General features: G+C 66.2%; 56 protein-coding genes and 1 riboswitch (2 of these 57 cut by a window edge). Of the genes, 23 read left to right on the forward strand and 33 right to left on the reverse strand.

Annotation, left to right across the window (positions count from 1 at the left end; translation table 11 throughout):
- The 3 genes in view from ABGN05_RS27855 to ABGN05_RS27865 are tightly spaced (at most 24 nt apart) and all read left to right on the forward strand, a layout consistent with a single transcriptional unit that may run on beyond the window.
- Positions 1–285, forward strand: the 3' end of a protein-coding gene (locus ABGN05_RS27855; protein WP_367957296.1) for a LysR family transcriptional regulator. Its footprint begins 630 nt before the window's first position; only the last 285 of its 915 coding nucleotides appear in the window; its start codon lies off the left edge, out of view; it ends in the stop codon at positions 283–285.
- A 1-nt stretch (position 286) separates the two neighbouring features.
- Positions 287–637 (forward strand): hypothetical protein, encoded by a 351-nt coding sequence (locus ABGN05_RS27860; RefSeq protein WP_367957297.1) that lies wholly within the window; start codon positions 287–289, stop codon positions 635–637.
- A gap of 24 nt (positions 638–661) precedes the next feature.
- Positions 662–1,744, forward strand: coding sequence for an Acg family FMN-binding oxidoreductase (locus ABGN05_RS27865; protein ID WP_367957298.1), 1,083 nt, complete (start codon positions 662–664; stop codon positions 1,742–1,744).
- Between the two features lie 35 nt (positions 1,745–1,779).
- Here ABGN05_RS27865 and ABGN05_RS27870 read toward each other — a convergent pair whose 3' ends face one another.
- The 8 genes from ABGN05_RS27870 to uraH all read right to left on the reverse strand — a co-directional run bounded on the left by ABGN05_RS27870 (position 1,780) and on the right by uraH (position 8,384).
- Positions 1,780–2,160: a helix-turn-helix domain-containing protein gene (locus ABGN05_RS27870; RefSeq protein WP_367957299.1), complete on the reverse strand. Its 381-nt coding sequence runs from the start codon at positions 2,158–2,160 to the stop codon at positions 1,780–1,782.
- Complete coding sequence (locus ABGN05_RS27875) at positions 2,150–2,473, reverse strand: type II toxin-antitoxin system HigB family toxin (RefSeq protein ID WP_367957300.1); 324 nt, start codon at positions 2,471–2,473, stop codon at positions 2,150–2,152. The genes ABGN05_RS27870 and ABGN05_RS27875 overlap by 11 nt, the downstream gene beginning before the upstream one ends.
- Positions 2,474–2,519: 46 nt before the next feature.
- Positions 2,520–3,455 (reverse strand): xanthine dehydrogenase accessory protein XdhC, encoded by a 936-nt coding sequence (gene xdhC / locus ABGN05_RS27880; RefSeq protein WP_367957302.1) that lies wholly within the window; start codon positions 3,453–3,455, stop codon positions 2,520–2,522.
- Positions 3,456–3,473: 18 nt separating this feature from the next.
- Positions 3,474–3,707: a type II toxin-antitoxin system RelE/ParE family toxin gene (locus tag ABGN05_RS27885; RefSeq protein WP_367957303.1), complete on the reverse strand. Its 234-nt coding sequence runs from the start codon at positions 3,705–3,707 to the stop codon at positions 3,474–3,476.
- 3 nt (positions 3,708–3,710) lie between these two features.
- Entirely contained in the window at positions 3,711–3,968 is a 258-nt protein-coding gene (locus ABGN05_RS27890; protein ID WP_367957304.1) for a type II toxin-antitoxin system RelB/DinJ family antitoxin, read from the reverse strand.
- A 53-nt stretch (positions 3,969–4,021) separates the two neighbouring features.
- Complete coding sequence (gene xdhB, locus ABGN05_RS27895; RefSeq protein WP_367957305.1) at positions 4,022–6,373, reverse strand: xanthine dehydrogenase molybdopterin binding subunit; 2,352 nt, start codon at positions 6,371–6,373, stop codon at positions 4,022–4,024.
- A gap of 175 nt (positions 6,374–6,548) precedes the next feature.
- Positions 6,549–8,024, reverse strand: a complete 1,476-nt coding sequence (gene xdhA / locus ABGN05_RS27900; protein ID WP_367957306.1) for a xanthine dehydrogenase small subunit — start codon at positions 8,022–8,024, stop codon at positions 6,549–6,551.
- 3 nt (positions 8,025–8,027) lie between these two features.
- Complete coding sequence (uraH, locus tag ABGN05_RS27905; RefSeq protein WP_367957307.1) at positions 8,028–8,384, reverse strand: hydroxyisourate hydrolase; 357 nt, start codon at positions 8,382–8,384, stop codon at positions 8,028–8,030.
- A gap of 172 nt (positions 8,385–8,556) precedes the next feature.
- On the opposite strand from uraH, the gene puuE reads away from it, so the two are divergent.
- From puuE to ABGN05_RS27925, 4 genes are read left to right on the forward strand one after another with little or no spacing between them, the layout of a single operon-like run.
- Complete coding sequence (puuE, locus tag ABGN05_RS27910) at positions 8,557–9,999, forward strand: allantoinase PuuE (protein ID WP_367957308.1); 1,443 nt, start codon at positions 8,557–8,559, stop codon at positions 9,997–9,999.
- Positions 10,000–10,011: 12 nt separating this feature from the next.
- Positions 10,012–10,845, forward strand: coding sequence for a bifunctional allantoicase/(S)-ureidoglycine aminohydrolase (locus ABGN05_RS27915; protein ID WP_367957309.1), 834 nt, complete (start codon positions 10,012–10,014; stop codon positions 10,843–10,845).
- The gene (locus ABGN05_RS27920; protein ID WP_367957310.1) at positions 10,842–11,351 is read left to right on the forward strand and encodes an ureidoglycolate lyase; all 510 of its coding nucleotides are present in this window, start codon (positions 10,842–10,844) and stop codon (positions 11,349–11,351) included. The genes ABGN05_RS27915 and ABGN05_RS27920 overlap by 4 nt, the downstream gene beginning before the upstream one ends.
- Positions 11,348–11,941 carry a nucleoside deaminase gene (locus ABGN05_RS27925; protein WP_367957311.1) on the forward strand — a complete coding sequence of 198 codons (594 nt, stop codon included), beginning with the start codon at positions 11,348–11,350 and terminating at the stop codon, positions 11,939–11,941. Before ABGN05_RS27920 ends, ABGN05_RS27925 begins: the two co-directional genes overlap by 4 nt.
- 10 nt (positions 11,942–11,951) lie before the next feature.
- Here the strand turns inward: ABGN05_RS27925 and ABGN05_RS27930 are convergent, their stop codons facing one another.
- Entirely contained in the window at positions 11,952–12,233 is a 282-nt protein-coding gene (locus tag ABGN05_RS27930; protein ID WP_367957312.1) for a type II toxin-antitoxin system RelE family toxin, read from the reverse strand.
- Positions 12,223–12,471 (reverse strand): type II toxin-antitoxin system Phd/YefM family antitoxin, encoded by a 249-nt coding sequence (locus tag ABGN05_RS27935; protein ID WP_367957313.1) that lies wholly within the window; start codon positions 12,469–12,471, stop codon positions 12,223–12,225. The genes ABGN05_RS27930 and ABGN05_RS27935 overlap by 11 nt, the downstream gene beginning before the upstream one ends.
- A gap of 175 nt (positions 12,472–12,646) precedes the next feature.
- Between ABGN05_RS27935 and ABGN05_RS27940 the strand changes: the two genes are divergently transcribed.
- The 7 genes from ABGN05_RS27940 to ABGN05_RS27970 all read left to right on the forward strand — a co-directional run bounded on the left by ABGN05_RS27940 (position 12,647) and on the right by ABGN05_RS27970 (position 21,378).
- Positions 12,647–14,659 carry a CocE/NonD family hydrolase gene (locus tag ABGN05_RS27940; protein ID WP_367957314.1) on the forward strand — a complete coding sequence of 671 codons (2,013 nt, stop codon included), beginning with the start codon at positions 12,647–12,649 and terminating at the stop codon, positions 14,657–14,659.
- Positions 14,660–14,812: 153 nt separating this feature from the next.
- Complete coding sequence (locus ABGN05_RS27945) at positions 14,813–16,399, forward strand: ABC transporter substrate-binding protein (RefSeq protein ID WP_367957315.1); 1,587 nt, start codon at positions 14,813–14,815, stop codon at positions 16,397–16,399.
- Positions 16,400–16,436: 37 nt separating this feature from the next.
- A complete protein-coding gene (locus tag ABGN05_RS27950; RefSeq protein WP_373695991.1) occupies positions 16,437–17,375 on the forward strand; it encodes an ABC transporter permease in 939 nt (312 codons plus the stop codon).
- Between the two features lie 10 nt (positions 17,376–17,385).
- The gene (locus tag ABGN05_RS27955; protein ID WP_367957318.1) at positions 17,386–18,210 is read left to right on the forward strand and encodes an ABC transporter permease; all 825 of its coding nucleotides are present in this window, start codon (positions 17,386–17,388) and stop codon (positions 18,208–18,210) included.
- Positions 18,210–19,874 carry an ABC transporter ATP-binding protein gene (locus ABGN05_RS27960; protein WP_367957319.1) on the forward strand — a complete coding sequence of 555 codons (1,665 nt, stop codon included), beginning with the start codon at positions 18,210–18,212 and terminating at the stop codon, positions 19,872–19,874. The genes ABGN05_RS27955 and ABGN05_RS27960 overlap by 1 nt, the downstream gene beginning before the upstream one ends.
- Before the next feature lie 200 nt (positions 19,875–20,074).
- A complete protein-coding gene (locus tag ABGN05_RS27965; protein ID WP_367957320.1) occupies positions 20,075–20,542 on the forward strand; it encodes a hypothetical protein in 468 nt (155 codons plus the stop codon).
- Complete coding sequence (locus ABGN05_RS27970; RefSeq protein WP_367957321.1) at positions 20,539–21,378, forward strand: alkaline phosphatase family protein; 840 nt, start codon at positions 20,539–20,541, stop codon at positions 21,376–21,378. The genes ABGN05_RS27965 and ABGN05_RS27970 overlap by 4 nt, the downstream gene beginning before the upstream one ends.
- A 7-nt stretch (positions 21,379–21,385) precedes the next feature.
- On the opposite strand, the gene ABGN05_RS27975 is transcribed toward ABGN05_RS27970, so the two are convergent.
- The 10 genes from ABGN05_RS27975 to bcoG form a co-directional block, all read right to left on the reverse strand.
- Entirely contained in the window at positions 21,386–21,853 is a 468-nt protein-coding gene (locus tag ABGN05_RS27975) for a CAP domain-containing protein (protein ID WP_367957322.1), read from the reverse strand.
- A gap of 129 nt (positions 21,854–21,982) precedes the next feature.
- A complete protein-coding gene (locus ABGN05_RS27980) occupies positions 21,983–22,924 on the reverse strand; it encodes an alpha/beta hydrolase (RefSeq protein ID WP_367957323.1) in 942 nt (313 codons plus the stop codon).
- Positions 22,925–23,006: 82 nt separating this feature from the next.
- A complete protein-coding gene (locus ABGN05_RS27985) occupies positions 23,007–23,789 on the reverse strand; it encodes a carnitinyl-CoA dehydratase (protein ID WP_367957324.1) in 783 nt (260 codons plus the stop codon).
- Positions 23,786–26,023, reverse strand: a complete 2,238-nt coding sequence (locus ABGN05_RS27990; protein ID WP_367957325.1) for an acetate--CoA ligase family protein — start codon at positions 26,021–26,023, stop codon at positions 23,786–23,788. Before ABGN05_RS27990 ends, ABGN05_RS27985 begins: the two co-directional genes overlap by 4 nt.
- The gene (locus ABGN05_RS27995; protein ID WP_367957326.1) at positions 26,020–26,754 is read right to left on the reverse strand and encodes a DUF2161 domain-containing phosphodiesterase; all 735 of its coding nucleotides are present in this window, start codon (positions 26,752–26,754) and stop codon (positions 26,020–26,022) included. Before ABGN05_RS27995 ends, ABGN05_RS27990 begins: the two co-directional genes overlap by 4 nt.
- 8 nt (positions 26,755–26,762) lie before the next feature.
- Entirely contained in the window at positions 26,763–27,926 is a 1,164-nt protein-coding gene (locus ABGN05_RS28000; protein WP_367957327.1) for an acyl-CoA dehydrogenase family protein, read from the reverse strand.
- A 19-nt stretch (positions 27,927–27,945) separates the two neighbouring features.
- Complete coding sequence (locus ABGN05_RS28005) at positions 27,946–29,580, reverse strand: arylsulfatase (protein ID WP_367957328.1); 1,635 nt, start codon at positions 29,578–29,580, stop codon at positions 27,946–27,948.
- Between the two features lie 65 nt (positions 29,581–29,645).
- On the reverse strand, positions 29,646–30,722 hold the full coding sequence (locus tag ABGN05_RS28010) for a 3-hydroxyacyl-CoA dehydrogenase NAD-binding domain-containing protein (protein WP_367957329.1): 1,077 nt from the start codon (positions 30,720–30,722) through the stop codon (positions 29,646–29,648).
- On the reverse strand, positions 30,719–31,348 hold the full coding sequence (locus ABGN05_RS28015; protein ID WP_367957330.1) for an HD domain-containing protein: 630 nt from the start codon (positions 31,346–31,348) through the stop codon (positions 30,719–30,721). Before ABGN05_RS28015 ends, ABGN05_RS28010 begins: the two co-directional genes overlap by 4 nt.
- A gap of 46 nt (positions 31,349–31,394) precedes the next feature.
- Complete coding sequence (gene bcoG, locus ABGN05_RS28020; RefSeq protein WP_367957331.1) at positions 31,395–32,312, reverse strand: 3-dehydrocarnitine:acetyl-CoA trimethylamine transferase BcoG; 918 nt, start codon at positions 32,310–32,312, stop codon at positions 31,395–31,397.
- A gap of 237 nt (positions 32,313–32,549) precedes the next feature.
- Between bcoG and ABGN05_RS28025 the strand changes: the two genes are divergently transcribed.
- The 4 genes from ABGN05_RS28025 (at position 32,550) to ABGN05_RS28040 (ending at position 35,081) form a co-directional block, all read left to right on the forward strand.
- On the forward strand, positions 32,550–33,530 hold the full coding sequence (locus tag ABGN05_RS28025; RefSeq protein WP_367957332.1) for a GlxA family transcriptional regulator: 981 nt from the start codon (positions 32,550–32,552) through the stop codon (positions 33,528–33,530).
- A gap of 62 nt (positions 33,531–33,592) precedes the next feature.
- Complete coding sequence (locus ABGN05_RS28030) at positions 33,593–33,868, forward strand: antitoxin (RefSeq protein ID WP_367957333.1); 276 nt, start codon at positions 33,593–33,595, stop codon at positions 33,866–33,868.
- Positions 33,865–34,275, forward strand: a complete 411-nt coding sequence (locus ABGN05_RS28035) for a type II toxin-antitoxin system VapC family toxin (protein ID WP_367957334.1) — start codon at positions 33,865–33,867, stop codon at positions 34,273–34,275. Before ABGN05_RS28030 ends, ABGN05_RS28035 begins: the two co-directional genes overlap by 4 nt.
- A gap of 125 nt (positions 34,276–34,400) precedes the next feature.
- Entirely contained in the window at positions 34,401–35,081 is a 681-nt protein-coding gene (locus ABGN05_RS28040; protein WP_367957373.1) for a GNAT family N-acetyltransferase, read from the forward strand.
- A gap of 34 nt (positions 35,082–35,115) precedes the next feature.
- Here the strand turns inward: ABGN05_RS28040 and ABGN05_RS28045 are convergent, their stop codons facing one another.
- From ABGN05_RS28045 to ABGN05_RS28065, 5 genes are all read right to left on the reverse strand, one after another.
- Positions 35,116–36,243, reverse strand: a complete 1,128-nt coding sequence (locus ABGN05_RS28045; protein ID WP_367957335.1) for an alkene reductase — start codon at positions 36,241–36,243, stop codon at positions 35,116–35,118.
- A gap of 39 nt (positions 36,244–36,282) precedes the next feature.
- A complete protein-coding gene (locus ABGN05_RS28050) occupies positions 36,283–36,573 on the reverse strand; it encodes an ArsR/SmtB family transcription factor (RefSeq protein WP_367957374.1) in 291 nt (96 codons plus the stop codon).
- A 188-nt stretch (positions 36,574–36,761) separates the two neighbouring features.
- Positions 36,762–37,970: a 3-oxoadipyl-CoA thiolase gene (gene pcaF, locus ABGN05_RS28055; RefSeq protein ID WP_367957336.1), complete on the reverse strand. Its 1,209-nt coding sequence runs from the start codon at positions 37,968–37,970 to the stop codon at positions 36,762–36,764.
- Between the two features lies 1 nt (position 37,971).
- Positions 37,972–38,643 (reverse strand): 3-oxoacid CoA-transferase subunit B, encoded by a 672-nt coding sequence (locus ABGN05_RS28060; protein WP_367957337.1) that lies wholly within the window; start codon positions 38,641–38,643, stop codon positions 37,972–37,974.
- Complete coding sequence (locus ABGN05_RS28065) at positions 38,643–39,359, reverse strand: 3-oxoacid CoA-transferase subunit A (RefSeq protein ID WP_367957338.1); 717 nt, start codon at positions 39,357–39,359, stop codon at positions 38,643–38,645. Before ABGN05_RS28065 ends, ABGN05_RS28060 begins: the two co-directional genes overlap by 1 nt.
- A 91-nt stretch (positions 39,360–39,450) precedes the next feature.
- Between ABGN05_RS28065 and ABGN05_RS28070 the strand changes: the two genes are divergently transcribed.
- Positions 39,451–40,266, forward strand: a complete 816-nt coding sequence (locus ABGN05_RS28070) for an IclR family transcriptional regulator domain-containing protein (RefSeq protein WP_367957339.1) — start codon at positions 39,451–39,453, stop codon at positions 40,264–40,266.
- A gap of 623 nt (positions 40,267–40,889) precedes the next feature.
- Here the strand turns inward: ABGN05_RS28070 and ABGN05_RS28075 are convergent.
- The 8 genes from ABGN05_RS28075 to uxuA form a co-directional block, all read right to left on the reverse strand.
- Positions 40,890–43,244: a glycoside hydrolase family 31 protein gene (locus ABGN05_RS28075; RefSeq protein ID WP_367957340.1), complete on the reverse strand. Its 2,355-nt coding sequence runs from the start codon at positions 43,242–43,244 to the stop codon at positions 40,890–40,892.
- A gap of 23 nt (positions 43,245–43,267) precedes the next feature.
- Positions 43,268–43,633, reverse strand: coding sequence for a hypothetical protein (locus tag ABGN05_RS28080; RefSeq protein WP_367957341.1), 366 nt, complete (start codon positions 43,631–43,633; stop codon positions 43,268–43,270).
- 13 nt (positions 43,634–43,646) lie between these two features.
- Entirely contained in the window at positions 43,647–44,750 is a 1,104-nt protein-coding gene (locus ABGN05_RS28085) for an ABC transporter ATP-binding protein (RefSeq protein ID WP_367957342.1), read from the reverse strand.
- Positions 44,750–45,802: a carbohydrate ABC transporter permease gene (locus ABGN05_RS28090; RefSeq protein ID WP_367957343.1), complete on the reverse strand. Its 1,053-nt coding sequence runs from the start codon at positions 45,800–45,802 to the stop codon at positions 44,750–44,752. Before ABGN05_RS28090 ends, ABGN05_RS28085 begins: the two co-directional genes overlap by 1 nt.
- A 1-nt stretch (position 45,803) precedes the next feature.
- Entirely contained in the window at positions 45,804–46,727 is a 924-nt protein-coding gene (locus ABGN05_RS28095) for a carbohydrate ABC transporter permease (RefSeq protein WP_367957375.1), read from the reverse strand.
- A gap of 232 nt (positions 46,728–46,959) precedes the next feature.
- The gene (locus ABGN05_RS28100) at positions 46,960–48,231 is read right to left on the reverse strand and encodes an ABC transporter substrate-binding protein (RefSeq protein ID WP_367957345.1); all 1,272 of its coding nucleotides are present in this window, start codon (positions 48,229–48,231) and stop codon (positions 46,960–46,962) included.
- A gap of 220 nt (positions 48,232–48,451) precedes the next feature.
- Entirely contained in the window at positions 48,452–49,930 is a 1,479-nt protein-coding gene (locus ABGN05_RS28105) for a mannitol dehydrogenase family protein (protein ID WP_367957346.1), read from the reverse strand.
- Positions 49,931–50,251: 321 nt separating this feature from the next.
- Positions 50,252–51,454 (reverse strand): mannonate dehydratase, encoded by a 1,203-nt coding sequence (gene uxuA, locus ABGN05_RS28110; protein ID WP_367957347.1) that lies wholly within the window; start codon positions 51,452–51,454, stop codon positions 50,252–50,254.
- A gap of 143 nt (positions 51,455–51,597) precedes the next feature.
- A riboswitch (TPP riboswitch) is annotated at positions 51,598–51,709 on the forward strand.
- Here uxuA and ABGN05_RS28115 point away from each other — a divergent pair.
- From ABGN05_RS28115 to ABGN05_RS28130, 4 genes are all read left to right on the forward strand, one after another.
- Positions 51,700–52,308, forward strand: coding sequence for a YkoF family thiamine/hydroxymethylpyrimidine-binding protein (locus ABGN05_RS28115; RefSeq protein WP_367957348.1), 609 nt, complete (start codon positions 51,700–51,702; stop codon positions 52,306–52,308). It overlaps the preceding riboswitch by 10 nt.
- A gap of 63 nt (positions 52,309–52,371) precedes the next feature.
- A complete protein-coding gene (locus ABGN05_RS28120) occupies positions 52,372–52,953 on the forward strand; it encodes an ECF transporter S component (protein WP_367957349.1) in 582 nt (193 codons plus the stop codon).
- Positions 52,946–54,604, forward strand: a complete 1,659-nt coding sequence (locus ABGN05_RS28125) for an ABC transporter ATP-binding protein (protein WP_367957350.1) — start codon at positions 52,946–52,948, stop codon at positions 54,602–54,604. The genes ABGN05_RS28120 and ABGN05_RS28125 overlap by 8 nt, the downstream gene beginning before the upstream one ends.
- A protein-coding gene (locus ABGN05_RS28130; protein WP_367957352.1) for an energy-coupling factor transporter transmembrane component T family protein crosses the window boundary here: on the forward strand, positions 54,598–54,860 show its 5' portion. Its footprint extends 466 nt past the window's final position; 263 of the gene's 729 nt are visible here — the first part of the coding sequence; it begins with the start codon at positions 54,598–54,600; its stop codon lies off the right edge, out of view. Before ABGN05_RS28125 ends, ABGN05_RS28130 begins: the two co-directional genes overlap by 7 nt.

Here is a 54,860-nt window from a genome sequence, read left to right on the forward strand (position 1 = left end):
CGCAAGCTCGACGTCCGCGGCCCCTATGATTCCGACGACGGCGATGTGTTGACCGGCTGGGCGATCGCCGGCCACGGCATCATCCTGAAACCGCGCTTCGAGGTCGAGCCCTTCATCCGCGACCTCCGGCTGAAGGTGATCCTGCAGGATACGCCGCCGCAGCCGGTGCAGCTTGCCGCCGTCTACCCGCACCGGCAGTACCAGGACACCAAGGTGCGGCTGCTCCTGGATTTCATGGCTGACCGCTGCCAGCGCATGATCCGCGACATCCTGGCGGGCCGCTGACATGGCGAAGCGGACCGGCGTCGCCTGGCTCCTCCTGAGGTCGGCGCTCTACGGCCTCGCCGGTTTCGTCCTCGTTCCCGTCGTGCTGTTCATCTTCGTGCTCGGCCTCGGCCACGCCTTCGATCCGCGTTGCGGGGCGCCGGGCGCTTCCGGCTGCGGGGCGGGTGCTGGCGCGATCGCGCTTGCTTCCGCCGTGCCTGCATTCGCCCTGTTTTTCCTTGTCTCCGTCGCAGTGGTGTTCGCCAGGCACAGGCGCGGCCAGCCAGACTTCGCGGCGGTCCTCGACCGAACCCCGTCGGCGGAGACGTCCGGATTGACCCAGCGCAACGACCGGGCGGCCCCACCCGCATAGTCCTTCGGCGATGGGAGTGACCCGATGCCGACAAGACGCTCAGTGCTGAAGGGTGCCGCCGCGACTGCTGCCTTGCCCCTCGCCGGATGCGGAGAGGGCTCTACCGTGGCCAGCTATGCCGCCGTCGCGGAGGAAATCCGGCGGCCGCTCGCCGCCAATGCGGATCTGATGGAATGCGTGCGCTATGCGACGCTCGCAGCCAACAGCCACAACACGCAACCCTGGCAGTTCGAGCTCTCGTCGAACAAGGTCGCGATCCTGCCCGACCTGTCCCGCCGCACGCCGGCGGTCGATCCCGACGACCACCACCTCTATGCGAGCCTCGGTTGCGCAGCCGAGAATTTTCTCCTCGCAGCCAGGGCGCGCGGGTTGTACGGCGCCCTGGAAGCCGGGGCGGACGGTCCGATCGCGATAGCCGTCGACGCCGGCCGGCCCGAGGAGACGGATCTCTTCGCCGCCATCCCGAAGCGCCAGTGCACCCGGTCGGTCTATGACGGCCGGACGGTCCCGGCATCCGAACTCGCCCTGCTCGAGCATGCCGCCGCGGGAGAGGGAATCCGCCTCGTCTTCCTGATGGAGAAACCGCGGATCGAAAACGTCCTGGAATACGTCCTTTCCGCGAATGCCGCGCAGATGGGCGACGAGGCTTTCGTGCGCGAACTGAAGCACTGGCTGCGCTTCAACGAGGCTCAGGCGCTCGCCACCCGTGACGGCCTCTTCTCCGCCTGCTCGGGCAACCCGACGCTGCCCGGCTGGCTCGTCCCGCTGGTCTTTCCCTTCGCCTTCACGACGAGTGGCGAGAACGACCGCTATGCGGAGCAGATCCGCTCGTCCTCCGGCATCGCCGTCTTTGTCTCCGCGAGGGACGACCGCGCCCACTGGATCGAGGCGGGCCGGAGCTTCCAGCGCTTTGCCCTGAAAGCCACCGCTCTCGGCATCGCCCACGCCTTCGTCAACCAGCCCGTGGAGGTCCCAGCGAGCCGCTCCGAGTTCGCAGGATGGCTTGGTCTGGGCGCCGAGGAGCGGCCGGACTTCATCATCAGGTTCGGCTACGCCCCGCCATTGCCGATGTCCCTGCGCCGCGACGTGAGGGACGTCATGGTCTGACTATCCAGAGCGTTCGGCCGCTTGCCTCCCGGTTCCTATGCGGCTTCGGGGCGGCGCGTCGGACGGATGAGGATGTCCGCGGAGATGCCGAGTTCGTCGTGCAGTCGCCGGATCATGTCGATGGAGAGCGCGCGCCTGCGGCCGAGCACTTCTGCCACGCGCCCACGCGGACCGATGATCGGCTCGAGGTCCTTTCGGGTGAGGCCCTGCTGCTCCATGCGAAACCGGATCGCGTCGATCGGATCGGGCGGATCGATCGGAAAGGTCCGCGCCTCGTAGGCGTCGATCAGCGTGGCCAGGATGTCGAGCCTGTCGCCCTCCGGCGTGCCGCCGGCCGCGCCCCACAGGCGCTCGACCTCCGCGAGCGCGTCCTCGTAATTCTCTTCCGAGCGAATGGGCCTCAGCTCAGCCGTCATATCGAACCTCCGCGACGTCGATCCGGTCGTAGTCCTTGTGGGTGCCGATCCATTTGATCCAGACGATGCCTTTTTCGAAATCGACGGCAACCACCATGCGATGATCATTGCCTTTGACGTTGAAGACGATGCGCTCTGCCGAAATGATGCTGGCGGTTGCGTATTGCTTCATTACGTCGGCCGCGTTCGCCCAGTCGGCTACGCTTGCTTCCGCGAACCATGCATCGAGCGCGGCTTTCACTGCCCGCTGATCCTTGTGTCCGGCGAGACGGTCAACGTACCGGCGCAGCGTACGACGGGCGATGATCCTCATCGGACGTTCGATATCATGATCCCATTTCGGGATCAATCATCGGCAACTACGAGTTCCAAACTTCGGCCGCTGCCAGCGCCGCCAGGATCTCCGCCGCCGCAAGTGCTGCGATCACCGCCGGCCGCTTATCGCGGACGGCGTCGCCCCCGATCGGGCAGACCAGCCGCGAAAAGTCCTCCTCGCCGCCGCCGGCGGTCTTCAGGTACCAGCTTCGGAACGTTGCCTTCTTGGTCGCCGAGCCGATCATCCCGACATAGGCGGCATCGGTTCGCCGCAGCGCCTCGGCGACGATGAGGAAATCCAGCGAATGGTCGTGCGTGAGCACGATGAAGGCCGAGCCGCCGGGGGCTTCGCGGACGAGTTCCTCGGGCACCGCCGTCAACCGCGTCGCGACGTCGCTCGGAAAATCTTCGATGGCCTCCGCCCGGGTTTCCACGACGGTGGCGCGCACCGGCAGCAGCGCCAGCGCCTGCGCGAGTGCATGCCCGACATGGCCGCCGCCGAAGACGTAGACCGCGGGGAGCCGTGTATCCGCGGCCTCCGTCTCCGTTATCAGGGCCGAGCGAACCTGGTCGTCCACGACCGAGATCGTTAGTCCCACGCGCCCACCGCAGCACTGGCCGATTTCCGGGCCGAGCGGAATGTCGAGCAGGGCGCCACCCCCCCCTTCTCCCCGTTCACGGGAAGAAGGCGCCCCGAAGGAGCGGATGAGGGGCCCCGCCTCCTCCCGCCGCCCTTCACCCTCTCCCGGTGGCCGGGGAGGCGATGGCGGCGATTCCAGCGCCAGCACCTCCCGCGCCTTGTCGATCGCCATGAACTCCAGCTGTCCGCCGCCGATCGTTCCGAAGATCGCGCTGGAAGCCACCAACATCCATGTGCCGGCCTCGCGCGGCGTCGATCCCTTCGCCTCCGTCACCTCCACTCTGGCGACGAGCGGGTTCGCGTCGAGGAATATCTTGAGCGAGCGGGTACGGGAGGTCATTCGCGCAAACCGAGATTATCATTCTCTGAAGAGATCGGCATGGCTGCCCGTGCGCGCTAGCTGCAATTCCCCGTGCAGGTCGCGAAAACCCTCCCAGTCGCCACGTTGGGAATGGTCACGATACTGTGGCGGCAACGGTTTCTCCTCCAGCAGCAGCATCAGGATGGACCTCAGCTTCGTCATATCCTTGCCACGCTTTTGCGGCCGCTTGACGTCCCGCTTGAACCGCCCGGAGCGAACCGCGACCAGCATACGCTAGACGCCCAAATCCTTGAAAAGCGCCTCGGGCGTTTCGAAACGTTCGCCCTTGCCGTCATCCAGCTCCTTCATGGCCTTCAAGGTGGCCGATTTCGGCACCCGTACTTCGAAAGGCAGACGCTGGTCCTCTGCGATTCGCATCATCAGAAGCCGAATGGCATCAGAGAGAGAAAGCCCCATAGCCTCCAAGGCTGCGGAGGCTTCTTCCTTCGTACGTGAATCGATGCGCGCCCGCACCACGCTGTCTGTTGCCACCGCTCAATCCTCTCGGTTTCCCGACCAATGATGTAGCCACAACGTGGCTACAGTCAAGAAGATTGGCTCGCCTCCTTCCGCAACCGCTCCACCGCCATCAGCACCCGCTCGGGCGTGGCCGGCGCGTCGAGGCGCGGGCAGATGCGATGGTCCGCCACGCTCGCCACCGCGTCCGACAGCGCGTGCAGCACCGATATGGCCAGCATGAAGGGCGGCTCCCCCACGGCCTTGGAGCGGTGGATCGTCGGTTCCGTGTTCTCCGGCCAGTCGGCCAGCGTCACGTTGAAGATCTTCGGCCGGTCCGAAGCGAGCGGGATCTTGTAGGTCGAGGGTGCGTGGGTCCTCAGCCGACCCTTGTCGTCCCAGACCAGCTCCTCCGTGGTCAGCCAGCCCATGCCCTGGATGAAGCCGCCCTCGATCTGGCCGAGGTCGATCGCCCGGTTCAGCGAGCGGCCCGTCTCGTGCAGAATGTCGACGCGCTCGACCATATATTCGCCGGTCAGCGTGTCGATCGACACCTCCGCGCAGGCCGCGCCATAGGCGAAATAGTAGAATGGGTGGCCCTGTCCCTTGTCGCGGTCCCAGCGGACCTTCGGCGTCTTGTAGAAGCCGGTGGCCGACAGCTGCACGCGCGCCATGTAGGCCTGCTGCGTCAGGTCGCCGAAGGCGATCTCCTGGTTTCCGACCCGCACCCGGTTCGGCAGGAATTCGATCTGCTCGGTCGGCACCTGGTAGCGCTCGGCGGCAAAGTCGATCAGCCGCTGCTTGATGGTGCGCGCGGCCGCCTGCGCGGCCATGCCGTTCAAGTCCGTGCCGGATGACGCCGCCGTGGCCGACGTGTTCGGCACCTTTCCGGTCGTGGTCGCCGTGATCTTCACCTGGCCGATGTCGATCTGGAACTCTTCCGCGACCACCTGTGCGATCTTGACGTAGAGCCCCTGCCCCATCTCGGTGCCGCCATGGTTCAGGTGGACGGACCCGTCGGCATAGACGTGCACCAGCGCCCCGGCCTGGTTGAAGTGGGTCGCCGTAAACGAGATGCCGAATTTCACCGGCGTCAGCGCGATGCCACGCTTCACGTACTCCGATCGCGCATTGAAATGTCTGATCTCGTCCCGTCGAGGCGCGTAGTCGGCGCTGAGTTCCAGCTCCGAGACGATCTCGCGCACGATGTTGTCCTCCACCGTCTGGTGGTAGGGCGTCACGTTGCGGTCATCGGTCCCGTAGAAGTTCCGTTTGCGAATCTCGAGCGGGTCCATGCCGAGCGCGAAGGCGATCTCCTCGATCACCCGCTCGCCGCCGACCATGCCCTGGGGCCCGCCGAAGCCGCGGAAGGCCGTGTTCGACACCGTGTTGGTGTAGAGCGGAGCCGACTGCGCATGCACGGCCGGATAGAAATAGGCGTTGTCGCAGTGGAACAGCGCCCGGTCCGTCACCGGCCCCGAGAGGTCGGAGGAATAGCCGCAGCGCGCCGCGTAGAGATAGTCGACGCCCAGGATGTTGCCGTCGTCGTCGAACCCGACCTCGTAGTCGACCACGAAGTCGTGCCGCTTGCCGGTCGAAGTCATGTCGTCGTCGCGGTCGGGGCGGATCTTCACCGCGCGTCCGAGGCGCTTGGCCGCCACCGCCGCGATCGCGGCGAACTGGTTGCCCTGCGTTTCCTTGCCGCCGAAGCCGCCGCCCATGCGCCGCACCTCGACGGTCACGGCATGGCTCGGCACGCCGAGCACGTGACTGACCATGTGCTGGATCTCGCTCGGATGCTGGGTCGAGGAATAGACCGTCACGTCCATGTCCTCGCCCGGCACGGCCATGGCGATATGGCCTTCCAGGTAGAAATGGTCCTGCCCGCCAATGCGCATCGTTCCCTTGAGACGCCGTGGAGCCGCCTCGATCGCGGCCGCCGCGTCGCCGCGCTTCAAGGTCAGCGGCGGCGTCACCAGCTTGCCGTTCCTGCGGTCGATGTCCCACACGTCGGTGACGAAGGCTTCCTCGTCATACTCGATCTTCGCCAGCCGGCACGCCCGGCGCGCCTGCTCGCGCGTCTCGGCGATCACCGCGAAGATGGCCTGGCCGTAGAACTCGACCTTGTCTTCGGCCAGCACCGGTTCGTCGTGGCGATGCGTCGGCGAGATGTCGTTGGAGGCCGGCATGTCGGATGCCGTCAGCACCTCCACGACGCCCGGCGCGGCACGGACCGCCGAAAGGTCAACCGAGCGGATGGTGCCGTGTGCGCAGGTCGAAAGGCCGAGGCAGCCATGCAGCAGCCCCGCGGGCTCTGGCATGTCGTCGATGTAGACCGCCTGCCCCGTGACGTGCTTGTGCGCGGAATCGTGCCGCTGGTCGGTGGCGACGCCGCCCAGGATCTTCTTCGCCTTGGGGGATGGCGGGGAATGTGTGTTCATACGCATCTTCCTTCCCCTTCTCCCCGTTCACGGGGAGAAGGTGGCCCGAAGGGTCGGACGAGGGGCGGCGCGGGCCGAGGCGACGATCGCGTACCTTCGCGACGCCACCGCAGCCCCTCATCTGCCTCTCGGCATCTTCTCCCCGTGAACGGGGAGAAGGCTGCCGCTACCGCCATCATGCAGCCCTCTCCCGACTGACTGTGACATGCGCCGCGCCGGTCGTTTCGAGGAAGAACCGCTTGAGCAGGTTCCTCGCCGCCAGCATCCGGTACTCGGCCGAAGCACGCATGTCCGAAATGGGTGCAAAGTCGGTCGAATACGCCTCCATCGCGGCCTCTATGGTCTCCAGCGTCCAGGCCTTGCCGACCAGCGCGGCCTCGACCGCCTTTGCACGCTTCGGCGTAGCCGCCATGCCGCCATAGGCGATGCGGGCTGACCGCACTGTGCCGTCTTCGACCAAGAGATGGAACGCGCCGAGGGCGGCGGTAATGTCCTCGTCGCGCCGCTTCGTCACCTTGTGGGCCGCGAAGAAGGTGTTTTCGGCCGGCAGCGGCACGTGCACCGCCTCGACGAACTCGCCCGGCTGCCGGTCCTGCTTGCCGTAGGCGATGAAGAAATCTTCCAGTGGAATCGTGCGCCGAGCCGACCCCTTGCGCAGCGTCAGGCTCGCGCCCAGGGCAATCAGCGGCGGCGGCATGTCGCCGATCGGCGAGCCGTTGGCGACGTTGCCTCCGATCGTGCCCATGTTGCGCACCTGGTCGCCGCCGATCCGGTCGATCAGTCTTCCGAGCGCCGGGATATGCGAGGAGAGCGCGGCGAAAGCGTCCGTGTAGCTGACGCAGGCGCCGATCGTGATCGTGCCGTCCCTTTCGGTCACGGTCCTGAGTTCGTCCAGATGCGCGATGAAGACCACCGGCGCGATGTCGCGCATGAACTTCGTCACCCACAGCCCGACATCGGTCGAGCCCGCGACGATCGTCGCCTCCGGCTCGGCTTCCAGCACCGCCGCGAGATCGTCGACGTTTGCGGGAATGACGAACCGTTCCTTACCGGTGCCGATCTCGACGCGACCGCCTTGTCGGATCTCGGCAAGCTTCGCCGAAACTGCCTCGCGCTCGCTCGCCAGTGGATCGTTTTCCGCCGTGCCATAGTTAGAGACGGCCAGCGCCGCCTTCACGATCGCCTCGTAGCCAGTGCAGCGGCACAGATTGCCCTGCAGCGCCTTCTCGATCGCGCCGACCGAGGGCTCCGGCGTGCGCATCCACAGCGCATAGAGCGACATGACGAAGCCCGGCGTGCAGAAGCCGCATTGCGAGCCGTGGAAATCCACCATCGCCTGCTGCACCGGGTGCAGCGCGCCGTCCGTCCCCTTCAGGTGCTCGACGGTCACGACGTGGCAGCCATGCACCGAGGCCAGGAACCGGATGCAGGCGTTCACGCCCTCATAGACCAGCCCCTCGGGCGTCGGCCGCCCCACGAGCACCGTACAGGCACCGCAATCGCCTTCCGCGCAGCCTTCCTTCGTGCCCTTCAGCGAACGTCGCAGCCTCAGGAAATCGAGCAACGTCTCGTCGGGTCGTACGTCGGACAGCGCGATTTCTGTGCCGTTGAGGAGGAAGCGGATCCGGGTGCTATCCTTTTGTGCCTGCACCGCTCAGCTCCCCCTGTAGGTCGAATAGCCATACGGCGATAAGAGCAGCGGCACGTGATAATGCGTCTCTTCCGACATGCCGAAGCGGATCGGAATCTCGTCGAGGAAAGCTGGTTCGGGGACCGCGACCCCGCTGCGCCGCAGATATTCGCCAGCGAAGAAGACGAGTTCGTAGGTCCCGGTCCGAAATTCCTCGCCCGCCAACAGCGGCGCGTCGCAGCGCCCGTCGGCATTGGTCTCGACCGTCTTCAGCTTGCGATGCGAATTCCCGCTGACGCTATAGAGCGAAATGGAAAGCCCCGCCGCCGGCTTGCCGCTGGCCGTGTCGAGAACGTGCGTAGTCAGTCTTCCGCCCGTCATGGCTGGCTGTCTCTCCGCTTGCCCGGTCGATAGTGCATGAAATGTTCCGATCGTATAAGCATAAGCGGGACGGTGCACTGCGAAAAGACTTTCAAATTTTTCTGCGGGAAAATCGCGGATCGCCTTTGCTAGTGTTGAAAACACGCCGGTGCGGCGCCGGCGGGAGTGATGCATGAACCCACCTCGTTATCCCCGCGACATGCGCGGCTACGGCGCCAACCCGCCCGATCCGAAATGGCCGGGCGGCGCGCATGTCTGCATCCAGTTCGTGGTCAACTACGAGGAAGGCGGCGAGAACAACGTCCTCCACGGCGACGCGGCCTCCGAGGCCTTCCTGTCGGAGATCACCGGTGCGCAGCCATGGCCGGGCAAGCGCCACTGGAACATGGAGTCCATCTACGAATACGGCGCCCGCGCCGGCTTCTGGCGGCTGCACCGCATGTTCACCCAAGCCGGCGTGCCGGTCACCGTCTACGGCGTCGCCTCCGCGCTCGCCCGCTCGCCCGACCATGTGGCGGCCATGGCCGAGGCCGGCTGGGAGATCGCCACCCACGGCCTACGCTGGATCGACTATCGCGACCACGACTCCGAAACCGAGCGCGCCGACCTCCTGGAAGCTATCCGGCTCCATGCCGAGGTCGTGGGCGAGCGTCCGACCGGGCTCTATCTCGGCCGGACCTCGGTCAACTCCGTCCGCCTCGCCTGCGAGGAGGGCGGCTTCGCCTACATCTCCGACACCTATGACGACGACCTGCCCTACTGGCTCGACCATGACGGCCACGGCAACGCGATCGCGCCGCAACTCGTCATCCCCTACACGCTAGACGCCAACGACATGCGCTTCGCCATTCAGGCCGGCTTTTCCGAGGGCGACCAGTTCTTCACCTATCTGAGGGATGCCTTCGACACGCTCTATGCCGAAGGCGAGAGCGGACGCGCCGGTATGATGAATATCGGCCTGCACTGCAGGCTCGTCGGCCGCCCCGGCCGCGCCGCGGCGCTCAAGCGCTTCATCGACTACGTCCATGGCCACGAGAAGGTCTGGATCGCTCGCCGCATCGACATCGCCGACCACTGGATCGAGCATCATCCCTACGCGCCGCCGGCCCTTCGCCCCTCGCGCATAGACCGGACGGCCTTCGTGGAGAGGTTCGGCTCCATATTCGAGCATTCGCCCTGGATCGCCGAGCGCGCCTTCGAGCTGGAACTCGGGCCCGCGCATGATTCCGCAGGCGGGTTGCACAATGCGCTGGCCCGCGTCTTCCGCTCCGCCGGCGAGAACGAGCGGCTCGGCGTGCTGAAGGCGCATCCTGACCTCGCCGGCAAGCTTGCGGCGGCAAAGCGCCTGACGGCCGAATCCACCGCCGAACAGGCCTCCGCCGGGCTCGACGCGCTGACCGATGCCGAGCGGACCCGCTTCAGCGAACTCAACGACGCCTACACGGAAAAATTCGGTTTCCCCTTCATCATCGCCGTGAAGGGCCTGACCAAGGGCGACATCCTCGCCGCCTTCGAGAGCCGCATCGACAACGATCGCGCCGAGGAGTTCGCCACCGCCTGCCGGCAGGTCGAACGCATCGCGCTGCTGCGGCTGCGCGACATCCTGCCGGCCTGAGGATTTAGAATCATGGCCGGGCCGCAATATGTCGTCACCCATGGCGGTCACCCCGCGCAGAGCGAACTGCACACGGGCCGCGCCATCTTCACCGAGGCTTATGCCGTCATCCCGAAGGGGGTGATGCGCGACATCGTCACCAGCGCGCTGCCCTTCTGGAGCGGAACCCGCGTTTGGATCATCGCGCGGCCCCTGTCGGGCTTCTCCGAGACCTTCTCGCAATACGTCATGGAAGTCGCACCGGGCGGCGGCAGCGTGAGGCCGGAGCCGGATGCGGCCGCGCAGGGCGCGCTATTCGTCATGGAAGGCGAGATCGTCGTGACGCTCGGCGGCGAGCGCCACAGGCTCCAGCCCGGCGGCTTCGCCTGGCTGCCACCGGGAAGCGGATGGACGCTCGCGAACGAAGGCAGCCGCCACGCCGCATTCCATTGGATCAGAAAACTCTACGAGCGCGTCGAGGGCATCGACGTGCCGGAACCCGTGTTCGGCAACGAGCAGGACATCGTGCCGCTCTCCATGCCAGGCACCGCGGGCCGCTGGGCGACGACGCGCTTCCTCGACCCCGACGACATCCGCTACGACATGCACCTTAACATCGTCACCCTCGAGCCGGGCGGCTTGATTCCCTTCGAGGAGACGCACGTGATGGAGCACGGGCTCTACGTGCTCGAAGGCAAGGCCGTCTACAAGCTGAACCGCGACTGGGTCGAGGTCGAGGCCGGCGACTTCATGTGGCTGCGCGCCTTCTGCCCGCAGGCCTGCTATGCCGGCGGCCCCGGAAAGTTCCGCTACCTGCTCTACAAGGACGTCAACCGCCATACGAAACTCGGCGGGTTCGGACGGTGACCCGCACCATCCTCGCAGCCCCTCTCACCCGCGAGGGCTTCGCTCCCTTCGGTGACGTCATCGACACCGACGGCGCCGAGCATTTCCCCATCAACGGCGGCATGTGCGAGCGCTTCCACGACCTGGCGAAGGTCGAGACCGCCGGCCCCGGCGCCCGCGTGCTGGTCTCGATCTTCAAGGGCAAGCCCTACGCCTTCCCGCTCGAACTCACCCTCGTCGAGCGTCACCCTCTCGGCAGCCAGGCCTTCATGCCGCTGTCCCCCGCCCCATTCCTCGTCGTTGTCTGCCCCGACGGGCCGGACGGACCGGAAACGCCACGCGCCTTCGTGACCCGCGCCGGCCAGGGTGTGAACTACCGGCGCAACACCTGGCACGCGGTGCTCACCCCCATCGGCGCTCCACAGGATTTCCTCGTCGTCGACCGCGGCGGGGACGGCAACAATCTCGAAGAACATCGTTTTGCCGAGCCCTGGACGATACGGCTCCCTGAAGGGATTTCCGCATGACCGATGCCGCGATGACCGACCGTCTGCTCGACGTCATCGAGCGCGACATCCTGCCGAAGACCGCGGCCGGCGTTCAAAAGGGCAACAAACTCTTCGGCGCGGCGATCCTGAAGAAGTCCGACCTGTCGCTGGTGCTCGCCGAAACCAACAACGAGATGGAAAACCCGCTCTGGCACGGCGAGGTGCATGCGCTGAAGCGATTCTATGAAATGCCGAAGGAGACCCGTCCCGACACGAAGGAGTGCATCTTCATCGCCACGCACGAGCCCTGCTCGCTCTGCCTCTCGGCCATCACCTGGGCCGGATTCGACAATTTCTACTATCTTCTCAGCCACGAGGATTCGCGCGACTCGTTCGCCATCCCGCACGACCTGAGAATCCTGAAGGAGGTCTTCACCCTCGATCCCGGCGGCTACAACGCCGAGAACGCCTACTGGAAGAGCCACTCCATCCGCCGAGAGGTCGACGCCCTCGCCGAACCGGAGCGCGCTCGCCTTCAGGCTCGCATCGCGGCGGTCTCGAAGAGCTACGACGGCCTCTCCGCCATCTACCAGGAGAGCAAGGCGGATAACGACATCCCGCTGAATTGATCCGCCGGCCTCAGCGCCGCCTGGCCGCCTCGTAGACCTGCATGCGATCGCGGCGGCCAACCGCGATCACCACCACGACGATGCGGCCGTCATCGACCTCGTAGACGAGCCGGTAACCGGCGCTGCGCAGCTTGATCTTGTAGCGGTTCGCGGAACCATGCAGCCGCGCCGCCGGAACGTGGGGATGATCGCACCGCTCCCTCAGCTTCTTGCGGAACTGCTCGCGAATGTTCGGCGAAAGCGCCTTCCATTCCTTGAGCGCGGTTTCGAGGAATTCGACCTCATACCTCATCGAGATCGACCGGGATCCGCTTCTCCTCCCGGCGCGCATCGGCGATGGCATTGAGTTCGATGTCTTCGAGGCGCTCCATCATCGATTCGAACGCCTTTGCGGGCACGCAGTAGAAGGCGGTCTGGTTGTGATTAAGGATTGCCACTGGAGCGCCTTCGCCTGCGGCGACCGTGCCCATCGGATTCCGCTTCAGTTCGGATACGCTGGCCGTGACTTCGGCAAGCAGGATCTGGGGCATCGGTTTGTCTCCACCTTTTTAAGCCCGGTATTTAGCATTATTTTCGATACCGGAAAAGAGGCTCCGCCGTGCGAGTGCTGCGTCCCTCGGCGCAATCAGCATCGTTCCGGTCGCTGCAGCGGCTTGAAGCCATGGCCGCCCTCGTGGCTGACTGTCTCCCAACGAGAGGGCCACCATGAAAACCGTCACCGAGTTTCCCCGCAAAGTCGTCGAGCATCCCGATCTCGGCATCGTCATGCCGGACGGCTGCCGGCTCTCGGTGCGCGCCTGGATACCGCAGGACGCCGGGGGAAACCCGGTGCCCGCGATCGTGGAGCACCTGCCCTATCGCAAGCGCGACGGCACCATCGGCCGGGACAATCTCACCCATCCGTACTTCGCCGGCCACGGCTACGCCTGCCTGCGCGTCGATATGCGCGGCAACGGCGATTCCGAAGGGCTCATGGAGGACGAATACTCCGAGCAGGAGTTGCAGGACGCCTGCGACGTCATCGCCTGGTCCGCGTGCCAGCCCTGGTGCAACGGCAATGTCGGCATGATGGGCATCTCGTGGGGCGGCTTCAACGCGCTACAGGTCGCCGCGAAGGAACCGCCGGCGCTCAAGGCCATCATCACGCTCTGCTCGACCGACGACCGCTATGCCGACGACATCCACTACAAGGGCGGGCTCCTGCTCAACGAAAACCAGGGTTGGGGCGCCACCATGCTTTCCTATTCCTCCCGCCCGCCTGATCCCGCGCTGGTCGGCGAGCGCTGGCGAGAGATGTGGCTCGATCGGCTGGAGAACGAGCCCTTCCTTCCGGCGGTCTGGCTGTCGCACCAGACCCGCGACGCCTACTGGAAGCGCGGCTCGGTCTGCGAAGATTTTTCGCGGATCAAGGCAGCGACGCTCGCCGTCGGCGGCTGGGGCGACGCCTACAAGAACGCCGTCTCGCGTCTCGTCACCGGCATCACGAAAGCCCCGGCCAAGGGCATCGTTGGCCCGTGGATCCACAAGTATCCCCATTTCGCCGTGCCGAAACCCGCCATCGGCTTCCTCCAGGAAGCCCTGCGCTGGTGGGACCGCTGGCTGAAGGACATCGACACCGGCGTCGAGAACGATCCGGCGATGCGGCTCTATCTGATGGATTCGGTCCCCCCGCGTGACTGGTACGAGGAACGGCCCGGGCGCTGGATCGCTGAGCAGGCGTGGCCTTCCGGTCGGATCGAGAGCCGAGAGTTCGGCCTCGGCTCCAATTCAATGCTGTCGGCCGGCGCGCAGGGTCCGATCGAATATGCGATCCGCTCGCCGCAGGATTGCGGCATGGCGGGCGGCGAGTACTGCGCCATCTGGCTCGGTCCCGAACTACCGGGAGACCAGCGCATGGACGACGAAAAATCCTGCTGCTTCGACGGCGCGCCCTTGGATGAAACGCTCGACATCGTCGGCGGGCCCGTCGTGCGGCTGACGCTCTCGGCGGACCGGCCGGTCGCCATGGTTGCCGTGCGGCTCTGCGACGTCCAGCCCGACGGCGCATCGACCCGCATCACCTACGGCGTGTTCAATCTCTGTCACCGCAACTCGCACGAGTTTCCCGAAGCCGTGGTACCCGACGAGGCGATGGAAGTCTCCTTCCGCCTCGACGATGTCGCCTACTCCATCAAGCCCGGCCACCGTCTTCGCGTCGCAGTCTCGTCGACCTACTGGCCGATGGTCTGGCCGTCGCCGGAAGAGGTGACGCTAACGCTCCGCAAGGGCTCGCTGGACCTGACGGTGAGAACCTCGCGAGGCGAGGGAGACGAATGGACATTCGCGGAACCGGAAGGCGCGAAGCCCTGGCAGACCGAGACGATCCGCCCGGCTTCCAACCGCCGCGAGACCGCGCGCGATCCGGCAACCGGCCTGGTGACGCTGGCGATCGAGGACGATTTCGGCGAGGTTCGCGACCTCGACCATGGCCTCGCCAGCGGCGGGATCGCCCGGGAAAGATGGTCGATCGACCCGGCCGATCCCTTGAGCGCCCGGGGAGAGACGCACTGGACCGAAACCCTTTCGCGCGACCAATGGCAGGTGCGAACCGAGACCATCACCAGCATGCGCAGCGATGCCACGACGTTTTTCCTGGAGGGACGAATCGACGCTTTCGAGGGGGAGAAGCTTGTGTTCACACGAAAATTCGTTAATGAAATCAGCCGTGATCATATCTGATCGCGCCACCCTTGGTCCAATTGCGCCATACGATTTACGCCAGGGAATGTCGCTTTCGGTCTTGTAGACCGGCCATCCTTGGCGCCAATATTCCTGACACGAAGAGGCCTTCTTATGGCCCAGGGGCAACACAATCACAGTGAGGAGCATTCCATGTCGAAAGAACTCGAATTCCTGAGCCGTCACGTCGCGCTCGGCAAACTGAGCCGGCGCGATTTTCTCGGCCGTGCCGCCGCGTTGGGCGTGGCCGCTCCCTTCGCGAATTCCCTTCTGAGCAGCGTTGCGTTCGGCCAGGAGCCGGTCAAGGGCGGCACGCTCAAGGCTGGGTTGCAGGGCGGCGAGGCGACGAACAGCCTCGATCCGGCGTCCTTCCTGAGCCAGGTTCCGTTCTCCTTCGGCAAGTGCTGGGGCGACTATCTGGTTCGCCTCAACCGCGACGGCTCTCTCCAGAACAGGCTGGCCGAGGAAATCGGCGCGTCCGACGACGCCATGACCTGGACCATGAAGATCAAGCAGGGCGTCGAGTTCCACAACGGCAAGACGGTTACCGCCGAGGACGTCGCAGCGACGATCGAGCGTCACGCCGACGAAAACTCCAAGTCGGGCGCACTTGGAATCCTGAAGAACATCACCGGCGTCAAGGCAAGCGGCAACGAGGTTATCGTCACGCTCGCCAGCGCCGACGCCGACTTCCCCTACCTGATGGCGGATTATCACCTGATCATCCAGCCGAATGGCGGCAAGGACAATCCGACGGAGGGCATTTCTGCCGGGCCTTACAAGGTCACGATCAACGAACCGGGCGTTCGCCAGGGCGGCGAGAAGTTCGCCAACTACTGGGGTGGCGACGATATGGGCCATGCCGACCAGATCGAAATCATCGTCATCAACGACGCGACCGCGCGCACGTCGGCTCTGCAGGGCGGTCAGGTGCAGATGATCAACCGGGTGGAGCCGAAGATCGTCGAACTGATCAAGCGCGTCCCCGGCGTCACGATCCAGAACGTGTCCGGCCGCGGCCACTACGTCTTCATCATGCACTGCAACACGGCGCCCTTCGATAACAACGACCTGCGTCTGGCGCTGAAATACGCCATGAACCGCGAGGAGATGCTGGACAAGATCCTGTTCGGCTATGGGTCGGTCGGCAACGACTTCCCCATCAACGCGGCCTATCCGCTGTTCACGGAACTCGAGCAGCGCACCTATGACCCGGACAAGGCGAAGTTCCACTTCAAGAAGTCCGGCCATGACGGCCCGGTACTGCTGCGCACGTCCGATGTTGCCTTCACCGGCGCCGTCGACGCAGCCCAGCTCTACCAGCAGTCCTGCGCGGCCGCCGGCATCACCATCGAGGTCAAGCGCGAGCCGGGCGACGGCTACTGGTCGGAAGTCTGGAACAAGCAGCCCTTCTCGACCTCCTACTGGGGCGGGCGGTCGACGCAGGACCAGATGTACACGACCGCCTACTACTCCAAGGCCGACTGGAACGACACGCGCTTCTTCAACGAGAAGTTCGACCAGATGCTGCTCGCCGCGCGCAGCGAACTCGACGAGGCCAAGCGCAAGCAGATGTACGCCGACATGGGCATGCTCGTCCGCGACGAAGGCGGACTGATCCTGCCGATGTTCAACGACTTCATCGATGCTTCCGGCGCCAAGGCGGGCGGGTTCAACCCGCACCCCGCTGGCGAGATGATGGACGGCTATGCGCTGGCCGAATGCTGGCTTTCGGCATAGGCGGGTCGGGAGCGTGGGGGGCTCTCCGATCCTGAGGATGATCTCCCAGCGCATCGCGCTGGGAGTCGTCCTCCTACTCGCCGTGTCGGCGCTGATCTTCGCCGGCACCCAGATCCTTCCGGGCGACGTCGCCCAGTCGATTCTCGGCCAGTCGGCGACGCCGCAGTCCCTCGCGAACCTTCGCGAGGAACTGGGCCTGAACCAGCCCGCCATCGTGCGCTATTTCGTCTGGCTGGGCGGCGTGATGACCGGTGACCTGGGAACTGCCCTGACGACGCGCCAGGACATCGCGACCACGCTGTTGCCGCGGCTGTGGAACACGCTGTTCCTCGCTTTCTGGGCCGCCATCGTCTCCGTGCCGCTGGCGATCTTGCTCGGACTGCTTGCCGTGCGCTACCGCAACGGTCCGATCGACAAGGCGATCTCCGGCTTCGCACTCGCATCAACCTCGCTGCCGGAATTCTTCATCGGCTACCTGCTGATCTTCTTCTTCGCCGTGAAGATGCAATGGTTTCCATCGATATCGACCGTCTACGACGGCATGCCCTTCCTTGAAAAGTTGCGGGCGATCGTGCTGCCCGCGACCGTGCTCGTGCTGGTAGTTCTCGCGCACATGATGCGCATGACGCGTGCCGCGATCCTGAACGTCATGCAGTCCGCCTACATAGAGACGGCCGAACTCAAGGGGCTCGGCGCGCTCGACATCATCCGCAAGCACGCGTTCCCCAACGCGATCGCGCCGATCGTCAACGTCGTCATGCTCAACCTCGCCTTCCTCGTCGTGGGCGTCGTGGTGGTCGAGGTCATCTTCGTCTATCCCGGCATGGGCCAGTACCTGGTGGACCACGTCGCCAAGCGCGACGTACCCGTCGTGCAGGCCGTCGGCCTCATCTTCGCCGCTGTCTACATCAGCCTCAACATCATCGCGGACATCGCGGCCATCCTGGCCAACCCGCGACTCAGGCATCCGAAATAGGGGCGGGCCGATGCTGGACTTGAAACACATCCCGGCCGGCGCGCTGCTCGGCCTCATCATCACGGCGCTTTTCCTCTTCACCGCGATCTTCGCGCCGCTGCTCGCACCCTATGGCGGCGGGCAGATCGTGGGGGGCGTCTGGGAACCGATGAATGCCGAGCACTGGCTCGGCACCGACAACCTGGGACGCGACCTGCTGTCGCGCATGATCTACGGCGCGCGCATCACCATCTTCATCGCGGTTCTGGCCACGGCGCTGTCCTTCGGCATGGGGGCGATCCTGGGCTTCACCGCGGCCGTGGTCGGCGGATGGTTCGACACGATCATGTCGCGCTTCGTCGATCTCCTGATGTCGATCCCCACGCTGATCTTCGGTCTGGTCGTCCTCTCGGTCCTGCCTTCGACCGTCGTGACCCTGATCCTCGTCATGGGCATTCTCGACTCCACCCGAGTCTACCGACTCTCGCGCGCGGTCGCTGCCGACATTAACGTCATGGACTTCGTCGAGGCGGCAAAGCTGCGCGGCGAGGGCATGGGCTGGATCATCTTCCGCGAGATCCTGCCCAACGCGCTGTCGCCGCTCATTTCCGAGCTCGGTCTGCGCTTCATCTACGCGGTGCTCTTCCTGTCCGCGCTCTCCTTCCTCGGCCTCGGCGTCCAGCCGCCATCCGCCGACTGGGGCGGCATGGTCAAGGAGAACAAGGAGGGCATCGTCTTCGGCATCTCCGCCGCGCTGATTCCCGCGGCCGCGATCGCCGCGCTCGCCATCTCGGTCAATCTGGTCGCCGACTGGATCCTCAACCGCACCACCAGCCTGAAGGGAGGGCGCGGCTGATGGCCAGGGTCGATGCACGCAAGACGGATGGCGGGCCCCTGCTCGACATCCGCAACCTGAAGATCGAGGCGACCGTCTATCCGCCCGGCGAAGACCCGCGCAACGTCACCATTGTCGATGGCGTCTCGCTGACGCTGCAGAAAGGCAAGGTCCTGGGGCTGATTGGCGAGTCTGGCGCCGGCAAGTCCACCATCGGGCTTTCGGCCATGGGCTATGGCCGCGGCGGCGTGCGCATTACCGGCGGAGAGGTTCTCCTGAACGGCCGTGACATCCTGAAGGGCGGAGTGGGCGGTCTGCGCAGGCTTCGCGGCAAGGAGGTCTGCTATGTCGCGCAATCGGCGGCCGCCGCCTTCAATCCCGCGCACAAACTGATGGACCAGGTGGTCGAGGCGACGCTGCTGCACGGCGTCGCGAGCCGCGCCGAAGCCGAGAAGCGCGCCGTCAACCTGTTCCGCAAGCTCAGCCTGCCCAATCCCGAAACCATCGGCGACCGGTACCCCCACCAGGTGTCGGGCGGGCAGCTGCAGCGCGTCATGACGGCGATGGCGCTCTGCTCGGAGCCGGACCTGATCGTCTTCGACGAGCCCACCACCGCGCTCGACGTCACCACGCAGATCGACGTGCTCGCCGCCATCAAGGATGCGATCCGCGACACCGGCGTCGCCGCGCTCTACATCACCCACGATCTGGCCGTCGTCGCCCAGGTCTCGGACGAGATCATGGTGCTGCGCCACGGCAAGCTGGTCGAATGGGGCGGCACGCGGCAGATCATCAAGGAGCCGCGCCAGGAATACACCAACCAACTCGTATCGGTGCACCACATCGAGCACCAGGAGAAGGTGCCGGGTGAAGCGCCGTTCCTCTCCGTGAAGAACGTGACGGCCGCCTATGGCGGTGGCGCGGTCGACGTCCTGAAGAACGTCTCGGTCGACATCTTCCCCGGCCAGACGCTTGCCGTCGTCGGCGAGTCCGGCTCGGGCAAGTCGACGCTCGCCCGCGCCATCACCGGCCTCCTCCCCCCGCGCGAGGGATCGATCAATTTCGATGGCCGCACGCTTCCCGGAAAGCTCGCCGACCGGACCAAGAACGACCTGCGCGAACTCCAGATGATCTACCAGATGGCCGACGTGGCGATGAACCCGCGCCAGACGGTCGGCACGATCATCGGCCGGCCGCTGGAGTTCTATTTCGGCCTCCGCGGAAAGGAACGCGACCAGCGCGTGGCCGAGCTCCTCGAGGAGATCGAGATGGGCAAGGGCTTCCTCGACCGCTATCCGGCGGAGCTCTCGGGCGGCCAGAAGCAGCGCGTCTGCATCGCCCGCGCGCTCGCCGCCAAGCCCAAGCTCATCATCTGCGACGAGGTCACCTCCGCGCTCGACCCGCTGGTCGCCAACGGCATCCTGAAGCTTCTTCTCAATCTCCAGGCCGTCGAGAACGTCGCCTATCTCTTCATCACCCACGACCTCGCCACAGTGAAATCAATCGCCGATTCCATCGCCGTCATGTACCGCGGCGCGGTGGTTCGCTATGGCCCCAAGAGCCAGGTCCTTGCACCGCCTTTCGACGACTACACGGACCTGCTCCTGTCGTCAGTGCCGGAGATGGAACTCGGCTGGCTGGAGAAGGCGATTTCGGGGCGCAGGATGGAGAGCGCGGGGAACTGAGCGGGATCACCACTTCCCTTAGTTTCCGGTCCGCGGCCTATATTGATGCGAAGTAATCGTCGCCTAAATGACTAATTTCGGAATATGCGGATTACCTGCACGCTAAGAATATGAGAAATTTTCATTTCCTTAAAAATCCCCGCGCATCGATGAGATGTACAATATCTTACATTTAGCGCTACGAATCGAGAAAATGAGTGATGGCTGATGATAATCATACCAAAATAAAATCTGATCTTCTGCTCGTCCTCTACCGAACGGAAATCGAACAAGGCCGCCACCATGAGATATTGCGCTCAAATATAAGCAGTTATTTGAATGGGTTTGCTGCTGCACTCATCGCCGCCATCTCTTTTCAAGATTCCATTGACAAACAAGACATACCTCTTGGGTCGCTATTGCTCGCCCTCGGTATTTTTGGCATTGTAGTCAATCTAAAACATTACGAGAGATTTAGGAAACATGTCGACAGAGCCGGAGCTTACAGACGCGAATTGCTTCAAGCTAACAATCTCTCGGAAATAGAGAAAATTCGGAGGAACAGCGACGAAAAAACTGAAAAAAGATTCAGATTTTTGAACAATATCCGACTTTACCATCTGTGGACCGGGGTGTTTTTGTTCCACATATTTATGGGAATTTATGTAGTGGTGAGGGCATTCGGTTGATTTTGCATACCAAACTCCTCCTCATCATCCTCGACGGCGTCCCCTGGCGCAACTGGCGCCGGCTGTTCGGAAATCTCGAGGGCTGGGTGCAGTCCGGCGAGGCGCAGGTGTGGAAGATGCGCGCCGTGCTGCCGTCGACATCGGCCTGCTGCTACGCCTCCATCCACACCGGCGTCACCCCGCAGGTGCATGGCATCCTGTCCAACGAGGTGCGCTTCCGCGTCGCCCAGCCCGACGTCTTTTCCGAGGTGACGAAGGCCGGCGGCAAGACGGGCGCCGTCACCCATTCCTACTGGTCGGAATTCTTCAACCGCCATCCCTTCGACCTCGTCAACGACATCGAATACGACGAGCCGGGCGGACCGATCACGCACGGGCGCTTCCACACCATGACAGGCTACGGCCACGACAACCAGATGACGCCGTCCGACGTCGACCTCTTCGCCACGCTGACCATGCTGTGCCAGCGCCATGGCATCGACTACGGCATCCTCCACACCTGCACGCTCGATTCCATGGGCCATCGCTTCGGCCACGACAACACGCCGATGGACCACGCCTGCGCGGTGGCCGACGCCATGCTCGCCGCCTTCCTGCCGAAATGGCGCGCCGCCGGCTACGAGGTAATGGTGACCGCCGACCACGGCCAGACCGACCGCGGCCACCACGGCGGCCGGGAGGATCTGCAGCAGGATTTCGCGCTCTATTATTTCGGCGAGGGCAAGGGCCCGAAGGAGGACACCCTTCTCGACCAGCTGCAGCTTGCCCCGACGATCCTGAAACGGCTCGGTGTGCCTGTCCCGAACACCATGAAGGCCAAGCCATTCCTGGCCTGAGTGCGGCCTACTTGCCCATCACCAGTGCCCAGTAGCGCTTGCCCTGCGCATCGGTGGCGGACGCCAGGCCATAGCGCGTGAAGCGCGGGTCGAGCATATTTTTGCGGTGCGATGGCGAATCGGCCCACATCTGGAACAGCTTCGCCAGCCCCATCCCGCCATGTGCGATGTTCTCGGCCGCCGGACCCGGCACGCCATTCTGGCCCATGCGCGTGGCGAAGTCGCGTCCGGTGCGGGTCGTGTGCACCATCCGCCCCGTCTCGGCCATGTAGCGCGCCTGCTGTCCGGCGGCCTTTTCCAGCAGCGGATCGGGCCTCGCCGGCGCTAGGCCGTTCACCTGCCGGACGTATCCGAGATATTCCTCCGCACTCGCCGAATTGCCGATGCTCGACGTCACGATCTCCCTGCTCGCGCAAGCGGCGGTCAGCACGAGAAGTGCGACAAGAGCGGCGTTGCGGAAGACGGACGGGATCATCGAAACTCCGGCAATGAGTAACGCGAGATCTTTTCCTCTGCCGCGCGAATGCGGCGATCGGCGGGCATAGGATTACGAAACGGCGTTAACGAATGCTTTTCGCCGTCGTCGAAGCAGCCCGCGGGCGATTCAATACGGCCATTCCCCCTTCGCCAGCGCGGCGGTCGCCTCCACGATCCGCGAAAAGCTCTCTCGTGCCCGCCCCACGGTATGTCGCGCTCGCAGGTAGCCGTGCACCAGGCCCTTTTCTTCAAACCACACCGCCTTGCCGCCGGCCGAAAGGATCGCGTCGCGATAGGCCTCGCCGTCAGAGGAGAGCGGGTCGCATTCCGCCGTGACGATCGCGGTCGGCGGAAGGCCGGAGAAATCCGCGTCGTGCAGGGGTGCCGCACTGGCGTCACCCGCAGGCTCCTCGCCGCCGAAGCGCTCCTTGCGATAGAATTCGATGTCGCGCACCGAGAGCATCGGCGCCTCGGCATGGGTGACATAGGAGCCCTTGGTATGGTCGCCGCCGAGGCCGGGATAGATCAGCACCTGTCCGACCGGAGCGCGGAGATGCCCGCGCGACGAATGCGCCACCGCCGCCGCAAGGTTGCCGCCGGCCGAATCCCCCGCAAGCACGATCGGCAGGCTTTGCGTGTCGGCGGCCCACCGGAACGCCGTCATCGCATCGTCAAAAGCGGCGGGATGAACATGCTCCGGCACCAACCGGTAGTCGACCGAGACCACCATGCAGCCGGTACGCCGGCAAAGCTCGGCGCAGACGTCGTCATGGCTTTCCAGCCCCCCGACGACGAAGCCGCCGCCATGGAAATAGAGCACCAGCGCCGCCGGCTCATTTCCCCCCGGCCTGTAGATACGGATCGGGATACGATGCGTCGCCGTGCCGATCGCCGTCGTCTCGACCGCGATCCCGTCGGGATAGCCGGCATGGAACTCCCGGCACATGCGGTCGTAGATCGCGCGCTGGCGGTCGATGCCGTAGTCGACCGTGTCGGGTGGGTAGAAGGAGTTCGTCCGCTCGATGAAGGCCCATGTCTCGGCATCGATGAGTGTCGTGTAGTCGGTCATGACACGATCCTTCCCTCCCCCCGCGGAGAGGTGTCAGAGGTGGGGGCATACGTCTTTCTTGAACGACGATGGCCGCGCACCGTCATTTCCCCTTCCAAACCGGATCCCGCTTCTCGGCAAAGGCGCGAAACCCTTCCATGTTGTCCTCCGACGCATAGAGCGCATCCACCGTGCGAAACTTGCGCTTGGTGATCCAGTTCATCGCGTCCTGGAACCCCATCGCCTCCGCCTCGCGCGCCACCTCCTTGATGGCGGCGAAGACGAGCGGAGGTCCGCCCGCCAGAAGCCGCGCGACGTCCCACACGCGCGCCTCCAGCCGGTCGGCCGGCAGCACCTCGTTGACGAGGCCCCAGCGGTGCGCCTCGGCGACGTCCATCCACCGCCCGGTGAGCAGGAGGTCCATGGCGACGTGATAGGGAATGCGCTTCGGCAGCTTCACCGTGGCGGCGTCGGCGAGTGTGCCGGCACGAATTTCGGGCAGGGCGAAGGAAGAATGGTCGGCGGCGTAGATCAGGTCGCAGGAGAGCGCCAGTTCGAACCCGCCGCCGACCGCCATGCCGTTGACGCAAGCGATCACCGGCTTGTTCATGTCGATCAGTTCCTGCAGGCCCCCGAAGCCGCCGACGCCGTAGTCACCGTCCACCGCGTCGCCGCCCGCCGCCGCCTTCAGGTCCCAGCCGGCCGAGAAGAACTTTTCGCCCGCCGTCCTGACGATGGCGGCGCGCAGAGCGGGATCGTCGCGGAAGGCCCGAAATGTCTCGCCCATCAGGCGCGACGTGGCGAGGTCGATGGCGTTGGCCTTCGGCCGGTCGAGCGTGATCTCCAGGATCGCGCCTTCTGTTCGGGTGGTGATGACGTTAGTCATTCGGTCCTCCTCGTCTGTGTCGCCGACGAAGCCGGCGTCCTGAATACCATCAGCGCGTCCGCGATCCACGCGCCATGCTCGCACGCGATCAGCGGGTTGACGTCCAGCTCGTCGAGCTCCCCGGCATTCGCCATGGCGAACTTCGCGATCCCCAGGACCGCATCGACCACCGCGCCGAGATCAGCCTTTGGCCGGCCGCGAAACCCGTCGAGCAGCGGGAACAGCTTCAACCCGCGCAGCGCCGCTTCGATGTCCGCGCGCGTAGCGGGCAGGAGCAGCGTCGCCGAGTCTTTCAGAAGCTCCACCATGACGCCGCCGGAGCCCACCGTCATCACCGGCCCGAACAACGGGTCACGGGTGACGCCGACGATGAGTTCGGCAACGCCGCCGGTGACCATCCGCTCGACGTAGATCCCGCTGCCGAGCCCGACCATCGCCTGCGCCGCCGTCCCGACGGCTTGCGCGTCCCACAGGTTCAGCCTCACGGCGCCGGCTTCCGACTTGTGCGCGATCCCCAGCGCCTTCACCGCGACGGGATACCCCAGCGCCCCGGCCGCCGCCACCGCCTCGTCCACGCTCCCCGCCCTGCGCCCCTCCGGCACCGGCAGCCCCGCGTCCCGTAGCAGAACTTTTGCGCCAGCCTCGTCCGGCTGGCACTTGTCCCCCGCCCCCTTGTGGGGGACCGAAGGACGGGCGAGGCCATCGACTCGCCCCGGCAGGGCTGGGCGTGGGCGTCCCGAAGCCTCCGCCCCCCCTGCCCCAAACCCGGCGTCACCGGCAACACCGTCGCCCACACCCGGACCTTCGGTCCGACCTCCCCTCAAGGGGGAGGGGGACGCCCTTCCCCACGCCTCCCCCACGCCCGCCGCCGCCTCCGCCGCATCCACTGCCTCGGCGATCCCGTAGAGCGGCACGATCCCGCGCGAGACCAGTCCGGCGCAGTATTCCTCCGGCAGGTTCTCCGGCATGGAAGTGACGATCGCGCCCTTGGCGCCGTTGGCCCTCAGCGCCGCCTCGAAGGCGTTCACCGTCGGCCACCAGTCGACATCCGTGCAGCGGTCGTTGCGCGGGAAGTCGAGCACCAGCATGTTCAAATCGAAGCCGCCCGAAACCATGGCCGAGAAGGCGGCCGTCATGGCCGGCCGATTGTTCCAGATGAAGGTGTGGTAGTCGAGCGGATTGGCGACCGCGACCAGCGGCCCGAGCGTCGCCTTCACCCGCGCCCGGTGCTCGTCCGAGAGCTTCGGAAAGCGCACCCGCCGCCCCTCGACGCTGTCGGCCATCACCGAGGCCTCGCCGCCGGAACAGCTCATCGATGAAAGCCGGTTTCCGCCGATCGGACCGGCGACAGCGAGCAGCTTCAGCGCTTCCAGGAAGGACGGGATCGTCGCGACGCGCGCGATGCCGAGCCGCTTCAGGAAGGCATCTGATGCCGCGTCCGATCCCGCGAGCGAGGCGGTGTGCGACACCGTCGCCGCGCGCGCCTGCTCCGAGCGGCCGACCTTCATAGCCACGATCGGCTTCTTCAGTTCCCGCGCACGCGCCGCCAGCCGCTCGAAACCCTCGACGGAATCGAACCCCTCGATGTGGAGGCCAAGCGCCGACACGCGCGAATCCTCGATCAGCCCCAGCGCCATCTCCGACAGCCCGGTCTGCGCCTGGTTCCCCGCCGTCATGATGTATGCGACCGGCAGTCCGCGCTTCTGCATGGTCATGTTGATGGCGATGTTGGAAGACTGCGTGATGATCGCCACGCCCCGCGCACCGTGGGCGAGGCGCTCGCCTCCGTGCTGGTCGGGCCACAGAAGCGCCCCGTCGGCATAGTTGATCAGCCCGTAGCAGTTCGGCCCGATCACCGGCATGTCGCCCGCCGCGGCGATCAGGTCCGCCTGCAGCCGCGCCCCGTCGGCATCGTCCGCGCCGGCCTCCAGGAACCCCGAAGCAAAGCAGATCGCGCCGCCGGCGCCGCGGGCCGAGAGCTCGCGCACCATGTCGATGGTCAGATGCCGGTTGACGCCGATGAAGGTGGCGTCCGGCACGCCGGGAAGATCGGCGATCGAGCGGTAGGCCGGCAGGCCCTCCACCAAATCCTTCGTCGGGTGCACCGGCCAGATCGTGCCGGCGAAGCCCATCTTCAGCGACTGCCTGACGACATTGGAGCCGAAGAAGCCGCCGCCGATCACCGCGATCGTCTTCGGGCGCAGCAGGCGGGAAAGATCGCGCGGCGCGTTCATTGTCCGGCTCCGGTCTGCGGCAGGTCGGCGAAGGGGCGCGCGGTCGAGAGCTTTCCGAGTTCGGACCCGTAGTCGACGATCGCCTCCGTCCCCTTCGGGCTGAGACCGTAGACGCCGGTCCCCACGCGCTCGAACCAGCCGTAGTGATTGTCGGCCATCAGCCGCCGCGCGTGCGCCACGCCCGTGTACCGCGCGACCAGCGCGGCCTTCGTCGGCCCTAGGACATTGAGGAGGCTGAGGCACAGCAGCGCCTCCTGCCGGTAGGCCGTGACGAGGTTGCGCCGCGTGGTTCCGCCGGTGTTCGGATCGCCGACGAGCTTGGCAAACTCCTTGAGCAACCGCCCCCGGCGCGTCTTGGACTGGCGCGGACGGTAGGGCTCGGGATCGCAGTGGATCTCCACGAACCCGTCGGCGAGCTTCACCGTCAGCAGCCCGAGCCCGAGCCGCCGGCAGAGCTTCCGGTTCTCGACAAGCGCCTTCAGTGACGCCCTGCCCGTGCCGCGCGGCACGGCGATGTAGACAGCGTCGGTCAGCGCCTGCCGGTCGATCGCCTGATGGTAGAGCGACAGCGAGAAGCCGGATTTCAGCTCCACCACCACCGGCTCGTCGCCGTCGCGCACGGCCACGAGATCGGCCGCCCCGATCTCGCCCTTCACCTCGTAGCCCTGCCCCTCGAGCATGCGCTTGACCGGGAGATAGAGATCCGTTTCGCGGAACGCCGCTTTCGCCATCGGGCGGACTAGCCCCCCACCGCCCTGAGCAGCGCGCGCGAGATGATGTGGCGCTGGATCTCCGACGTGCCTTCCCAGATGCGCTCCACCCGCGCGTCGCGCCAGATGCGCTCCAGCGGCAGGTCGTCCATCAGACCCATGCCGCCGTGGATCTGGATCGCCTCGTCGGCCACGAAGGCGAGCATCTCGGTCGCCTTCAGCTTGGCCATGGCCATGTCCTCGTCGGTCACGGTGCCGGCGTCGTATTTCCAGCCGGCCTCGAAGGTCAGGAGGTTCGCCGCCTTCAGCTCCGTCGCCATGTCGGCAAGCTTGAAGGACACGCCCTGGAACTTTCCGATCTGCTGGCCGAACTGCTGACGCTGCGCGGCATAGTCGATCGAATGCGCCAGCGCTCGCTCGGCCCGGCCCAGGCAGGTCGCGGCGACCTGCAGCCGCGTCGCGCCGAGCCAGGAATTCGCCACCTCGAAACCCTTGTGGACCTCGCCCAGCACCTGGCTCGCCGGCAACCGGCAGTCGTCGAATTCCAGCACCGCGTTGGTGTAGCCGCGATGCGAGACGTTGCGGTAGCCCTCGCGTACCGAGAATCCCGGTGTCCCCTTGTCGACGAAGAAGGCGGTGATCTTCTTGCGCTTTCCCCGCGGCGTGTCCTCTTCGCCCGAGGCCATGAAGACGATGGCGAAGCCGGCGATGTCGGCGTGGGAGATGAAGTGCTTGGTGCCGTTCAGCACCCAGTCGCCGCCTTTCTCCACCGCGCTCGCCTTCATGCCGCGCAGGTCGGAGCCGGCGCCGGGCTCGGTCATCGCCAGGCAGTCCCAGGTCTCGCCGCGGATGCAGGGATAGAGATACTTCTCCTTCTGCTCGTCGGTGCCGGCAAGCAGGATGTTGGAAGGCCGTGCCACGCAGGTCCAGTGCAGCGCGTAGTTGGCGCGCCCGAGCTCCTTCTCGTAGAGCAGCCAGGTCAGCGTATCGAGCCCGGCGCCGCCGACCTCGGTCGGCATGTTGGCCGCGTAGAGCCCCGCCGCCGTCGCCTTCTTCTGCAATTCGCGGATCAGGTCCATCTCCAACCGCCCAGAGCGCTCCACTTCGCGCTCGTGCGGATAGAGTTCGTTCTCCACGAATGCCCGCGTGGTCTCTACGATGAGAGACTGTTCCTCGGTCAGGCCGAAATTCATGTTGCAACCAATCCCTGCTTCATCCGTGCACGTCGCCCAGTTCCCAGGCCTTCAAGAGGATCGGCTGCATCCGGTTCCAGTCGGCGACGCCGGTCGTCTCGGCCCAGCCTTCGTAGTCCCGCGTCAGGCGGGCGGTCAGCGGCTCGTTGCAACCCATCATGTCGTTCAGTTCCGTGCGGTCTTCCTCCATGTCGTAGAGTTCCCACGGCTGATTGAACTTCCGGACGAGCTTGAACTTGCCGTCGCGTATCGCACAGTTGCCCTCGTGCTCGAAGAACAGCGGCCGTTCCCGCTCCCAGGATCGGCCTTCGAGCAGCGGCAGAATGTTCTCGCCGTCCATCGGCTGGATCGCCTCGCCGCCGAGTTCGGACGGATAGCCGACGCCGGTCGCGGCAAGGATGGTCGGCAGGACGTCGATCACGTGGCAGGGGGCGTGGACCACCGTCTGCGGGCGGAACCGCTTCGGCCATTGCACGATGAGCGGCGTCGAAATGCCTCCCTCGTGTACCCAGTGCTTGAACAGCCGGAACGGCGCGTTCGACACGTTCGCCCACGGCAGGTCGTAGCTCATGAAGGTCAGCGGACCGCCGGGCCTCAGCGTCGGCCGGTTGCCGATCTCGATCTTGCGCCCGTCATTGTGCCGGTCCGAGTAATACTTGCCCCAGCCGTCTTCCGCCATGAACTCCGCGCAGCCGCCATTGTCGGACAGGAAGAGGATCAGCGTGTTGTCGAGAATGCCCAACTCCTTGAGCCGGGAGGTGACGCGCCCGATGTTCTGGTCGAGTCGGTCGATCATCGCGGCGTAGGCGGCCATGCGGGCGGCCTCCCAGTCCTTGACCTTCACGTCTCCCCAGCCCGGCGCCGCCTCGTCGCGCGGCGAGATGTTCCATTTGTGCTGCAGCACGCCGCGCGCCTGCATCTCCTCGTGCCGCGCCGTGCGCGTGACGTCCCAGCCGCCGGTATAGACGCCGTCATATCGCGCGATATCCTCTTCCGGCGCCTGCAGCGGCCAGTGCGGCGCATGGTGGGCCAGATAGAGGAAAAACGGCTGATCCTGCTCGACGCTCTCGTCGATCATCTGGATTGCATTGTCGGTGATCGCATCCGTCAGGTAGAAGTCGGACGGCGACACCTCGACGCGGGAATCGTCGCGCATCATGTAGTGCGGCGAGAAGAAATTCATCACGCCGTCGACGAAGCCGTAGAAGCGGTCGAAACCGCGCTGGCGCGGCGTCGGATGCTCGACGTCGCCCACACGCCAGCTGTCGACCAGCCGCGCTGTGTAGTCGCCGCCGACATGCCACTTGCCCGACATCAGCGTCCGGTAGCCGCCGAGCCGCATCAGTTCGGCGATCGTGGCGGCATCGTTGCGCAGGAACCCCTGGTAGGCCGGGGTTCCGAGATTGGTCCCCATGTGGCCGATCCCGGCCTTGTGCGGATAAAGCCCGGTGAGCAGGGAGGCACGCGTTGGACAGCACCGCGCGCAATTGTACATGGCCGACAGGAGCACGCCGTTGTGTGCCAGCGCGTCGATGTTGGGCGTGCGGATCTCCGATCCCATGATGCCGAGATCAGAAAAACCCATGTCGTCGACGAGGACCAGAACGACGTTCGGCCGTTCCGCTCTGCCCGCTTCGGTCTGCCCTGAATCCATGTCGCTTTTCCTCACCTCTCGGCCGGATATCCGCCGGACCGCGGCGGTGGTAGGGGATATGAAGACTACCCCCTCTTTCCCTTCGCGGCTCCCTTCTTCTTGGGCTTGCCCGCCTTCGCCTTCTCGGCCGCCTTCGACACCTTCTTGCCGGCCGCCTTGCCAAGCTGCTTCACGTAGGCATTGTGCAACTCGCCCGCGCCCCAGCCCTTGCCCTTTTCGGCCTTCGCCAGCGCTTCCATGATCCCGACCAGATTCTCGTCGCGGATCCTTTCCAGTTCCCGGATCGACCATTTGCCCGACTGCTCGTCGGATTGCGTCGCGACGAGGTCGACGAGTTCGTCGTTGAACTCCGGCACGTCCATCAGCTTGGTCCAGGGCCAGGCGAGCGCCGGTCCGAACTGGGCCATGAAGTGGCGCATGCCGGCTTCGCCGCCTGCGATGCGGTAGGTCTGGAACATGCCCATCTGCGCCCAGCGCAGGCCGAAGCCGTAGCGCATGATGTCGTCCAGTTCCTCGACCGTGCAGATGCCGTCCTTGATCAGCCACAGCGCCTCGCGCCAGGCAGCCTCGAGCAGGCGGTTGCCGACGAAGGCGTCGATCTCCTTGTTGATGACGACGCATTTCATGCCGATGGAGGTATAGGCCGCCTTCGCCCGCTCGACGAATGCCTTGCCGGTCTTCTCGCCCGGCACCAGCTCATTGATCGGGAGGAGATAGACCGGGTTGAACGGGTGGGCGACGAGGAAGCGCTCGGGATGCTTCATGTCCTTCGCCATGTCGGTCGCCTTGAAGCCCGACGTCGAGGAGCCGATCAGCGCGTCGGCCGGCGCGGCCGCCTCGATCTCGGCAAGCGTCTTCAACTTGACGTCGAGCCGCTCCGGCACGCTTTCCTGGATGAAGTCGGCGTCCTTCACCGCCTCGGCGATGGAGGCGGCATAGGTGACCTTGCCTTCCTTCGGCAGACCCTTCGCCGCCATGCGCTTGTAGGCGCGCCGCGCGTTCTTCATCACCTCGTCGACCTTGCGCTTGGCCTCCGGGTGCGGATCGTAGACGGCAACGTCGATGCCGTTCAGCGCCAGCCGCGCGATCCACCCGCCCCCGATGACGCCGCCGCCGATGCAGGCGGCCCTGGTGATGGTCATGCGGATGCTCCGTTTCTTTCTCTTGCTGTTTCGGGATCGCCAAGGGGCACGCGTTCGCCCGGCCTCATGAAGGACGGGTCGTAGGCCTTGCGCGAGAACACCTCGGTCACAAAGGGACGGAAAAAATCGATCGGCAGCGTGTCGTAGGCTGGATCGAAGCTCGACTGGTCCCAGCGTTCGCAGAACCGGTCGCAATCGTCGAAATAGGCATGGCCGGCGAACTTGTTCCGCGCGTGCGGATCGCCGCCGACATGATGCGCATAATACTTCCGCTGGAAGTCGCCGTGCTTCGCCACCACCCAGGTGCACTGCTCGCGCACGAAGGGCTTCAGGATGGCCGCCGCGTATTCGTCGTGATTATAGGGCGCGTAGATGTCGCCGACGTCGTGCAGCAGGGCACTGACGATCCAGTCGGTGTCGGCGCCATCGCGCCAGGCGCGCGTCGCGGCCTGCAGGGAGTGGCCCAGGCGGGTTATCTGGTAGCCGGACAGGCTCTCGTCGAGTTTCACCAGCGCCTCGAGCAGCCTGTCGCCGGTCTTGGCGGCAAAGCCGATCTCGTGCTCGTTGAGGAACTCGTAGTCCTCCCGATCGCCGTCCTTCATCGCGGTGAACTTGACCGTCTTCAATGAAGAGCCTCCTCGAAACAGTCTGGATGGTCGGCAAATCCGCGCGTCAGGCCGCCACCGGCGCCCGCTTCACAAGCCCCAGCCTCTTGCGCACCTCGTCAGGCCCGATCACCCGCGCACCCATGTTCTCCACGATCGTCACGGCGCGCTCGACCAGCTGCGCGTTGGTGGCCAGCACGCCCTTGTCGAGCCAGAGATTGTCTTCCAGCCCGACGCGCACGTTGCCGCCGGCCAGCACGGCCGCCGCCGCATAGGCCATCTGGTTGCGGCCGAGCGAGAAGGCGGACCACGTCCAGTCGGCCGGCACGTTGTTGACCATCGCCATGAAGGTGTTCAGGTCGTCCGGCGCGCCCCAGGGCACGCCCATGCAGAGCTGCACCAGCGCATGTGGCGCCAGCACTCCTTCCTTCACCAGTTCCTTGGCGAACCACAGATGTCCGGTGTCGAAGGCCTCGATTTCCGGCTTCACGCCGAGTTCGGTCATCATGCCGCCCATGGCGCGCAGCATGCCGGGCGTGTTGGTCATCACGTAGTCTGCCTCGGCGAAGTTCATCGTGCCGCAGTCGAGCGTGCAGATCTCCGGCAGGCATTCGGCGACATGCTTCACGCGCTCGGCGGCGCCCGCCATGTCGGTGCCCTTGGGGTTCAGCGGCAGCGGCTTTTCGGTCGGGCCGAACACCATGTCGCCGCCCATGCCGGCGGTGAGGTTCAGCACCACGTCTACCTCCGCCTCGCGGATGCGTTCCGTCACCTCCCGGTAGAGCGCAACGTCGCGGCGCGGCGCGCCGGTTTCGGGATCGCGCACGTGGCAATGGACGATTGCCGCCCCCGCCCGCGCCGCATCGATCGCGGACTCCGCAATCTGCTTGGGCGAACGCGGCACGTGCGGCGAGCGGTCCTGCGTGGCGCCCGAGCCGGTGACGGCGCAGGTGATGAAGACCTCGCGGTTCATGGTGAGCGGCATCGCGTTCCTCCTCGTTTCGTCCTCCTACCCCCACCCCTAACCCCTCCCCTCAAGGGGAAGGGGGATCATGATCCGTACCACCTTACGCAGCGCTTCCCGAACAGGCGAGAGGCGCGGCGGCTGGCGGCCCCCCTCCCCCTTGAGGGGAGGGGCTAGGGGTGGGGGTCTACGGATGCACCATTCTGAAAGAGCATCTCCCGCCTTGCCCGCCACCGCTTCACACTTTACGAATTCCATTTGATGCAAAGCGAACACTCCTCCATCTTCCGGCCCGACCGTATGCCCCTCCGCCTGACCTTCCTCGTCTTCTCCGGCGCCTCCATCATGTGCGTCGCCTCGGCGGTCGATCCCCTGCGCGCGGCCAACCGCGTGGCAGGAAAATCCCTGTTCGTCTGGTCGATCGTCTCGGCCGATGGCGAGCCGGCGATCACGACTTCCGGCCTGCCGGTCGCGGTGACGGGAAAGTTCGATCCGGCCGCACGTTGCGACGTGTTGGTCGCCGTCGGCGGGTTCGGGACCCGCGCCGGTTCGTCGGGGACGCTGCCGACCGCGTTCCGGCGTGCGGCGCGCTCGGCGCGCGCGGTCGGCGGCGTGGAAGCGGGCGGCTGGCTGCTCGCCCGCGCCGGTCTGCTCGAAGGCCGCGCCGCAACCACGCACTGGGAGGATCTGGAGGACTTTTCGGCCGCGTTTCCCGAGGTCGACGTGCGGCCCGACCGCTACGTCATCGACGGCCCGGTCTTCACCACCGGGGGAGCCTCGCCGACCTTCGACCTGATGCTGCACCTGATCCGATCGCGACTCGGCATGGCGGTGGCGCTCGATGTCGCCTCGGTCTTCATCTACGACCAGGCCCGCGCCGCAACCGACGCGCAGCCACTGGTCTCGCTCGGCCGTCTCGATGGTTATGATCCGCGGCTCGCCCAGGCGATCCGCCTGATGGAGAGCCATGTCGACCGGCCCCTCCCGGTCTCGGCCATCGCGTTGCGTACCGGCGTCACGGCCCGCACGCTGGAAAAGACCTTCGCCGCGGCGATCGGCGAAACCCCCGGCGCCTACTATCTGCGCCTGCGGCTGGCCGCCGCCCGCCGCCTCGTGCTCGACACCTCCGAGCCGATGGCCGACATCGCCGCGCGCACCGGCTTCTCCTCCTCCGCCGCCTTCAGCCGCGCCTTCTCCCGCGCCTTCGGCAAGGCGCCGGTGAGGATGCGGCGGGGCTGACGCTTTGCAGACACCACGCCGGTGGTATATATCAGGGATCTAGACCAGCGGAGGAAAGCGCGATGAACGAGCAGCCCCGCAAGACGGCAAAACTCTTCATGAACGGCCGCAGCCAGGCAGTGCGCCTGCCCGCCGAATTCCGCTTCGAGGGCACCGAGGTGGAAATCCGACGCGACCCGGTGACGGGGGGTGTGCTGCTGTACCAAAAGCCAAAGCAGACAGGCAGTTTTGCGGCCTTTTTCGCGGCGGTCGAGAACCTGCGGCCGGAAGACATACCGGACGATTTCATGGCCGATCGCGAACAGGAGGGTCAGGTGCGCGACGATCCGCTCGAATGAACACCCGCACCTATATGCTCGATACGAACACCGTCAGCGCCCTGCTTTCGCGGAGTCCTCAACCGGTCTTGAACCGCTTGCGGGCGGCGGGTAGCGAGCGGACGAGCATTTCGAGCATCGTCTACGGCGAAGTCCGCTACGGCCTGTCCAAGAACCCGACGGCAATCCGATTCCTGGAAACCGCAGAAAAGTTCTTCGCGGAAATTGCCATCCTGCCCTGGATGGCATCGACGGCCGAGCAGTACGGTACGCTCCGAGCCGAAATGCGACGGACTGGACGCGCGCTCCAGCCCCTCGACATACTCATCGCCGCCCATGCGCTCGAAGCAAGAGCCGTGCTCGTTACCCGCGACCAAGCGTTCCGCCATGTGCCGGGGCTCACGGTCGAGGATTGGTCGAGCCAGTAGAATCTCCCGCGCCACGAAACCGATGGCAAAATTACTTCTCGGGGTTATCGTTGTCGTAGAGCAGATGCACGCGTCGGAGGGATGATATGGAAAAGGTCGTATCAGATCCCCTTGCCGATCCGGATATCGCCCGCTTTCTCGACCGCCCCGCCTGGACTGCCCTCACGACCCGGCATGCCCATCTTGCCGAGGGCGGGGAACTGGCGCGGCGCTACGATCCTTCGATCGTTCCCTTCGCCGCGACGCTCGACGACGGGGCGGAATGCCTGGCGGCGCTCGCCAGCCTCGCCTCGCCCGGCGAGATGATGCTGTTCCTGCAGGCCGATCCGGTCGCCCTGCCGGCGAACCTCACCGCGACGCTGGAAGCGGACGGAGTGCAGATGATCGCCAGGGAACACCTGCCCGAGGTCGAGGACCCGCTTATCGTTCAACTCGGCGAGGTCGATGCCGCCGACATGCTGGAACTCGCCACGCTGACGAAGCCCGGACCCTTCACGTTGAAGGCGCTGCGCCTCGGCGGGTTCTGGGGCATCCGCCGCGATGGCCGCCTCGTGGCCATGGCGGGCGAGCGGATGAAACAGCCGGGGTTCACCGAGATCAGCGGCGTCTGCACGCATCCCGATGCACGCGGCAATGGCTACGCCCGCCTCCTGTCGCTGTTCGTCGCCGGACGCATCGCCGCCCGTGGCAAACGGCCCTACCTGCACGCCTGGGCCAGCAATGCGGCGGCCATCCGGCTCTACGAGAGCCTCGGCTTCACCCGGCGCAGGACGATGCACGTGACGATGGCGGTGCGGACGTCGTAGAGGCGGCGGCTGCCCGCCGCCTCCATGGAGTTCCTCAGGCGGCCTTGTCGGTCACGAAGGGATAGTCGATGTAGCCCTTGGCGCCGCCGCCGTAAAATGTCGCCCGGTCGCCCTCGTTGAGCGGCAGGTCGCGGCGGAAGCGCTCGACCAGGTCCGGATTGGCGATGAACGGGCGGCCGAACGCGACGAGATCGGCACGTCCGCTCGACACGGCCTCCTCGGCTAGCGCCTTGTCGTAGCCGTTGTTGACGATCCAGGCGCCCTTGCCGCCGGCCTCGCGGTAGGCGGCCTTCAGGGCCGCCCAGTCGAACGGCGCCTCGCCCTGGTTGAAGTCTCGCGCGCCGCCAGTGGCGCCCTCGACCAGGTGGATATAGGCCAAGCCGCGCTTCGCCAGCCCGCGGACCACGTGCTCGAACAACGGCTGCGGATCGGGATCGGATGCATCGTTGGCGGGCGTCACCGGCGAGAGCCGGATCCCGGTGCGACCCGCGCCCGCGCTCTCCACCACCGCGTCCACCACCTCGAACAGGAAGCGCGCGCGGTTCTCGATCGATCCGCCATATTCGTCGGTGCGCCGGTTGCTGCCCGAGCGCAGGAACTGGTCGACCAGATAGCCATTCGCGCCGTGGATCTCGACGCCGTCGAAGCCGGCCTCGCTCACCGCGGCCTTCGCAGCCTTGCGGTAATCCTCGATGATTCCGGGAATCTCGGAAACGTCGAGCGCCCGCGGTTCTGAGGTTTCCACGAATGCGCCCTTCCCGTCCTCACCGAGAATGTAGGTCTTCGACTTCGCCGTAATCGCCGAGGGCGCCACCGGTTGGCCCCCGTCCGGCTGCAGGCTGACATGCGAGATGCGGCCGACATGCCAGAGCTGCGTGACGATCTTCCCGCCCGCCGCGTGTACGGCATCGGTGACCTTGCGCCAGCCGGCAAGCTGGTCGGCGCCGTAGAGGCCGGGCACGTCGGCATAGCCCTGGCCCTGATGGCTGATGGCGGTCGCCTCGGTGATCAGAAGCCCGGCGGTGGCACGCTGCGAATAGTATTCGGCAGCGAACGGTCCGGGCACCGCGCCCGGCGAGCGGTTGCGCGTCAGCGGCGCCATGGCGATGCGGTTGGAAAGCGGGATGGCGCCGACCGTGATCGGATCGAAGAGCGTGGTCATGGAAAGTCCTTTCAGGGGGAGGATACGGGAGAAGGAAAATCAGAGGTCGTCGAGCGAGGCGCGGAAGGCCGCGATCGCCGGCTCGTTGCGGGTGTAGAAGGCCCATTGCCCGACACGCCGCTGGGTCACCAGACCGCAGGCGACGAGCGCGGTGAGATGCGATGAGACGGTCGACTGGGACAGCCCACAACGCTCGAACTGGCGCGCACAGATGCCCATCTCGAGCGGGTGATGCTCATCGGAAAAATGCTTCTCGGGCTCCTTCAGCCAGGCGAGCATGTCCCGCCGCACCGGGCTCGCCAGCGCCTTGAGGATCGCGTCCCGATCGATATCGATCTTTGTATCGGTCATGACCGATATATGGATCGACCATCATCGATTATCCAGGGAACGTCATCCCATATTCAGCGGCCCCAAGAGCTTTCTATTCCCAGCGCGCGTTCCTGAAACGCAAAAGCCGCCCCGTCCGGCAAGGACGAGGCGGTGCGGGGGAACCGGAGGCTCGGGCGTAAGGAGCTTTAGACCCGCTCCAGCGCGATGGCGATGCCCTGGCCGACGCCGATGCACATGGTAGCGAGCGCCAGCTTCGCGCCGCGCTCCCTGAGTTCCAGCGCCGCCGTGCCCGAAATGCGCGCGCCGGACATGCCGAGCGGATGGCCGAGCGCGATGGCGCCGCCGTTCGGATTGACGTGCCCCGCGTCCTCGGCAATCCCGAGATCGCGGAGCACGGCGATGCCCTGGGAGGCAAAGGCTTCGTTGAGTTCGATCACGTCGAAATCCGACGGCTTAATGCCGAGCCGCGCGCAGAGCTTCTTCGAGGCCGGCGCCGGCCCCATGCCCATGATGCGCGGCGGCACGCCGGCAACCGCGCCGCCGAGCACGCGCGCGATCGGGGTCAGTCCGTATTTCTTCACCGCGGCTTCCGAGGCGACGATCAGCGCTGCCGCGCCGTCGTTGACGCCGGACGCGTTGCCGGCCGTCACCGTGCCGCCTTCCTTCCTGAACGGCGTGCCGAGCTTGGCGAGCGTTTCGACCGTGGTGCCGGCGCGCGGGTGCTCGTCCTTCGAGACGACCACGGGGTCGCCCTTGCGCTGCGGGATCGTAACGGGAACGATCTCCTTGCCCAGCCGCCCATTCTCCTGAGCGGCCACGGCCTTCTCCTGGCTGCGCACGGCGAAGGCGTCCTGGTCGGCGCGGGAGACGTTGAATTCCGCCGCGACGTTCTCGCCGGTCTCGGGCATGGAATCGACGCCGTACTGTTTCTTCATCAGCGGGTTGACGAAGCGCCAGCCGATCGTGGTGTCGTAGATTTCGGCGTTGCGCGAGAAGGCCGTGTCGGCCTTGGGCATGACGAAGGGCGCGCGGCTCATCGATTCGACGCCGCCCGCGATCATGATCTCCACCTCGCCGGCCTTGATGGCGCGCGCGGCGATGGTGACGGCGTCCATGCCGGAGCCGCACAGGCGGTTGACGGTCGAGCCCGGCACAGCCGTCGGCAGCCCGGCCAGGAGTGCCGCCATGCGCGCGACGTTGCGGTTGTCCTCGCCGGCCTGGTTGGCGCAGCCATAGACGACGTCGTCGATCGCTTCCCAGTCGACCTTGCCGTTGCGCTCCATCAGCGCCTTGATCGGAATCGCGCCGAGGTCGTCGGCCCGGACGGAGGAGAGCGACCCGCCGAAGCGGCCGATCGGGGTGCGGACGTAGTCGCAGATATAGGCTTCGGACATCTCAGAGCTCCGGTACGTTGAGTTCGCCGACCGTGTCGCCGACGACGAGCGTTGCGCCGGTCACCGCCTGCAGGTCTTCGAGGCTGATCGAGGCCAGCTTTTCGCGCAGCACGAAGCGCTTGTCGACGATGTCGATGACGGCGAGGCTCGTGTAGACGGTGGTGACGCAGGCCACGCCGGTCAGTGGCAGCCGGCATTTTTCGAGAAGCTTGGGCTCGCCCTTCTTCGTGACATGATCGGTGACCACCCAGACCTGCTTCGCCCCATGCACGAGGTCCATCGCGCCGCCGACGGCGGGTACCGATTTCGGGCCGGTGCTCCAGTTCGCGAGGTCGCCGGTCTCGGCCACCTCGTAGGCGCCGAGCACCGCCACGTCGAGATGGCCGCCGCGTACCATGGCGAAGGAGTCGGCGTGATGGAAGAAGGCCGCGCCCGGGTTCAGCGTCACAGCCTTCTTGCCGGCATTGATCAGATCCCAGTCCTCCTGTCCGGCCGGCGGTGCCTCGCCAAAGTCGAGGATGCCGTTCTCGGTGTGGTAGACCACCTCGCGCCCCTTCGGCTTGAAAGTGGCGATCATTTCGGGAAAGCCGATGCCGAGATTCACGTAGGCGCCGTCGGGCAGGTCCTGCGCCGCGCGCCAGGCGATCTGTGCGTTGGAAAGCTTCGAGACCATCACTTGGCTCCCTCGCGCAGCAGCGCCTCTTCCTGTTTCGGCTCGGAGACCTCGACGACCCGGTCGACGAAGATGCCCGGCGTGATGACGGCTTCCGGATCGATTTCGCCAGGCTCCACGACACGGCTCGCCTGCACGATCGTGGTGGCCGCCGCCATGGCCATCAGCGGCGAGAAATTGCGCGCCGCCTTGCGGTAGGTCAGGTTGCCCTTGCGGTCGGCGAGTTCGGCCTTGATCAGCGCCACGTCCGCCTTCAGCCAGCGCTCCCGCACGTAAGGCCGCCCTTCGAATTCCTCCACCGGCTTTCCCTCGGCAAGCTGGGTGCCGTAGCTGGTGGGCGTATAGAAGGCCGGGATGCCCGCCCCGCCGGCACGGATGCGCTCCGCCAGCGTCCCCTGCGGTACGAGTTCGAGCTCGATTTCGCCCGCCAGATACTTGTCGGTGAAGGCCTTCGGGTCCGAGGAGCGCGGGAAGGAGCAGACCATTTTGGCCACCATGCCGGCATAGATCATCGCCGCGATGCCCACCGCGCCGTTCCCGGCATTGTTGTTGACGACCGTGAGGTTTCCGGGAGAGCCGGTCTTCTTGTAGCGATCGACCAGCGCATGAATCAGCTCGATCGGCGCGCCGGCGCCGCCGAAACCGCCGATCATCACCGACATGCCATCCTCGACCGCGTCGAGTGCCTCTTCCAGGCCCGCATAGATCTTGTTCATCGCCGCTCGGTCCCGCCGCTGCCGGATGGCCGGTGGCCATCAGGAAAAGTTCGCATTGCGAACATAAGTTTCGTATGCGATACTTTCCTACATGAGCAAGGTTTCCGAGTCAACGCAGCGCCCGACCGAGCGCGATCCGGCCGCGGCCCCCGGGCGCGACCTGGTCGGCTCGTTGGCGCGCGGCCTCGCCGTCATGGAGATTCTCGCCGCGAACCCGCAAGGATTGACGCTGACGGAGATGGCGGAAAAGGCCGGCCTCACCCGCGCCGGCGCGCGCCGCTTCCTGCTGACGCTCGTCGCGTCGGGCTACGCCGTGCAGGACGGCCGGACCTTCCGACTCTCCTCGCGGCTGATAGCGATCGCCCGCGCCTGGCTCGGCGGCGCCTCGCTCTGGAGTTTCGCCGAACCCTTCATGCGCGAGGTCTCGGCTCGTTTCGGCGAGGCCTGCTCCGCCGCCGTGCTGTCGGGCGAGGACGTGGTCTACGTCGCCCGCGTGCCCGGTCGCCACATCCTGTCGGTCGCGCTCCATGTCGGCACGCGCCTGCCGGCCTTCTGCACCTCGATGGGCCGCGTGCTCCTGTCGGATCTCTCCCAGGCAGAGCTTGACGCCTTCCTCGCCCACGCCGACATCCGCCCGCTTACCGCCAGAACGCTGACGGACCGCGCGCCCCTGCGCGCCGCGATCCTCGCCGCCGGGGCCGACGGCCACGCGCTGGTCGACGAGGAACTGGAGCCCGGCCTGCGCTCGATCGCCGTGCCGGTGCGAGACCGCACGGGTCGCGCCATCGCCGCCATCAACGTCTCCACCCAGTCGGCCCGGCTGTCGGCAGAGACCATGACCGCCGACGTGCTTCCCGCCCTGCGCGACGCGGCGCGGCAGATCGAGGATTTCTTCGTGGTGCAGTGAGGTGGATGGGAGGCGGTGCAGCGAAAGACGCCTCATCCATCCCTCCGCACGCGCGTTGCCCACGATGGTTTCCCCCCGCGACCCTTGGACCCGAGCAGACGAAATAGGCTCCATTCGTCGTAGATTTTATCCACGTCGATCTGCAATGCCGCATACTCCCGCCTGTCTTTCCACCGGGCTTCGGGTGGCTGCCGGGCCGACCGGGGGGAAAGGCGGCGTGCGGGATTGGCCTCGTCCGGTTGGCGGGGTCGGGGATTGCCTCGGCAAGGCCCCACGGTCCCGGCCCCTCCTGCGCTGGCGACCCACGGCTTTCGAGCACAGGGTGAGCCAGAGGGGGGCAGCAGCGTCGGCGGTGCGCGTCTGACGGGCATCGTTTTAGAAAAACAGCGCTGTCGGACCGTCCGCCAGCGCGCGCACCGCTTCCCTCTGCGGAGGGTTTTTCAATGGCCAGACGCTTCCAGCGGGCGTGGCGGCGATGAAACGCGCCCGCGCACCCTCCCACCTGCGGGGAGAATTCGCCGAGCAAATGGCACACATCGCTGGGAGAGGGACAAGGGCGGATGCGGAACCTGCGGGCTCGTTTCTGAGCGATCGAGTTTCGCGGCGCCACCCCCACCCCGGACCTACGGTCCGACCCTCCCCGCGAAGGGGAGGGTGACCAGCCCCCGCTCTCCCAGCCCCCTTGCCGCCAGCGTGATCTCCGGGCGGCCCCGGCCGGTCCAGCGTTCTTCCGCAGAAAGCCGCGCCGTCTTCGCGTCCCACGTCGCCTTGCAGGCGACGAGCGAAGCGTCCTTGTCGCGAAAACCCCAGCCGAGGCCGTCGTCGAAGAAGATCTCCGACGCGCTCTTGCCCTCGCCCGGTCCGGCGAACAGCGTCAGCTCAACGGCCGTCGCGTCGTGCGGCGCGGTGTCGGGCCAGGCTGTCGCCAGCGGCAGGATCGCGCCGGAGCGCACCAGCACCGGCAGCTGACCGAGCGGCGCGGCGATCTCGACCACGTGCCCGCCCGAAAACACCTCGCCGGAATGGAGGTCGTGCCAGCCCCCCGCCGTGTGCGGCAGGAAGATCCGCACGTGATACGTCTCCTCCTCGACCACCGGCGCGACCAGCACGTCCGGCCCGAGCATGAAGCAGTCGGCGTCGGCCAGGCACTCGGCGTCGTCGAAATGGTAGAAGGCCGGCGCGATGACCGGCGTGCCCTCGCAGTGCGCCCGGAAGGCCAGCGAATAGAGATAGGGCATCAGCCGGTAGCGCAGCCTCAGCGCCGCGCGCACCTCGCCGGTGACGTCTGGATGCATCCACGGCGTGTTGGTCGGATCGGCAAGCTGCGGCTTCCACGAGTTCATCACCGCGCGCGGGTGCAGCGACATCATCTCGACCCAGCGCACCAGGAGTTCGGGCCCGGCCTTCGGCCCGTCGAAGCCGCCGATGTCGTGGCCGGTGAAGGGCATTCCCGACAGGCTCATCGAAAGCCCTTGCCGAAGATTCCATTTCAGCGTGTGCCACGAAGTGCGGTTGTCGCCCGACCATGTCTCGCCGTAGCGGGCGATGCCGATCGGCCCGGCTCGGCTGATCGTGTAGGGGCGCTTTTCCGGCTCGCGCGCCAGCGTCGCTTCGAAGGTCGCGCGGCTCATCAGCAACGCGTGCAGCGGCCTGACCTCGATCGCCGGAAGCGGCGCGCCGAAGCCGTCGACGCTCGCCGTCTCGTCCCAGAGCTCGCATTCGTTGTTGTCGTTCCACGCCGCCGTGAAGCCGGCATCGAGAACCTGAGCCGTGATGCCTTCCTTCCACCAGGCGATCGTCGCTTCGTTGGTGAAGTCGAGGCTCGAGCCGTTGCCGCCCCAGAACATTTCCACCGCCGGGCTTCCGTCGCTGCGGCGGATGAACCAGCCCTCGGACGCGGCCTGCGGATAGGCGGGATGTTCGGTGAGCAACACCGGCTTGACGTTGGCGCAGGTGTTGAAGCCGAGTCCGCCGAGACGCCGGAAGAAGCCCGCGCGGTCGGGAAATTTCTGCTCGTTCCAGGTGAAGACGTAGCGCCGCCCGTCTTCCTTCGTCGTGTAGCCGGAGCCGGAATGGATCGCGCTGATCGGGATCTTTTCGGCGCGGCAGCGTTCGGCGAAGCCGGTGATCACGGCTTGCGCATCCGGCGCGTCGGCATGGTGCATGGTGGTGAAGGCGAAACCCATCGACCAGCGCGGCGCGAAATGCGGCCTGCCGGTCAGATGCATCAGCCTCGGCACGACGTCGCGCAGCTTCGGGCCGGCGATGATGTAGAGCACCAGCCCCTTCTCCTGCGCGTCCACATGGCGGTAGTGCGGGTGGTAATTCGAATGCTCTGCTCCAAGGTCGAAGGTGATCTCGGACAGGGTGTCGTAGAGCAACCCGACCGCGCCGCCTTCTACGCCGTCGGCAATGACGAAGGGCGCGTGCTTGTAGAGCGGGTCCTGGGTCTCGGCATTGTAGCCCAGCGCGTCGGTCTGCAGACACCTGAGCCGCTTTCCCGTATGGTCGAGCGGCCCCGCCTTGTCACCCAGCCCGTAGTGCCGGTCTTCCAGCGAACGCGCCTGAAAGTGTCGGAAGACGCCGCGTTTCTCGAACCACTGGTAGGCGCCGGTGAGGCGGTCGGCCACCACGGTGCGCCATCCATCGCCGTCGCGCCGGCGGATAGTGAGCGCAAGGGGCGCGGGCTGGATGTCGACCTGCCAGTCGTCGCCGAACTGCACGGTCCTCCCGTCCGCCGACGCGGCCAAAGGCGCGAAGCCGTCGGTAGAGAGACGGTCGCGGCCCGCCCAGGGGACGTCACCGTCAGGCGCGATCATCCAGGTGCGGTCGACGGAGAGGCCGCCGTCGGGGATGATGGCGATGCGGACGAGCCAATCGGCTAGGGCCACGACGCGCAACGTGAAGCCGCTCATTAGAGGGACTGAGAAGTCGGTCTGCGTGATGGCGGCTGGTTGGTTGAGGGCAAGAAAAGTCATGCTAGTCGACGATCCTTTGAAGATCAGCATTCCACATCGGCATAGGCATCGAAAACATTTTCCAATTCGGCGTAAAAATTTGCGACTTGGGTCAGATCTGCGGGGTCAAGCGTTGTCGTTCCTGGCGGGATTCCGCCGCGAACGTTGCTGAAGTAGCGGCCCAAGCCCTTTGCTGGTCCAGTTGCGTAGACCACGACGAGCGTCAGATCACGCCCCGTACGCTCTGATTCCTTTCTGGCGATGGGATCGAGAAGCGTGTGCCATTCCTGTCTCGCTGATTTCAGCCCAAGCGCGGTTGCCAATTCGCCGTATTGAATCGTTGAGCGGCTCTTGGCTATTTCGCAGAGAATTCGGCGTGCGGGAGTATAGTAGCGCAATATGCTTGGCATGAAGTCACCGGACCTACACCGCCTCCCCGATCACCAGCCGCTTCCGCGCGATCCCGTCGTCCTTCCGGAAGAGATGCGTTAACTGCGGCCGCAGGACGACATGGGTGGTGCCGCCGCGGCGGATCGCGGTCTGGCCGGGAAGGTGCGCCGTGAGCTTCGTCCCGTCCGCCGCCTCGCAATAGAGATAGGACTCGCCGCCGAGTTGCTCGACCGAATGGACCGTTACGGGGTAGCCCTCCGCGCCGCCGATCTCCAGATGGTCCGGCCGGATCCCGAGCTGTGCCGCCTCGCCCGTCTTCATCCCCTCGCCCGAGACCGCGGCGCGATAGGCGTTGCCTGCGGCGTCCTTCAGCCCGACGCCCTCGGCGTCGATGCCGGTCACAGTGACGTCGATGAAGTTCATGCGCGGCGAGCCTATGAAGCCCGCCACGAAGGCGTTGGCGGGGGTGTTGTAGAGGTCGAGCGGGGAGCCTGCCTGCTCGATGCGGCCGTCGCGCAGCACCACGATCTTGTCGGCCATGGTCATGGCCTCGACCTGGTCGTGCGTGACGTAGATCATGGTGTTTCCGAGCCGCCGGTGCAGGCCGGAAATCTCGCCGCGCATTGTGACGCGCAGTTCCGCGTCGAGGTTGGACAGTGGCTCGTCGAACAGGAACACGCGCGGCTCGCGCACCACCGCGCGCCCGATCGCCACGCGCTGGCGCTGGCCGCCCGAGAGTTGCTTCGGCCGCCGGTCGAGATAGGCCTCGATCTGGAGCATGCGCGCGGCTTCGGCGACCCGCGTCTCGATCTCGGGCTTGGGCGTGCGGATGTTCTCCAGCCCGAAGGCGAGGTTCTGGCGCACCGTCATGTGCGGATAGAGCGCGTAGGTCTGGAACACCATGGCGAGCCCGCGCTCGGATGCCCGCTGCTCGTTGACGCGCATTCCATCAATCTTCAGTTCGCCGCCGGTGATGTCCTCCAGCCCGGCGATCATGCGCAGAAGCGTGGACTTGCCGCAGCCCGACGGCCCGACGAAGACGCAGAACTCGCCGTCCTCGATGCGGAGGTCGACCCCGTGGATGGCGCGCACCTGGCCGTAATCCTTGACGAGATTGTCGAGCTCGACGACGGCCATCACTTCACTCCCGACTGCGCGATGCCCGCGGTGATGTATTTCTGCAGCACGGCAAAGACCAGCGTGATCGGCAGGAGCGTCAGCACCGTCATGGCGAGCAGCGGCGCCCAGCTGGTCTGGAGGTCGCCCTGGAAGGAGTTGAGCGCGAGCTGCAGCGTGAATTCCTCCGACCGGTTGAGCACGATCAGCGGCCACAGGAACTCGTTCCAGCGCCACATGACGGAGAAGATGACGAGCACGGCCAGCGCAGGGGCGGCCAGCGGCAGCACGATGCGCCAGTAGACCCGCCATTCGGATGCATGGTCCATGCGCGCTGCGTCGAGCAAATCGTCGGGGATTGTGAGCATGTATTGCCGCAGAAGGAAGACGCCTGTGGGCGTCGCCACGGCCGGCCAGATCACACCCCAGGGCGAGTTAACGAGGCCCAATTCCGAGACGACGAGGAAGATCGGCACCAGGTTGATCGTGGGCGGGATCATCAGCGTCGCGATGATCAGGATGAACACCGCGGTACGTCCCCGGAAACGGTATTTCGACAGCGCGAAGGCGGCCATCGAGTTGAACAGCACCGTGATGATGGTGGCCACCACGGTGATGAAGACGGAATTCCAGAAATAGAGCGCGAAGTTGAACCGCTCGAACAGCACGGTGTAGTTTTCCGCCGCGAGCGCGAACTCGCGCACCGGCACCCGATCGTTGATGTTGACGTTGATCCGCGCGCCGGGGTTCTCAGGGTCGACCATCTGGGAGTTCAGGCCGATGCGGCGGATCTGCGCCAGCACCTTGCCTTCGTGCTCCCCGCCGGTGATCCGGAAGAGCTGCAGCGGCTCCTCGTGGCCTTCGACTGCGACGCTGGCGGGCGCCAGCGGCAGCAGGCTCGGCGGGTATTCCTGGAGCGCGGATTCCGTCTTGAACGACGACAGGGCGACCCAGAACACCGGCCCGAACATCAACAGCACCGCCAGTGCCAGATAGCCCCAGGTGAGCCAGTCGGTAAGATCGAACCGTCCGCGGCCGCGCGTGCGGGTGAGGAAGGAGAGGACGTTCGCCATTCTACCCCTCCGCCTGCCGCCGCGTGGCGGCGAGTTGCAGCAGGGTCAACACGAGCAGCACGGCTGCCATCAGCAGCGAGGCCGCGGCAGCGAGGCCGAAGAGCTGCGGACGGAAGGCGAAGCCGGTCTCGTAGATGTATTGCAGCAGGAGCAGCGTCGCCGAGCCGGGCCCGCCGCCGGTGAGCACGAAGATCTCGTCGAAGGCCTGCACCGCGCGGATCAGCGACAGGACGATGACGACGACCATTGTCGGCATCAGGAGCGGCATGGTGATCCTGGAGAACACCCGCCACTTCGAGGCGCCGTCCATCTCCGCCGCCTCGTAGACGTCGGAGGGGATCGCCTGCAATCCGGCGAGCAGGATCAGCGTGTAGAAGCCCATGTGCGCCCAGATCGACACGAAGACGATCCAGAAGAAGGCCCAGTCGGCTTCCACCAGCCAGTTGACGACGGGAAGTTCCCAGCCTTCCAGGGTTGCGTTCAGCACGCCGTAGCGCTGCAGGATCCATTTCCAGATCAGCGCAACCACGACCGGCGAGAGCAGCACGGGATAGAAGAACACCGAGCGGAAGAAGCCGCGCAGCGGGATGTCACGGTTGAGCACCAGCGCAGTGACCAGCGAGAACAGGATCATGAAGCCGACCTGAAGGATCACGAACCAGCCGGTGTTGTGGACCGCGCGCCAGAAGATGTCGCGGGTGCAGCTGTTGGGGTCGAGATAGCTCTCGCAGGCCAGCAGCGACTGGAAGTTCTCCATCCCCACATAGGGCCGGTCGGCGAGCAGGATGCGGTCGCTGCCCGTCGTGGCGTAGAAGAAGTTCAGGAAGATCGGCAGGAAGGTGAAGAGGCCGAAGATCAGAAGGTTGGGGAACAGGAAGACCCAGGCGATCCTCTGCGCCCCGGTCATCCTCTGGATCGCCAGCATCGGGCGCTCGAAGAGCTCGAACGCCGAGCGGTAGACGAACGAGGCTGCGGTCGTCACCGGTGTGAACATGGCCGTCCCATCTGCCTGGCTCCACGTTTGCCGGGAGCTTCTCCCCGAGCGCGGGGAGAAGGATGCTATGCCGGCGCCACCTCTTCCCTTCTCCCCGCCCGCGGGAAGAAGTTGGCCCGAAGGGCCGGATGAGGGGCAGCGCGGACGTTTCGTCGGCGGGTGGTTACTTCGCCGCCGCGACCGCTTCCTTGACGTCCGTGTCGATGCGTTCCAGCGCCTCGTCGAGCGTGGATTCGCCGACGATCGCCTGGGTGATGCGGGTCACGGTCGCGTTCATGATGGCGCGGTTGTTCTTGTAGCCCTGGAACTGGAAGGCGACCGGCGAGAAGTCGGCGAGCGCGCTGGCGAAGGTGGTCAGCGCCGCTTTCTCCGCGTCGGTGGCGTTCTCGTACTCGATGCCCTTCACCTGCAGCGCCTGGTTGGCCGGGATGTTCTTGGTCTTGGCCAGCACTTTGGCCTGCACGTCCTCGCGCGAGATGAACTCGAGGAGCTTGCCGACCTCTTCCGGCGCCTTGGTGTGCTTGAAGGCTGCGATCGCCGCGCCGCCCGGGATGCCGGTGCAGCCGCCGGGGCCGCAGGGGGCGGGCACCGCCTGCCAGTCGAAGGCGTCGCCGATGTCGCGGCCGAAGCGGCCGATCTGCCACGAGCCGGAGATGTACATGACCAGCGAGCCGTTGGTGAACTCCTTGGCCGCGTCCTGGTAGGTCGCGCCACCGGCGCCGGCCCAGACGTCCTTGGCCACGGTGCCGTCATTGTTCCACGCGACGAACTGCTCCGACCAGGCGCGGAACCCGTCGTCGACCGTGATCGGGTTGCCCTCGGCGTCGAAATACTTCGCGCCGTAGGAGATCGCCGGGCCGGCATAGCGGTGGCCGGTGCGGTCCATGGCGACGGCGTATGGGGTCTGCGTCTTCTCGGCCACTTCCTTGGCAGCCTTTGCCCAGTCCTCGTAGGTCGCGCCCTTGGCTGGGATCGCCACGCCGGCCTGCTCGAACAGAGTGGTGTTGATGAAGGGACCGGTCGCGGTCTGCTGGTCCATGATGGCGTAGATGCCCTTGTCGTCGGGCGAGTTCACACGGGTCCAGGCGAGCGTGCGGCCGTACTGCTCCTCGATCTTGGCCGCATCGGACACGTAGGGCGTCACATCGAGCATGTACTTGGCGAGACCGCCGAGATCGGTGACGCGGGCGAGATCGGGGCCCTCTCCGGAGGCGAGCTGAAGCGGCAGGCCTTCCACGATGGACTTGTAGGGCACCACGTCGACCACGACCGTCGTACCGGAATTCGCGGCTTCGAAGTCCTTGAACGCCTCGGACCACGCATCGCACTCGACGCCGTCCTGGTAGCAGGCGAAACGCAACTCGGCGGCCGAGGCCGGCGCGGCCGAAAGCATGGCGGCGAAGGCTGCTCCGGAAAGCAGGTAAATGGATTTCATGTCTTCCTCCCTGGGTGCATCGGGGCTTTCGGCCGTCTGGCCGACTGTCTCAGTGCTGCGAAATTCGTATCTTGTGTCTTATACAAGAGTCAATCAAACGCTCTCGCCGGGCAGGACGGCACGCGCCTCGCTCCGCGCAACGAGCCCTTCGAACGAGCATCTTTTCATGACAGGACCATGAAGGCCAGAGCCCGTGCGACGTTGGGCAGACGGCGTGGCGCTAGCCACGAATGGCAGCCGCTTCCGCCGCGATCGCGGCGCGCATGCCTTGGGTGAGCATTCTCGCCAGCCTCGCGGTGACGGCCTCCCGCCATTCGGTGGAGCCGGCGAGCCTCTCGGGGAACAGCCCGGGAAGAGCGAGCAGTCTTTCCACGAGCGCTGCCGCATCGCCATTCGCCTCCCCGACCCGCTCGGCGATCTCTGCCTCGCGCGGGTCGCGCAGAAGATAGGTCTCGCCGCCTTCGTTGATGCCCGTCGCATAGCGCATCCAGGCGGCAACGGAGAAGGCGTAGGCATCGATCGGCAGGCCACGGTCGAGCGCAATCAGGGCCGGCTCGAGCAGCCGCTGCGGCAGCTTCTGCGTCCCGTCCATGGCGATCTGGTAGGTCTGGTGCGCGATGGCGGGGTTGGCGAAGCGCTCCCTGAGATCGCGCGCATAGTCCGCAAGGTCGATGCCGGGCACCGGATCGAGCGTCCTTGCCGCCGCCTCCATGTGGCGTTCGATGACCGCGACGAGGTCGGCATCCTTCATGCAGTCGCGCACGAACGTGTGCCCCGCGAGATATCCGGCATAGGCGAGCGTCGAATGCGCGCCGTTGAGCATCCTGAGCTTCATCTTCTCGTAGGGCGCAACGTCCTTTACGAACAGCGCGCCGCCGGCTTCCCAATCCGGGCGCCCGGCGACGAAATCGTCCTCGACGATCCACTGCGTGAACGGCTCGGTCTCGACCGCCGCGCGGTCCTCGCGGCCGGTCAGCCGCGCGGCGTCGGCGAGCGTGTCGTCGGTGCTCGCCGGCGTGATGCGGTCGACCATGGTCGAGGGAAAGCTGACGTTGGCCTCGATGAAGGCGGCGAGACCGGCGTCGCGCTCGCGTGCGAATTCCAGCACCAGCCGCTTCAAGACCTTGCCGTTGTTGGGGAGATTGTCGCAGCACAGCACGGTGAAACCCGGCAGGCCACTTTCCTTGCGCAGCCGCAGCGCCTCGACGATGAAGCCGACCGCGCCGACGGGGTGTTCGGGGTCCTTCAGGTCCGCGGCGATCGCCGGATGGCCCCGGTCGAGCCCACCCGTGCGCCCGTCGAGCCCGTAGCCCTTCTCGGTGATGGTGAGGCTGACGATCCGCGTTTCCGGAGCGGCGAGCGCCGCCAGCACGGCATCGGGCTCGCGCGGCGCCACCAGCACTTTCCGGATCGAGCCGACCACCCGCGCCGAGACGCCCTCGGGGCCGCGCACAAGAAGCGTGTAGAGCCCGTCCTGAGGATTCATGGCATCGGCGACGTCACCGGAGCGCAGGCTGACGCCGGTGATCATCCAGTCCCCACCCGAGGCACCGAGCGCATCGTCCGTGCAGACCGCCTGGTGCGCCTTGTGGAACGCTCCGGTGCCGATGTGGACGATGCCGGATTTGAGATTGGCGCGGTCGTAAGCGGGGACGGCGACGGTGGAGGGGAGGCCGGAAGTTTGCGAGAGACGGGTCATCGCGCGGCACGCATGGACAGATTTGAGGCGCGGGCACGCCGACCTCTCAAGAGACTGTCGGCTTCAGACATTTCCTGCATGGCCGGCGGACGGATCTTGCGTGACTTGAGGGCTGCACGAAGCACCCCCTCACCGTCTCGCGTCGCGAGCCACCTCTCCCCCTGCCCGGGGGAGAGGAATCGCGCCGAGGCGATCTCGCTCGAGTGTCGAAGTCCTGGTGCAAAGCCGACGCTGCGTTTCCTCTCCCCCGGGCAGGGGGAGAGGTGGCCCGAAGGGTCGGTGAGGGGGTGCTTGGCGATGCCTGCTAGAGTCATAACCGTCTCACCCCGCAAACTTCAGCCCCGCCATCACCCCGCGCAGTTCCGCCAGGCCTTTCAGCCGTCCGATCGCGGGATAGCCGGGCTGGGCGCCGCGGTGGAGGTCGTCGAGGATGTCCTGGCCGTGGTCGGGCCGCATCGGGATTTCGGCGTCCGCCCTGCCCTCGGCGCGTCGCCGCTTCTCTTCGTCCAAGAGCGCCGCCACCACCGCTACCATGTCGGTCTGGCCGGAAAGGTGCTCGTCCTCGAAGAACGAGCACGGCGTCTCCTCCGTGTCGCGGCGCACGTTACGCAGGTGCACGAAGTGGATGCGCGGCGCCAGCCGGCGCACCATCGCCGGCAGGTCGTTGTCGGGCCGCGCACCGAGCGAGCCGGTGCAGAAGGTGACGCCGTTGGCGAAAAGGTCGACGGCATCGAGAACGGCGACGTAGTCCGCCTCGCGCGACATGATGCGCGGCAGGCCGAGCAGCGGAAAGGGCGGGTCGTCGGGATGGCAGCAGAGCCTGAGCCCCAGCCGCTGCGCGTCCGACGCGACCTCGGTCAGGAAATCGATCAGGTTCTTGCGCAGCCTGTCGGGGCCGATGCCGTCATAGGTCGAGAGATGCTCCTGGAGTTCGGGCAGCGACCAGCTTTCGACCGCGCCGGGCAGGCCCGCGGTGACGTTGGCCGCGAGTTCGGTCTTGCGGTCCTCGCTCATGGCGCGGAAGCGCTTCTCGGCCTCGGCCGCGACGGCCGGCGAGAAATCCCCGGCGGCGCCGGAGCGTTTCAGGATGTGGATGTCGAAGGCGGCGAAGTCGAAGAGGTCGAAGCGCATCGCCCTGCCGCCATGCGCCACCGGCCAGGCGAGGTCGGTGCGCGTCCAGTCCAGCACTGGCATGAAATTGTAGCAGATCACCTCGATCCCGGCCCGCGCCAGGTTTTCAAGGCTGCGGCGGTAGTGGACGATATGGGCGCGCCAGTCGCCGGTCTGGGTCTTGATCGCCTCGGAGACAGGCAGGCTCTCGACCACCTCCCATTTCAGGTGGTTCATCGACCCGTCGGCGGCAAACGCCACCTCGCGCTGCCGCTTCTCGATCTCCTCGGGCCGCCAGATCTCGCCGGTCGGGATGTGATGCAGCGCCGTGACAATGCCTTCGACGCCGGCCTGGCGCGCATCGGAAAGCGTCACCTTGTCCTTCGGACCGAACCACCGCCACGTCTGCCGCATCGAACCTCCCCGGAAGCGCACGCATGTATCGGGTTTTTGGCCGACCGAAGCAAGCTTGCAGCGAATGGGGCGGGAGCGAGCCGTCCCCGCTGGCGGGTCAGATTTTTAAGGTTGCAAGCCCTGCCCCCGGCCACTACTACTTCCGACATCGACAGGGGTGCTCCGTATCGCCGGGGCTGAGATGCGGACGCCAAGCCCGCGGACCCTCAAGCTGATCTGGTTAATGCCAGCGGAGCGAGGCGAAGATGTTTTCCGGCGCACAGGTTTCCCTATATCCAATGTCCGACGATTTCGTCGGCATCATTCTCGGCGCGATCAAGGCGCTCGAACCCTACCGTCCGGACTTCAGGATCGAGACGGACGACGTCTCCACCCTCATCGTCGGTCCTCCCGAGCAGCTCTTCCCCGCCATGCGGGATCTGTTCGCCGCTGCTGCGGCGGGCGGCGCCCATTGCGTGCTCGCCGCCACCGTGTCGCGCGGCTGCCCCGGCGAGCCCGACGACCCAATCTGCACTCCGATCAACCCCAGCGGTCCGCAGACCGGCCTGGAGGAGCGCATCGCCGAAGCGCGGCGCGCGGTCGCCGCCGCCGCCCCGCTCGGCCGTGATATCGCGGCCCAGTTCTCCATCTATCCGCTCGGCATCGGCCAGCACATGGACGAGATCTACGGCTGCATCGAGTTCCTGAAGAGCTCCGGGGTGTTCGACCGCTCCAAGAACTTCTGCACCAAGCTGCGCGGAGACGTCGGCCCGGTCTTCGCAACGCTCTCCGAGGCATTCCTGCGCTTCGGTGCGCCCGATGGCCACGTGGCGATGGACCTCAAGGTCTCGGCCAACAGCCCCACCGTCGCCTGACGTCCTGCCGCCGAAGGCGGCGGCGCGCGGACCTCCCATCCCAACCCGAAAGGTACCACCGCCATGCAAGCCCCCAACGCCTGGACTCTGCGCGAAATCCTCATCGTCACCGTTCTCGGCGCCGTGTTCGGCGTCCTCTACCTGGCCTGGGTGCAGGTCTGGCTCGTCGCCCAGGCGATCTTCGGCGCGATCACGATGGACGTGGTGATGGGCTTCTGGTTCATCGTCTCGATCATCGCAGCCGCGATCATCCGCAAGCCCGGCGCCGCGCTCCTGTCGGAGGTGCTGGCGGCCGTGGTGCAGATACTGCTGGGCAGTCCGGCCGGCCTCCTGCTCCTTTTGACCGGCCTCGTTCAGGGTGCCGGTGCGGAAGCGGTGTTCGCCGCGACCCGCTGGCGCGACTACCGCTTGCGCGTGCTGGTCATGGCGGGTGTCGGCGCGGCCGTCTTCTCCTTCGTCTACACATGGATCCGGTTCGACTACGGATCGTTGCAGCCGGGTCTGCTGATCGCCATGTTCGGGCTGCGCTGCCTCAGCGGCGCGCTGCTCGGCGGCCTCGCCGGCCATCTCGTGACCGAGGCGCTCTACCGCACCGGCGTCCTGTCGGGGCTGGGGATCGACCGGGCGCGGCGGGCGCATGTCTGACGGGCACGACGCGCTCGCCTGGCGCGACGTCCGCGTCCGGTATCCCTACCAGTCAGAGGACTCCGTGGGTCCGGTCTCGCTCGCGGTGCGCCGGGGGGAGCGGCTGCTCCTTCTCGGGCCGTCCGGCGCGGGCAAGTCGACCCTGCTTTCGACCCTGACGGGGCTGATACCCGGCACGATCCCCGCCAGCGTGAGCGGTGAGGTCCGGCTGATGGGGCGCAACACCGCCGCTCGCACACCGGCCGAGTGGGCCGACACCACCGCGTGGCTGCTGCAGGACGCCGAGCACACGCTCTGCGGCATGACGGTCGGCGACGAGATCGCTTTCGCGCTGGAGAACCGGGCGCTTCCCGAGTCGGAGATCGCCTCCGCGGTCGAGGCCGCGATGACGCGCGTCGAGATTCCGAGGCAATGGCGCGCCCGCCGCACCGCATCGCTGTCGGGCGGCGAGAAGCAGCTGGTCGCGCTTGCGGCAGCCGTCGCCCAGCAGGCCCCCCTCCTCGTCGCCGACGAACCCAGCGCCCATCTCGCGCCGGAAGCGGCGGACCGGCTGCGCCGGCTGATCCTCGACGATCCCGCGCGCACGATCCTTATCGTCGACCACCGGCTGGACGGGCTTTTCGCGTCCGTCGACCGGGTCGCGGTGCTCGGCCGCGACGGCGGACTGCTCGCCGTCGATGCCCCGGGCCCTCTGTTTCGCAGGTACGGAACCGATCTCGCCGCGATGGGTATCTGGCGGCCGGCGGCGGCGGAGCTCGACGCGATGCTGGCGGAGGCCGGCCTCGTGGCGGAAACGCCGCCCCTGACTGTCGACGACGCGCTACGGGCCATCGATCCACCGCCGGCCAGCACCCGCAAGGCAGCCATCGGCGCGGTGTCGCGCTTCGTCGCCGGCCGAACCCTGCCGGTCCCGGAAGCAGAACCCGGCGAGGTCGTCGCGGGCCTGTTCGGCGCCGCCTGCGCGCCGCTGTTCGGCCCGACCGTCCTCGAAGGCATAACGCTTTCGGTTCGCCGCGGCGAGACGGTGGCGATCCTCGGTCGCAACGGCGCCGGCAAATCGACGTTCGCGGCAAGCCTCGCGGGCCTGCTTCGGCTGAAGGCGGGCCGGCGCGAGGGACAGCCAGCCGGCATGGCCTTCCAGAACCCGGAAAGTCAGCTCATCGCCGGCTCGGTGCTCGACGAGGTCGCCGAAGCTCTGGCGGCGGACATGCCGGCGGCCGACGCTGCGCGGGAGGCCGAACACCTGCTGGATGCGTGGGGCCTGGAAGGCCTGGCACAGCGTCATCCCTTCGAGCTTTCTCAAGGGCAAAAGCGCCGGCTCGCCCTGCTCTGCCTCGCCGCGACCGACCGCTGGCCGCTGCTCATCCTCGACGAGCCGACGGCCGGGCTCGACGCGGCTGGCGTCGACGCCCTCGCCCGGCGGATCGCCGCGCTCGCCGTTGCGGACCGGGCCGTCGCGATCGTCACGCACGACATGGACTTCGCGCTGAGGACCTGCCGGCGCGCGATCGTGGTCGGCAACGGGACAATCATCGCGGACCGGCCAATGAACGCCGTCGCGGCGGACCGCGCGCTGCTCGAACGCGGCGGGCTGCGTGAGCCCGCCGTCATGCCCGCGATGCGCTGGCTCGGGCGCCACGCGCCATGCTGAGCCGCGTCCATCCGCTTGCCAAGCTCGTTGTCTGCATGGCCTGGCTGGCCGCGTCCATCCTCGTCTTCGACGCGCGCTTCCAGGTCGTGGCGATCCTCGTCGCCGCCGCGATCCTCATCGTGCTCGAACGGCGCTCGCCCGTCTTTGTCATGCTGCTGACGGTCCCCTTCGCCCTGTTCGGCTTCGGCTTCCTGACGACCAGCCTGCTGTTCCGCGAGGACGGCGGCTTCGCCCAGCGCATGGCCGAGGAGGCTCC

Source organism: Aquibium pacificum (assembly GCF_040839445.1).
In the GTDB taxonomy this organism is placed as follows: Bacteria; Pseudomonadota; Alphaproteobacteria; order Rhizobiales; family Rhizobiaceae; genus Aquibium; species Aquibium pacificus.

What these genes read in the sequence shown, in the direction of transcription:
- xdhC (WP_367957302.1), bottom strand. Translation starts at nt 3,455, where the DNA reads ATGACCTCCCGTACCCGCTCGCTCAAGATATTCCTCGACGCGAACCCG.
- ABGN05_RS28095 (WP_367957375.1), bottom strand. Translation starts at nt 46,727, where the DNA reads ATGCTGGCGATCCAGAGGATGACCGGGGCGCAGAGGATCGCCTGGGTC.
- ABGN05_RS27990 (WP_367957325.1), bottom strand. Translation starts at nt 26,023, where the DNA reads ATGAACGCGCCGCGCGATCTTTCCCGCCTGCTGCGCCCGAAGACGATC.
- ABGN05_RS28005 (WP_367957328.1), bottom strand. Translation starts at nt 29,580, where the DNA reads ATGGATTCAGGGCAGACCGAAGCGGGCAGAGCGGAACGGCCGAACGTC.
- ABGN05_RS28100 (WP_367957345.1), bottom strand. Translation starts at nt 48,231, where the DNA reads ATGAAATCCATTTACCTGCTTTCCGGAGCAGCCTTCGCCGCCATGCTT.
- ABGN05_RS28120 (WP_367957349.1), top strand. Translation starts at nt 52,372, where the DNA reads ATGCAAGCCCCCAACGCCTGGACTCTGCGCGAAATCCTCATCGTCACC.
- ABGN05_RS28125 (WP_367957350.1), top strand. Translation starts at nt 52,946, where the DNA reads ATGTCTGACGGGCACGACGCGCTCGCCTGGCGCGACGTCCGCGTCCGG.
- ABGN05_RS28090 (WP_367957343.1), bottom strand. Translation starts at nt 45,802, where the DNA reads ATGGCGAACGTCCTCTCCTTCCTCACCCGCACGCGCGGCCGCGGACGG.
- ABGN05_RS27955 (WP_367957318.1), top strand. Translation starts at nt 17,386, where the DNA reads ATGCTGGACTTGAAACACATCCCGGCCGGCGCGCTGCTCGGCCTCATC.
- bcoG (WP_367957331.1), bottom strand. Translation starts at nt 32,312, where the DNA reads ATGCCGCTCACCATGAACCGCGAGGTCTTCATCACCTGCGCCGTCACC.
- ABGN05_RS28085 (WP_367957342.1), bottom strand. Translation starts at nt 44,750, where the DNA reads ATGGCCGTCGTCGAGCTCGACAATCTCGTCAAGGATTACGGCCAGGTG.
- ABGN05_RS28065 (WP_367957338.1), bottom strand. Translation starts at nt 39,359, where the DNA reads ATGAACAAGATCTATGCGGGCCTGGAAGAGGCACTCGACGCGGTCGAG.
- ABGN05_RS27875 (WP_367957300.1), bottom strand. Translation starts at nt 2,473, where the DNA reads ATGAGGATCATCGCCCGTCGTACGCTGCGCCGGTACGTTGACCGTCTC.
- pcaF (WP_367957336.1), bottom strand. Translation starts at nt 37,970, where the DNA reads ATGTCCGAAGCCTATATCTGCGACTACGTCCGCACCCCGATCGGCCGC.
- ABGN05_RS27870 (WP_367957299.1), bottom strand. Translation starts at nt 2,160, where the DNA reads ATGACGGCTGAGCTGAGGCCCATTCGCTCGGAAGAGAATTACGAGGAC.
- puuE (WP_367957308.1), top strand. Translation starts at nt 8,557, where the DNA reads ATGAACCCACCTCGTTATCCCCGCGACATGCGCGGCTACGGCGCCAAC.
- uraH (WP_367957307.1), bottom strand. Translation starts at nt 8,384, where the DNA reads ATGACGGGCGGAAGACTGACTACGCACGTTCTCGACACGGCCAGCGGC.
- ABGN05_RS28030 (WP_367957333.1), top strand. Translation starts at nt 33,593, where the DNA reads ATGAACGAGCAGCCCCGCAAGACGGCAAAACTCTTCATGAACGGCCGC.
- ABGN05_RS27860 (WP_367957297.1), top strand. Translation starts at nt 287, where the DNA reads ATGGCGAAGCGGACCGGCGTCGCCTGGCTCCTCCTGAGGTCGGCGCTC.
- xdhB (WP_367957305.1), bottom strand. Translation starts at nt 6,373, where the DNA reads ATGAACACACATTCCCCGCCATCCCCCAAGGCGAAGAAGATCCTGGGC.
- ABGN05_RS27965 (WP_367957320.1), top strand. Translation starts at nt 20,075, where the DNA reads ATGGCTGATGATAATCATACCAAAATAAAATCTGATCTTCTGCTCGTC.
- ABGN05_RS27975 (WP_367957322.1), bottom strand. Translation starts at nt 21,853, where the DNA reads ATGATCCCGTCCGTCTTCCGCAACGCCGCTCTTGTCGCACTTCTCGTG.
- ABGN05_RS27930 (WP_367957312.1), bottom strand. Translation starts at nt 12,233, where the DNA reads ATGAGGTATGAGGTCGAATTCCTCGAAACCGCGCTCAAGGAATGGAAG.
- ABGN05_RS28115 (WP_367957348.1), top strand. Translation starts at nt 51,700, where the DNA reads ATGTTTTCCGGCGCACAGGTTTCCCTATATCCAATGTCCGACGATTTC.
- uxuA (WP_367957347.1), bottom strand. Translation starts at nt 51,454, where the DNA reads ATGCGGCAGACGTGGCGGTGGTTCGGTCCGAAGGACAAGGTGACGCTT.
- ABGN05_RS28080 (WP_367957341.1), bottom strand. Translation starts at nt 43,633, where the DNA reads ATGCCAAGCATATTGCGCTACTATACTCCCGCACGCCGAATTCTCTGC.
- ABGN05_RS27995 (WP_367957326.1), bottom strand. Translation starts at nt 26,754, where the DNA reads ATGGCGAAAGCGGCGTTCCGCGAAACGGATCTCTATCTCCCGGTCAAG.
- ABGN05_RS28070 (WP_367957339.1), top strand. Translation starts at nt 39,451, where the DNA reads ATGAGCAAGGTTTCCGAGTCAACGCAGCGCCCGACCGAGCGCGATCCG.
- ABGN05_RS27985 (WP_367957324.1), bottom strand. Translation starts at nt 23,789, where the DNA reads ATGACTAACGTCATCACCACCCGAACAGAAGGCGCGATCCTGGAGATC.
- ABGN05_RS28035 (WP_367957334.1), top strand. Translation starts at nt 33,865, where the DNA reads ATGAACACCCGCACCTATATGCTCGATACGAACACCGTCAGCGCCCTG.
- ABGN05_RS27950 (WP_373695991.1), top strand. Translation starts at nt 16,437, where the DNA reads ATGATCTCCCAGCGCATCGCGCTGGGAGTCGTCCTCCTACTCGCCGTG.
- ABGN05_RS27960 (WP_367957319.1), top strand. Translation starts at nt 18,210, where the DNA reads ATGGCCAGGGTCGATGCACGCAAGACGGATGGCGGGCCCCTGCTCGAC.
- ABGN05_RS27865 (WP_367957298.1), top strand. Translation starts at nt 662, where the DNA reads ATGCCGACAAGACGCTCAGTGCTGAAGGGTGCCGCCGCGACTGCTGCC.
- ABGN05_RS28045 (WP_367957335.1), bottom strand. Translation starts at nt 36,243, where the DNA reads ATGACCACGCTCTTCGATCCGATCACGGTCGGCGCCATCCCGCTTTCC.
- ABGN05_RS28075 (WP_367957340.1), bottom strand. Translation starts at nt 43,244, where the DNA reads ATGACTTTTCTTGCCCTCAACCAACCAGCCGCCATCACGCAGACCGAC.
- ABGN05_RS27915 (WP_367957309.1), top strand. Translation starts at nt 10,012, where the DNA reads ATGGCCGGGCCGCAATATGTCGTCACCCATGGCGGTCACCCCGCGCAG.
- ABGN05_RS27945 (WP_367957315.1), top strand. Translation starts at nt 14,813, where the DNA reads ATGTCGAAAGAACTCGAATTCCTGAGCCGTCACGTCGCGCTCGGCAAA.
- ABGN05_RS28000 (WP_367957327.1), bottom strand. Translation starts at nt 27,926, where the DNA reads ATGAATTTCGGCCTGACCGAGGAACAGTCTCTCATCGTAGAGACCACG.
- ABGN05_RS27980 (WP_367957323.1), bottom strand. Translation starts at nt 22,924, where the DNA reads ATGACCGACTACACGACACTCATCGATGCCGAGACATGGGCCTTCATC.
- ABGN05_RS28060 (WP_367957337.1), bottom strand. Translation starts at nt 38,643, where the DNA reads ATGGTCTCGAAGCTTTCCAACGCACAGATCGCCTGGCGCGCGGCGCAG.
- ABGN05_RS27885 (WP_367957303.1), bottom strand. Translation starts at nt 3,707, where the DNA reads ATGCTGGTCGCGGTTCGCTCCGGGCGGTTCAAGCGGGACGTCAAGCGG.
- ABGN05_RS28105 (WP_367957346.1), bottom strand. Translation starts at nt 49,930, where the DNA reads ATGACCCGTCTCTCGCAAACTTCCGGCCTCCCCTCCACCGTCGCCGTC.
- ABGN05_RS27940 (WP_367957314.1), top strand. Translation starts at nt 12,647, where the DNA reads ATGAAAACCGTCACCGAGTTTCCCCGCAAAGTCGTCGAGCATCCCGAT.
- ABGN05_RS27935 (WP_367957313.1), bottom strand. Translation starts at nt 12,471, where the DNA reads ATGCCCCAGATCCTGCTTGCCGAAGTCACGGCCAGCGTATCCGAACTG.
- ABGN05_RS28010 (WP_367957329.1), bottom strand. Translation starts at nt 30,722, where the DNA reads ATGACCATCACCAGGGCCGCCTGCATCGGCGGCGGCGTCATCGGGGGC.
- ABGN05_RS27925 (WP_367957311.1), top strand. Translation starts at nt 11,348, where the DNA reads ATGACCGATGCCGCGATGACCGACCGTCTGCTCGACGTCATCGAGCGC.